Source organism: Bombella sp. ESL0380, assembly GCF_009725805.1.
GTDB lineage: Bacteria > Pseudomonadota > Alphaproteobacteria > Acetobacterales > Acetobacteraceae > Bombella > Bombella apis.
In genome coordinates this window covers 57,672-114,071 of the sequence record NZ_WNIH01000008.1, presented here as the reverse complement: position 1 = coordinate 114,071, position 56,400 = coordinate 57,672, and the positions used below count along the sequence as shown (strand labels likewise).

Annotated in this window: 52 protein-coding genes, 1 tRNA gene and 1 riboswitch (2 of these 54 running past the window's edge); of the genes, 28 read left to right on the top strand and 25 right to left on the bottom strand. The window is 60.3% G+C overall.

Features of this window, described 5'->3' with window-relative positions; all coding sequences use genetic code 11:
* Positions 1-273, bottom strand: the 5' portion of a protein-coding gene (locus GM608_RS08335; protein WP_248461169.1) for a DUF892 family protein. The gene continues 225 nt to the left of window position 1, outside the view; only the first 273 of its 498 coding nucleotides appear in the window; its start codon is at positions 271-273; its stop codon lies off the left edge, out of view.
* Positions 274-359: 86 nt separating this feature from the next.
* Positions 360-1,340, bottom strand: coding sequence for a bile acid:sodium symporter family protein (locus GM608_RS08330; protein ID WP_043559087.1), 981 nt, complete (start codon positions 1,338-1,340; stop codon positions 360-362).
* 261 nt (positions 1,341-1,601) lie between these two features.
* Between GM608_RS08330 and GM608_RS08325 the strand changes: the two genes are divergently transcribed.
* Positions 1,602-3,482, top strand: coding sequence for a glycoside hydrolase family 32 protein (locus tag GM608_RS08325; protein WP_333645375.1), 1,881 nt, complete (start codon positions 1,602-1,604; stop codon positions 3,480-3,482).
* 57 nt (positions 3,483-3,539) lie between these two features.
* Here GM608_RS08325 and GM608_RS08320 read toward each other — a convergent pair whose 3' ends face one another.
* From GM608_RS08320 to GM608_RS08290, 7 genes are all read right to left on the bottom strand, one after another.
* Positions 3,540-4,400, bottom strand: coding sequence for an aldo/keto reductase (locus tag GM608_RS08320; RefSeq protein WP_193599752.1), 861 nt, complete (start codon positions 4,398-4,400; stop codon positions 3,540-3,542).
* 164 nt (positions 4,401-4,564) lie between these two features.
* Positions 4,565-4,640, bottom strand: a tRNA-Phe gene (locus tag GM608_RS08315).
* 131 nt (positions 4,641-4,771) lie between these two features.
* On the bottom strand, positions 4,772-4,969 hold the full coding sequence (locus GM608_RS08310; RefSeq protein ID WP_043559082.1) for a DNA gyrase inhibitor YacG: 198 nt from the start codon (positions 4,967-4,969) through the stop codon (positions 4,772-4,774).
* Complete coding sequence (locus GM608_RS08305) at positions 4,966-6,024, bottom strand: ribonuclease E/G (protein WP_249085955.1); 1,059 nt, start codon at positions 6,022-6,024, stop codon at positions 4,966-4,968. The genes GM608_RS08310 and GM608_RS08305 overlap by 4 nt, the downstream gene beginning before the upstream one ends.
* 6 nt (positions 6,025-6,030) lie before the next feature.
* The gene (locus GM608_RS08300; RefSeq protein WP_154981062.1) at positions 6,031-6,651 is read right to left on the bottom strand and encodes a Maf family nucleotide pyrophosphatase; all 621 of its coding nucleotides are present in this window, start codon (positions 6,649-6,651) and stop codon (positions 6,031-6,033) included.
* A gap of 31 nt (positions 6,652-6,682) precedes the next feature.
* On the bottom strand, positions 6,683-6,901 hold the full coding sequence (gene infA / locus GM608_RS08295) for a translation initiation factor IF-1 (protein WP_043559458.1): 219 nt from the start codon (positions 6,899-6,901) through the stop codon (positions 6,683-6,685).
* 116 nt (positions 6,902-7,017) lie between these two features.
* Positions 7,018-7,677: a DNA-3-methyladenine glycosylase 2 family protein gene (locus GM608_RS08290; RefSeq protein WP_333645374.1), complete on the bottom strand. Its 660-nt coding sequence runs from the start codon at positions 7,675-7,677 to the stop codon at positions 7,018-7,020.
* On the opposite strand from GM608_RS08290, the gene GM608_RS08285 reads away from it, so the two are divergent.
* The 5 genes from GM608_RS08285 to GM608_RS08265 all read left to right on the top strand — a co-directional run bounded on the left by GM608_RS08285 (position 7,676) and on the right by GM608_RS08265 (position 14,223).
* Positions 7,676-8,839: an energy transducer TonB gene (locus GM608_RS08285; protein ID WP_227449735.1), complete on the top strand. Its 1,164-nt coding sequence runs from the start codon at positions 7,676-7,678 to the stop codon at positions 8,837-8,839. The genes GM608_RS08290 and GM608_RS08285 overlap by 2 nt on opposite strands.
* A gap of 119 nt (positions 8,840-8,958) precedes the next feature.
* The gene (locus tag GM608_RS08280) at positions 8,959-9,978 is read left to right on the top strand and encodes a hypothetical protein (protein ID WP_193599751.1); all 1,020 of its coding nucleotides are present in this window, start codon (positions 8,959-8,961) and stop codon (positions 9,976-9,978) included.
* 264 nt (positions 9,979-10,242) lie between these two features.
* Positions 10,243-12,441, top strand: a complete 2,199-nt coding sequence (locus GM608_RS08275) for a DnaJ domain-containing protein (RefSeq protein WP_333645373.1) — start codon at positions 10,243-10,245, stop codon at positions 12,439-12,441.
* A 160-nt stretch (positions 12,442-12,601) separates the two neighbouring features.
* Positions 12,602-13,537, top strand: a complete 936-nt coding sequence (locus tag GM608_RS08270; RefSeq protein ID WP_043559073.1) for a ribose-phosphate pyrophosphokinase — start codon at positions 12,602-12,604, stop codon at positions 13,535-13,537.
* Positions 13,538-13,626: 89 nt separating this feature from the next.
* Positions 13,627-14,223 carry a histidine phosphatase family protein gene (locus GM608_RS08265; RefSeq protein ID WP_081562415.1) on the top strand — a complete coding sequence of 199 codons (597 nt, stop codon included), beginning with the start codon at positions 13,627-13,629 and terminating at the stop codon, positions 14,221-14,223.
* An 85-nt stretch (positions 14,224-14,308) separates the two neighbouring features.
* On the opposite strand, the gene GM608_RS08260 is transcribed toward GM608_RS08265, so the two are convergent.
* The 4 genes from GM608_RS08260 to GM608_RS08245 form a co-directional block, all read right to left on the bottom strand.
* Complete coding sequence (locus tag GM608_RS08260; protein WP_081562414.1) at positions 14,309-15,868, bottom strand: efflux transporter outer membrane subunit; 1,560 nt, start codon at positions 15,866-15,868, stop codon at positions 14,309-14,311.
* A gap of 1 nt (position 15,869) precedes the next feature.
* The gene (locus GM608_RS08255) at positions 15,870-18,962 is read right to left on the bottom strand and encodes a CusA/CzcA family heavy metal efflux RND transporter (RefSeq protein ID WP_333645372.1); all 3,093 of its coding nucleotides are present in this window, start codon (positions 18,960-18,962) and stop codon (positions 15,870-15,872) included.
* Between the two features lie 16 nt (positions 18,963-18,978).
* Positions 18,979-20,094 carry an efflux RND transporter periplasmic adaptor subunit gene (locus tag GM608_RS08250; RefSeq protein WP_333645371.1) on the bottom strand — a complete coding sequence of 372 codons (1,116 nt, stop codon included), beginning with the start codon at positions 20,092-20,094 and terminating at the stop codon, positions 18,979-18,981.
* Between the two features lie 226 nt (positions 20,095-20,320).
* On the bottom strand, positions 20,321-21,187 hold the full coding sequence (locus GM608_RS08245) for an OmpW family protein (protein WP_043559061.1): 867 nt from the start codon (positions 21,185-21,187) through the stop codon (positions 20,321-20,323).
* Positions 21,188-21,451: 264 nt separating this feature from the next.
* Between GM608_RS08245 and GM608_RS08240 the strand changes: the two genes are divergently transcribed.
* From GM608_RS08240 to GM608_RS08205, 8 genes are all read left to right on the top strand, one after another.
* On the top strand, positions 21,452-22,195 hold the full coding sequence (locus GM608_RS08240) for a Crp/Fnr family transcriptional regulator (protein ID WP_227449734.1): 744 nt from the start codon (positions 21,452-21,454) through the stop codon (positions 22,193-22,195).
* Between the two features lie 98 nt (positions 22,196-22,293).
* Positions 22,294-22,818 carry a hypothetical protein gene (locus tag GM608_RS08235; RefSeq protein WP_043559059.1) on the top strand — a complete coding sequence of 175 codons (525 nt, stop codon included), beginning with the start codon at positions 22,294-22,296 and terminating at the stop codon, positions 22,816-22,818.
* Positions 22,819-22,928: 110 nt separating this feature from the next.
* Positions 22,929-23,080, top strand: a riboswitch (FMN riboswitch).
* Positions 23,081-23,172: 92 nt separating this feature from the next.
* Positions 23,173-24,234 (top strand): bifunctional diaminohydroxyphosphoribosylaminopyrimidine deaminase/5-amino-6-(5-phosphoribosylamino)uracil reductase RibD, encoded by a 1,062-nt coding sequence (gene ribD / locus GM608_RS08230; RefSeq protein WP_333645370.1) that lies wholly within the window; start codon positions 23,173-23,175, stop codon positions 24,232-24,234.
* Positions 24,235-24,238: 4 nt separating this feature from the next.
* The gene (locus GM608_RS08225; protein ID WP_081562410.1) at positions 24,239-24,889 is read left to right on the top strand and encodes a riboflavin synthase; all 651 of its coding nucleotides are present in this window, start codon (positions 24,239-24,241) and stop codon (positions 24,887-24,889) included.
* 5 nt (positions 24,890-24,894) lie between these two features.
* Positions 24,895-26,139 carry a 3,4-dihydroxy-2-butanone-4-phosphate synthase gene (gene ribB / locus GM608_RS08220; RefSeq protein WP_333645398.1) on the top strand — a complete coding sequence of 415 codons (1,245 nt, stop codon included), beginning with the start codon at positions 24,895-24,897 and terminating at the stop codon, positions 26,137-26,139.
* A gap of 3 nt (positions 26,140-26,142) precedes the next feature.
* Entirely contained in the window at positions 26,143-26,613 is a 471-nt protein-coding gene (ribH, locus tag GM608_RS08215; RefSeq protein ID WP_043559053.1) for a 6,7-dimethyl-8-ribityllumazine synthase, read from the top strand.
* Positions 26,614-26,882: 269 nt separating this feature from the next.
* On the top strand, positions 26,883-27,824 hold the full coding sequence (locus tag GM608_RS08210) for a glycosyltransferase family 2 protein (protein ID WP_043559049.1): 942 nt from the start codon (positions 26,883-26,885) through the stop codon (positions 27,822-27,824).
* An 18-nt stretch (positions 27,825-27,842) separates the two neighbouring features.
* A complete protein-coding gene (locus tag GM608_RS08205) occupies positions 27,843-29,255 on the top strand; it encodes a hypothetical protein (RefSeq protein ID WP_248630740.1) in 1,413 nt (470 codons plus the stop codon).
* A 95-nt stretch (positions 29,256-29,350) separates the two neighbouring features.
* On the opposite strand, the gene GM608_RS08200 is transcribed toward GM608_RS08205, so the two are convergent.
* On the bottom strand, positions 29,351-30,844 hold the full coding sequence (locus GM608_RS08200) for a glycosyltransferase family 39 protein (RefSeq protein ID WP_248630741.1): 1,494 nt from the start codon (positions 30,842-30,844) through the stop codon (positions 29,351-29,353).
* A gap of 285 nt (positions 30,845-31,129) precedes the next feature.
* On the opposite strand from GM608_RS08200, the gene GM608_RS08195 reads away from it, so the two are divergent.
* The 6 genes from GM608_RS08195 (at position 31,130) to rfbD (ending at position 37,767) form a co-directional block, all read left to right on the top strand.
* The gene (locus GM608_RS08195) at positions 31,130-32,479 is read left to right on the top strand and encodes a hypothetical protein (protein ID WP_333645369.1); all 1,350 of its coding nucleotides are present in this window, start codon (positions 31,130-31,132) and stop codon (positions 32,477-32,479) included.
* Between the two features lie 136 nt (positions 32,480-32,615).
* Positions 32,616-34,028 carry a mannose-1-phosphate guanylyltransferase/mannose-6-phosphate isomerase gene (locus GM608_RS08190; protein ID WP_192848695.1) on the top strand — a complete coding sequence of 471 codons (1,413 nt, stop codon included), beginning with the start codon at positions 32,616-32,618 and terminating at the stop codon, positions 34,026-34,028.
* Between the two features lie 189 nt (positions 34,029-34,217).
* Positions 34,218-35,273, top strand: coding sequence for a dTDP-glucose 4,6-dehydratase (rfbB, locus tag GM608_RS08185; RefSeq protein ID WP_333645397.1), 1,056 nt, complete (start codon positions 34,218-34,220; stop codon positions 35,271-35,273).
* On the top strand, positions 35,270-36,193 hold the full coding sequence (gene rfbA, locus GM608_RS08180; RefSeq protein WP_227449732.1) for a glucose-1-phosphate thymidylyltransferase RfbA: 924 nt from the start codon (positions 35,270-35,272) through the stop codon (positions 36,191-36,193). Before rfbB ends, rfbA begins: the two co-directional genes overlap by 4 nt.
* Positions 36,194-36,270: 77 nt before the next feature.
* Positions 36,271-36,831, top strand: a complete 561-nt coding sequence (gene rfbC, locus GM608_RS08175) for a dTDP-4-dehydrorhamnose 3,5-epimerase (RefSeq protein ID WP_333645368.1) — start codon at positions 36,271-36,273, stop codon at positions 36,829-36,831.
* A gap of 45 nt (positions 36,832-36,876) precedes the next feature.
* The gene (rfbD, locus tag GM608_RS08170) at positions 36,877-37,767 is read left to right on the top strand and encodes a dTDP-4-dehydrorhamnose reductase (RefSeq protein ID WP_081562404.1); all 891 of its coding nucleotides are present in this window, start codon (positions 36,877-36,879) and stop codon (positions 37,765-37,767) included.
* 79 nt (positions 37,768-37,846) lie between these two features.
* Here the strand turns inward: rfbD and GM608_RS08165 are convergent, their stop codons facing one another.
* The 6 genes from GM608_RS08165 to pqqA all read right to left on the bottom strand — a co-directional run bounded on the left by GM608_RS08165 (position 37,847) and on the right by pqqA (position 42,164).
* Positions 37,847-38,644: a polyprenol monophosphomannose synthase gene (locus GM608_RS08165; protein ID WP_333645367.1), complete on the bottom strand. Its 798-nt coding sequence runs from the start codon at positions 38,642-38,644 to the stop codon at positions 37,847-37,849.
* Between the two features lie 167 nt (positions 38,645-38,811).
* Entirely contained in the window at positions 38,812-39,918 is a 1,107-nt protein-coding gene (gene pqqE / locus GM608_RS08160; protein WP_081563322.1) for a pyrroloquinoline quinone biosynthesis protein PqqE, read from the bottom strand.
* A gap of 20 nt (positions 39,919-39,938) precedes the next feature.
* Positions 39,939-40,241 carry a pyrroloquinoline quinone biosynthesis peptide chaperone PqqD gene (pqqD, locus tag GM608_RS08155; RefSeq protein ID WP_081562403.1) on the bottom strand — a complete coding sequence of 101 codons (303 nt, stop codon included), beginning with the start codon at positions 40,239-40,241 and terminating at the stop codon, positions 39,939-39,941.
* Between the two features lie 29 nt (positions 40,242-40,270).
* The gene (pqqC, locus tag GM608_RS08150; protein WP_333645366.1) at positions 40,271-41,002 is read right to left on the bottom strand and encodes a pyrroloquinoline-quinone synthase PqqC; all 732 of its coding nucleotides are present in this window, start codon (positions 41,000-41,002) and stop codon (positions 40,271-40,273) included.
* Positions 40,999-41,916: a pyrroloquinoline quinone biosynthesis protein PqqB gene (gene pqqB / locus GM608_RS08145; RefSeq protein WP_333645365.1), complete on the bottom strand. Its 918-nt coding sequence runs from the start codon at positions 41,914-41,916 to the stop codon at positions 40,999-41,001. Before pqqB ends, pqqC begins: the two co-directional genes overlap by 4 nt.
* A 167-nt stretch (positions 41,917-42,083) precedes the next feature.
* A complete protein-coding gene (gene pqqA, locus GM608_RS08140) occupies positions 42,084-42,164 on the bottom strand; it encodes a pyrroloquinoline quinone precursor peptide PqqA (RefSeq protein WP_043559425.1) in 81 nt (26 codons plus the stop codon).
* A 256-nt stretch (positions 42,165-42,420) separates the two neighbouring features.
* Here pqqA and gmk point away from each other — a divergent pair, with 256 nt between their 5' ends.
* Genes gmk through hisD form a run of 3 tightly spaced genes read left to right on the top strand, consistent with a single transcriptional unit; the run spans position 42,421 to position 45,078 of the window.
* On the top strand, positions 42,421-43,044 hold the full coding sequence (gene gmk, locus GM608_RS08135) for a guanylate kinase (RefSeq protein ID WP_043559423.1): 624 nt from the start codon (positions 42,421-42,423) through the stop codon (positions 43,042-43,044).
* Between the two features lie 49 nt (positions 43,045-43,093).
* Positions 43,094-43,786 (top strand): ATP phosphoribosyltransferase, encoded by a 693-nt coding sequence (gene hisG / locus GM608_RS08130; RefSeq protein ID WP_043559032.1) that lies wholly within the window; start codon positions 43,094-43,096, stop codon positions 43,784-43,786.
* Positions 43,786-45,078: a histidinol dehydrogenase gene (gene hisD, locus GM608_RS08125; RefSeq protein ID WP_081562401.1), complete on the top strand. Its 1,293-nt coding sequence runs from the start codon at positions 43,786-43,788 to the stop codon at positions 45,076-45,078. The genes hisG and hisD overlap by 1 nt, the downstream gene beginning before the upstream one ends.
* Positions 45,079-45,160: 82 nt before the next feature.
* Here hisD and GM608_RS08120 read toward each other — a convergent pair whose 3' ends face one another.
* A complete protein-coding gene (locus GM608_RS08120) occupies positions 45,161-45,937 on the bottom strand; it encodes an alpha/beta fold hydrolase (protein ID WP_086431577.1) in 777 nt (258 codons plus the stop codon).
* A gap of 235 nt (positions 45,938-46,172) precedes the next feature.
* On the opposite strand from GM608_RS08120, the gene GM608_RS08115 reads away from it, so the two are divergent.
* The 4 genes from GM608_RS08115 to GM608_RS08100 all read left to right on the top strand — a co-directional run bounded on the left by GM608_RS08115 (position 46,173) and on the right by GM608_RS08100 (position 49,794).
* A complete protein-coding gene (locus GM608_RS08115) occupies positions 46,173-47,462 on the top strand; it encodes an O-acetylhomoserine aminocarboxypropyltransferase/cysteine synthase family protein (protein WP_081562399.1) in 1,290 nt (429 codons plus the stop codon).
* A 97-nt stretch (positions 47,463-47,559) separates the two neighbouring features.
* Positions 47,560-48,030 (top strand): RidA family protein, encoded by a 471-nt coding sequence (locus GM608_RS08110; protein WP_086431576.1) that lies wholly within the window; start codon positions 47,560-47,562, stop codon positions 48,028-48,030.
* Positions 48,031-48,199: 169 nt separating this feature from the next.
* On the top strand, positions 48,200-48,448 hold the full coding sequence (locus GM608_RS08105) for a DUF3297 family protein (RefSeq protein WP_043559024.1): 249 nt from the start codon (positions 48,200-48,202) through the stop codon (positions 48,446-48,448).
* Between the two features lie 56 nt (positions 48,449-48,504).
* Positions 48,505-49,794, top strand: coding sequence for an Nramp family divalent metal transporter (locus tag GM608_RS08100; protein WP_081563321.1), 1,290 nt, complete (start codon positions 48,505-48,507; stop codon positions 49,792-49,794).
* 6 nt (positions 49,795-49,800) lie between these two features.
* Here GM608_RS08100 and GM608_RS08095 read toward each other — a convergent pair whose 3' ends face one another.
* From GM608_RS08095 to GM608_RS08085, 3 genes are all read right to left on the bottom strand, one after another.
* Entirely contained in the window at positions 49,801-50,295 is a 495-nt protein-coding gene (locus tag GM608_RS08095; protein ID WP_333645364.1) for a flavin reductase, read from the bottom strand.
* 162 nt (positions 50,296-50,457) lie between these two features.
* Positions 50,458-52,176, bottom strand: coding sequence for an alginate export family protein (locus GM608_RS08090; protein ID WP_081562396.1), 1,719 nt, complete (start codon positions 52,174-52,176; stop codon positions 50,458-50,460).
* Positions 52,177-52,594: 418 nt separating this feature from the next.
* The gene (locus GM608_RS08085; RefSeq protein WP_333645363.1) at positions 52,595-55,183 is read right to left on the bottom strand and encodes an MMPL family transporter; all 2,589 of its coding nucleotides are present in this window, start codon (positions 55,181-55,183) and stop codon (positions 52,595-52,597) included.
* A gap of 342 nt (positions 55,184-55,525) precedes the next feature.
* Between GM608_RS08085 and GM608_RS08080 the strand changes: the two genes are divergently transcribed.
* On the top strand, positions 55,526-56,137 hold the full coding sequence (locus GM608_RS08080; RefSeq protein WP_081563319.1) for a YigZ family protein: 612 nt from the start codon (positions 55,526-55,528) through the stop codon (positions 56,135-56,137).
* A gap of 33 nt (positions 56,138-56,170) precedes the next feature.
* On the opposite strand, the gene GM608_RS08075 is transcribed toward GM608_RS08080, so the two are convergent.
* A protein-coding gene (locus GM608_RS08075) for an aquaporin (protein WP_333645362.1) crosses the window boundary here: on the bottom strand, positions 56,171-56,400 show its end. It continues 763 nt past the right edge of the window; only the last 230 of its 993 coding nucleotides appear in the window; its start codon lies off the right edge, out of view; the stop codon is at positions 56,171-56,173.

Below are 56,400 nucleotides of genomic sequence, written 5' to 3'. Positions count from 1 at the left end.
GGTCACCACCGTGTCCAGCAGGCCAGAGAGCGTGTCGGAGTCGTTGCGGGGTTTTTCCCCATGCGTGCGGAGGAGGTGGGCGATCTGCCGTTCCTGCTCCCGGTTCTGGTCCAGGATGGTGGTGATCCAGTGCTGGAGAGGGGGGGGAGCGGCCGGACGGCTGAGCAGCTCCAGCAGGCTCTCCCGCAACGTGCCCGTAAGGACCAGATGGGCATGGAGGCGGTCACGGTAAGTACGGCGTATGGAGGGCTGTTCGGCAGGATGACGTGGCACGTCTGTCTCCATGACGAAAAGGGGAAGGGAACCTTCATGGGTGCCCTGTCCTTCGGCGGAAGGCAAGCCCGTTCCAGTGGAGCTGGTCAGGTTTCGTGCGGCTGCTGGGGGCGTTGCGCATAATGGCGGGCAATGACGGTGCAGACAAAGAGCTGGAGCTGGTGGAAGATCATCAGCGGCAGGACGATGATTCCGGCCGAACCGGGAAAGATGACGCTGGCCATGGTCACGCCGGATGTCAGGGCCTTCTTGGAGCCGCAGAACTGTAACGTGATGTCATCCTCGATGCTCTGGCCCATCATCCGGCCCAGCAGATAGGTGAGCCCGAGGGCCAGGGCGAGCAGCAGGGCATCCGCCACCCCGACACCGGCCAGCAGGATGAGCGGAATGCGATGCCACAGCCCCTGAAGCACCGCTGCACTGAAGGCGGAATAGACCAGCACGATGATTGAGCCACGGTCACTGCATGAGATGAGAAACTTGTGGCGGTGGACAACCGGCCCCAGCCAGCGTTGCACGCACTGGCCCAGAATGAAGGGCAGGAGCAGTTCTTCTGCCACGTTCAGGATGGTCTGAAGACCGGACCCGCCACTGCTGCCGTGATCAAAGAAAAGGCCACAGAGCAGGGGGGTGATGAGGATGCCCAGAATGTTCGAGACCGTGGCCGCACAGATGGCGGCCGGGACGTTGCCCCGGGCCATGGAGGTCAGGGCAATGGAGGACTGTATGGTGGAGGGCAGGCAGCAGAGGAACAGCATCCCGGCCCAGAGGTCCGGCCCCAGAAAACCGGTGGAGGACAGCCGGTAGGCAAGCCAGTACATGCCTGCCCCGAGCAGGGGGAACACGGCAAAGGTGATGAGCAGCGTGCAGCCCTGCAACCGCCAGTTTTTCACGCTGTCGAGCAATGCACGGCGTTTCAGCTTGGCTCCCTGGAAGAAGAACATCAGCATGATGAGCAGTGATGTCAGGCGGGAGAGCCAGGGCTGCCACACAACAGGGCAGGGCAGGAAGGAGGCCAGCAGAACAGCGCCGATCAGGCACATCAGGAAAGGATCAAGGCGTTTCATTGGGCGGTGTCCCTGCAGGGCTGTGGCATCATGGTGGCGAAAGCGTGCCCTGTATGGGGCCGCTGGTACAGGGGGACGGTAAAACAGAAGGTCCGGGCTGCCAATGCGTGGCACCAGGGAAAGATGTCCGTTCCGTGTCACGGTCAAGGAATGGCTTGCCAGAGAGGGCTGGAAAGAGGCATTTTCCCGGCAGGCCTTCGGACAGGGCCATCTCCATCAGATCGTAGAGAGGGGGGTCAGAGGATGACCGTCAATCGACGTATGGTTCTGGGATCATTTCTGGCGGCAGGTGCCCTTCTGGGCAATGGCAGAGCCCGTGCAGCCGTTGGGGGTGGAGGCAGCGCCGCACCGGCACAGCCCAACAATGCCCATGCCGAGCCGGGCAATGCGGCGGCGGCGGCTCCGCAGCCCGTGCATGAGACACTGGCCGACAAGCAGTACCGCCCCCGCATCCATTTTTCACCCTCCACCGGGTTCATGAATGATCCGAACGGGCTGATCTTTGATGGACGCTATTACCATCTCTATTACCAGTACAATCCATTTGGGCCTTATGCAGGCCATGTGCACTGGGGCCATGCCGTCAGCACGGACCTCTATACATGGCAGGATCTGCCGATTGCGATTCGGGAGACGGAAGCCGGAGAGGCCTACAGCGGCTGTGCCGTGCTGGACAGGGACAACCGTTCTGGTCTGTTTCCGCCTCGCACGCAGGACAAGCCTCAGCCGGGGTCGGTCGAGACAGCTGCCCAGAAGGCCGCCCAGCTTTTTCCGTCACTGCCGGAGGATGAGCAGGCACGGCGCCTTGTGGACAGGCAGTCGCACGATCTTCTGAAAGGGGCGAATTCCTCCCCCAGCCTGCTGAAGGAGCTGGGGGATGATCCTGTCTCCCGCGAGCAGTCACCCGTCCCCATGTCTCCGGCCCTGCCGCCAATGGCGGGCGGTCTGGTCGCCATCTATACACGGGCAACGCCGCAGCGGCAGACGCAGTATATCGCCTGGAGCCCTGACGGAGGGCAGACGCTGAAGGATTATGAAGGGAACCCGGTGCTGGATATCGGGCACAATTCCTTCCGTGACCCCAAGGTGTTCTGGCATGCCCCGACTGAAAAATGGGTCATGGTCGTGGTGCGCTCCCGGGAGCACAAGGTGTCCTTTTATGGGTCATTCGACCTGAAACATTGGATGCATCTGAGTGATTTTGGCCCATCTGGCATTACTGGCGTGGATTATGAATGTCCGGGGCTGGCCGAGGTAGAGGTGGAAGGTGAGACGCCCGGTGAAAAACGCTGGGTCCTGTTCGTGTCCATCAATCCCGGTGGACCGCAGGGGGGCAGCATCACGCAGTATTTTGTCGGCCAGTTCGATGGTGAGCGCTTCACGCCGGATGATACGATCGTGGATCTGACAGATTTCGGCAAGGACAGCTACGCCCTCCAGACTTACGAGAACATGCCGGGCAACCAGACGGTCTATGTCGCCTGGCTGGACAACTGGCAATATTGTGAGGAGCTGCCCAACAAAAGCTGGCGTGGCGTCATGACCATTCCTCGCAAGGTTGTGCTGCGGCGTGACACGTCAGGCTGGCTGCGTATCGCCCAGACTCCTTATGCTCTGGAGGCCCTGCGGCGTCCTGCCATCCCATTCACCCTGTCCCGTCTGGAGCCCCAGAGCAGTCGGCAGGTGTCTCTGCCTACCGGCGAGGCCGTGGAGCTGCTGCTGGATGTCTCTCTGGAAGACCGGGGCAGTACCCTGCCAGATGGAGACCATGGGCGTGCCGGACGTTTTGTCGTGGCCTTCTCCAACCATCAGGGAGAGAGCCTGAGCATCGGTTTTGATGGTTTCTCCTGCCAGCTCTGGCTGGACAGGAGCAACCTGCACGGCTTTACCCATCCCTTCTTCACGGGCACCTTCTCTTCTGCCCTTGTCCCGGGCAGCCGCCGTTTCAACCTGCGGATCGTGCTGGATGCCTGCACGCTGGAGGTCTTCGCCAATGAGGGCATGTCCGTCGGCACGGCCCTGATCTATCCGGCCAACCCTCTGGAGACGCTGAGTTTCCAGGTCACCAATGCGGCAGCTGTCATTCATCAGATGGCTCTGTATCCCCTGCGGCAGACGATGGACCGCATGGAACAGGGGTAACGGCCCTTTGTTCTGGCGCCCCTCTCTGCCCCGAAGGTGGGAGAGGCGCCGTTTCTGTCAGATGACAGCCAGCGTTTCCTTGCCATCAGGTGGCGGGAAGGCCGCATCAAGGGCCGCCAGATCGTCATGGGAGAGCCGGATTTCCTGAGCGGCGATGTTGAGGGCCTGATGATGGGGCGTGCCGGCTTTGGGAATGGCGATCATGTTCCTGCGACGCAGCACCCATGCCAGGGCAATCTGCGCCGGTGTGGCGCGGCCGAGGCTGGTTTCATGCTGGTGGGCAATGGCCCGCAGGGCAGGGTGATGCAGCAGCTCGCCCCCTTGGCCGATCGGGCAATAGGCCATGCTGGTGATGTGCGCCTGTTCGTCCCGTGGCAGCAGGTCATACTCCGTGCCACGATATTCCAGGCTGTAGAGAATCTGGTTGACGAGAGGATAGGCTCCCAGCTCAGCCAGATCGTTCATGTCGGCCGTATCGAAATTGGAAACCCCCCAGTCCCGGATCAGCCCCCGTTCCTTCAGTGTTTCAAAGGCGTAGAGCGTTTCGGTGAAGGGAGTGGAACCGGGCCAGTGCAGGAGATAAAGGTCCAGATGGTCCGTGTTGAGATGTCTCAGCGAGCGTTCGCAGGCCTCTATCGTTCCTCTGGAGGTGGCATTGCCCGGCAGGACCTTGCTGATGAGAAATGCCTGATCCCTTCGCCCCCGCAGGGCTTCGCCGACCACCTCTTCTGAGCGGCCATGGCCGTACATTTCTGCCGTATCGATGATTCTGAGGCCAGAATCCAGCCCGCTCTGCAGGCTGTGGACTTCGTGGGCCCGCTGGGCTGCATCATCGCCCATACGCCATGTGCCCATGCCGAGCGCTGGAAGCGTGATGCCGTTTCTGAGTGTGACAGTAGGATAGGGAGTCGTGGTCATATGATATCCTTCCCTTGGGCACGGACGAGCGGACTCGCCCCCGTGTGCACAGGGTAAGCCTGTGCCGGACGGAGGAAAAGGCATTTCGCACGGAGGTTCTGCCACGCCATGGGAGAAGAGGCGCTTTGTGGCGGACGTCAGCCAGTTTTTCAGGGAAATAAAAATGGTGCCCAAGGGCGGGATCGAACCACCGACACTGCGATTTTCAGTCGCATGCTCTACCAACTGAGCTACTTGGGCACCGGGCCATGGCAGCAGGGCCACCCGGCTATGGAGAGGGGTTTACCCTATGCAGGGCGGGTTATCAACCCTCTTTGCAGAAGAAAATGCACGGATCAGCGGGCTGATTCAGCGGGTTATGGCCCCCGGGATCAGGGCCTGTGGCGGGAGGTTTCCTCCGCCAGCCGTGCGGCCTCGGCTTCCAGTTCTTCCGGGTCGTTGTCCTGCCGCAGGGACGGCACACGGTAATCCCCCTTGAACCAACGGCCAAGGTCCACATCAGCGCAGTGCTGGGAGCAGAACGGGCGGAAGGCGGGCATGGTGGGTTTCTGGCAGATCGGGCAGCTCATGAGAGACTCCAGCAGGATGATGGAGGCACGGGATGACTGAGGAGGGTAAGGCGATGGCCTGTGAGATGGAAGAGGTCTTCCAGCGCCCCGGAATCGGCTTCAAGTGCCTGGATGATGGCTGGTGGTGCGTGGAGCCGGTCGCCCTTCAGCCCCTCACTGGCGATGCGCTGGAGGATGGCCAGCCCTTGCCCGTGGGGTGAGGCGTACAGCTCATGCAGCGGGGCCCGATGGCGGGGGCGGGTCATTTCCAGCAGGCCGCCGGGCGTGATGCCGGTGATGCGGGGCTGGAGCGGGTCCTGCTCCCTGTCCGCTGCCTTGCGGAGGAACGGGACAAGGGCGGGCCGTTTGCTGCTGCGGACACCTGCCGGGTCGATCAGGATGGTACCGGAGAGATTGCGTAGCCGGATTTCCCGCAGGAGTGGGCCGAAACAGGCCAGATTGGCGGCAAAGTCCGGGGTCTGATGGGCGTCCAGATCAATGGCGGTGAGGGCATGGGTGGGCGTGATATGGGCTGTCAGCGGTCCGACCTGGGCATCCGGGCTGGTCAGGGCGGCCCAATCGGCCTCCAGAACCTCATCAAAGCTGCGGCTCACCCGGTGCAGGCGGGCATGAAGACGGGGCGGCAACCGGGCCGCCAGGGCGGCACTGTCGGTCAGGATGGGGCAGTCTGATGGGGCCAGCCCCAGAATCTCATCCAGTGGCGTGGGACCGGATGTGAGACGGCGGGGGGCGGTTCCGGCCTCCATGTCCTCCGGCCATGGGAGGGCACGCAGGCGCAGGCCCTTGCCATTCTGTGCCGAACGGGTCACCTGGGCACGGACGAGACTGCCTTCGGGAGGGAGTTTGCGCCCTTTCATGAAGCCCGTACAGGCTGGACTGGCCAGCTCGACGAAAGCCCCCCCCAGGGCTGGCGCATGGGCGGTGATGCGGACGATATGGACATCCCCCCAGCCATCCGGCGCACCGGGCCGCCAGAGGGCAGCATCCAGCAGCGCATCGTCCTTCAGCAGGGCGATGCGGATTTCTCCGGGCGCACTGGCAAGACGGATTTCCATGCCGTGTCAGCGCAGCCAGTGCTGTCCGGCGGGCAGGGGCTGACCCCGGAGCAGCTGGGCGGTCTCGAACAGGGGCAGGCCGATCACGCCGGAGGGGCTTCCCCCGACCTGCCGGATGAAGGCGGCCGCCTGCCCCTGAAGGCCATAGCCACCAGCCTTGCCGTGCCAGTCTCCCCCTTCGATGAGGGCGTCAATCTGCCGGGGTGTCAGGCGATTGAAGATGACGTGGCTTTCCACCACACGCTCGCAGTAGCGGCCTTCGGCCCAGTCTGCTGTCGGCTGGCAGACCACGGCGGTGAAAACCTTGTGGCGGCGGCCGGAGAGAAGGGTGAGGCAGCGGCGGGCTGTCTCGGCATCTTCTGCTTTGGGCAGGATGCGCCGCCCGGCCGCCACGACCGTGTCAGCCCCGATGATGAGGGCGGGACCATCATGGCGGGCGGCGACATGGGCCGCCTTGGCCCGGGCCAGCCGCAGCGCATGGGGACGGGGAAGTTCGTCCTTCTGCGGGGTTTCATCCAGGTCTGCCGGGCAGACAGCATCCGGCTCCACCCCGATCTGGCGGAGCAGGGCGATGCGGCGGGGCGAGGCAGAGGCCAGGATGAGGGCGGGCCGGGAGGAATCAGCCATGAGGGAAGAGATGGTCCTGTCTTCCGCTGTCTTACTTGAAGCGGAAGGTGATGCGACCCTTGCTGAGGTCGTAAGGGGTCATCTCGACATTGACCCGGTCACCGGCCAGCACGCGGATGCGATTCTTGCGCATCTTGCCGCTCGTATGGGCGAGAATGGTGTGCTCATTGTCCAGCGTGACGCGGAACATGGCATTGGGCAGAAGCTCAGTCACCGTGCCGGTAAATTCGATCAGGTCTTCTTTAGGCATGAATATCCCTTGCAGGAAGTGGGTAGAAACTGTGTGGGCCACGGGCCAGCTCTGGAGAGGCCTGGCCTGCAGCCCCGTCATGACGGCGCATTATGTGCGGGCACGGAGGTGGGACGTCAAGGTTTTTTGCTGGGTGGAGCGGGATCAGGCAGGCGGGCTTTGGCCTGCCAGCAGTACCATGCCAGTGTGGAGCGATGGGGACTGAAGCCCATCGTGGCGTCCCGCAGCTGGCGGGGTGTGGGGCGGACAGGCAGTTTTTTCAGCCTCTTCCATCCTTCCTGAACGCCAAGATCGCCCGCTGGCAGGACATCCGGCCTGTTGAGATGGAAGATGAGCAGCATTTCGACTGTCCATTGTCCCACGCCACGCAGGGCTGTCAGCTGTTTTATCAGTGTGGCGTCATCCAGCTGGCGGGCTTCAGCGAGGCTGGGCACCAGCCCGTCCAGCCGTCCCCGGGCGATGGCCCGCAGGCTGGCGGCCTTGGTGGCGGAAAGGCCGCAGCGGCGCAGGGTGGTATCATCAAGGGCCAGAAGTTCCTGTGGTGCAGGGGGCGGCCCGTTTTCGTCATGGTCGGCCCCAAGGGCGCAGAGACGCCTGAAGATGGTTCTGGCCGCAGCATTGTGGAGCTGCTGGCCCGTCACAGCCTTGATGAGTGAGGCATAGGGATCGATTGTTTGCGGGTCTGGCGCAGCCTGTTCGTGCAGGCGGCAGGGGCCGACGGTGGCGATGAAGGCTGCCAGATCGGCATCCCGGGCAAGGCAGGCAGGTGGATGCATGGAACGGACTTTCTTCATGGGGCTGATGGTGGTGGAAGGGGGTTACACAAAAGTAGCGGTGGGGCACTTTTCCGGTGATGACAATATGGCCCTTTTTGAGGCACAAGGGAGGGGTCATGATCCTTATCAGTCTGCGCCCCTCTTTTTGCCAGCGGGTTTTCCGCCCGTGACGATGCAGGACGCCCCTTTGCAGAGGCGCCGGGAGCGGCTGGGAGATCATGCCGAACCCGTGGCCGGGTTGCGGACTGAAGCGCGCACCCCCATGCGGCGGACGCAGGTTCTGGTCGATCCACCACTGTTCGGGCCGCTGTTTCTGGCGGCCAGTGTCCATGGCATTGCCCTCTGGCTGATGATGCAGACCAGCGCTGCCGTGCATGGTACGCCAAATGGTGCACAGCAGCCGCAGGTGGAGATGGTGTTTGATGCCCCTCCGGCAAAGCACAGCATGAAGGGGGAGCCGACACATGAGGTTGGTGGTGCGGCCAGCGCTCCGGCGCCGACCACGCCGGAGGAGGCAACCCCAGCCCCGATGGAGCCGACGCCTCACACGCCGTCTTCCCCGCCGACGGCCCCCTCACCTACCGGGGAGCTGACCCGTGCGGAGATGTCGGAAAAGCCGCTCTCCAGGGCGGCTCCCCGTCGCCCCCGCCGGAGCCGGGCAACCCCGACGCATCAGCGTATGACCCGGCAGAGCGAGACGAACCCTTTCGCTCACCCGATGGATCTGTCCTTTGATGGTGAGCCAGCCTTGCATCCTCACAAGCGGGGGCGCCATGGGGGGACACGGGGGCCGGTCGATTTCTCTCTCGGGCCGCTCAGCCTGAATGGGCAGATCAATGCGCCGTACAAGACGAGCAGCAGCGTCCGGGGTGTCAGCTCCGATTATGGGAGCGAGATTGACCGTTGGGTGCGGAACCACATGTTCTACCCCGATGAGGCTGTGCAGAACGGGGAGGAGGGGCCATCCTCCGTCCATGTAGTGATTGACAGGAGCGGGAAGGTCATCCGTGTGCGGCTGACGGATTCATCAAACTCTTATGCGCTGGATGCCGCCACGACAGGCATGTTCCAGGGGGCGCAGCTCCCTCCCGTTCCGCCGGACATGCAGGGTGACCATTTTGATCTGGATGTGACGATCCATTACATGCTGATCCGCCATTAGGGGCTCTGGCCAGCGCTCCCCCTGTGGTCAGGAGAGGGAAAGGGCGTTAAGTTGCGGGGCCTGCCGGTCGGGTCCGGTCGGCTCTTGTCCAGAAATATTGCAGGGAAAGTGGGCTGTTCATGCGCTTCTGTCGTAAGCTGCTGCTCTCAGGGCTGTGTGTGCCTCTCCTCGGACTGGGGGGGTGCCTGCAGGTGTACAAGCCATTTGCCCATAATCCGGGCAATCAGGCCCAGCATCTTGTCAGGGACAACATTCCGCCTGCCCGGCTGGCCGTGCCTGTTCCCGTGCCAGAGAAAGCGCCATGGCGGGCGCCTACGGCCATGTGGGCACGGGATGTCGTGATCGCCCTGGTGGGGCAATCCATTCCTGCCGTGGCGAAGGTGCCGGAGCCGGGGGACTGGTGGGTCAGGCTGGGGGCTGTCCGGGCGGAGAATGGGGGTATCCGCCCCCGCTATGCGATTGTCGGGCCGGATGGCAAGGTGAAGGCCCGTGGCTTTGGTGCCGTGATTGATGAGGAAGGCTGGCGCAGCGCCGACCCGGCGGCCCTGAACACGGTGGCCCTCCAGATGGCCCCGGAAATCGCCCGTGAGCTGACAGAGATACAGACCCGCATGATGATGGATGACCCGCAGAGTCTCATGCACCGTTCGGCCCGCATCTGTTTCGAGGGGGTACAGGGCGCCCCGGGTGATGGCAACAAGTCTCTGGCCGAGGCGTTCTACATGATGCTGCCGGACAGCCACAACAGTGTGCAGACCACACGCACTGGGGCGGATTACATCGTGAAAACCGTGGTCAGCATCAAGCCTTCACCGGATGCTCCTCCGCCGGGAGAGGGGCCGAAACAGCAGGTTACCATCGTCTGGCACGTGACAACCCCACAGGGCGTGGAGGCCGGGGCGGCCACTCAGGTTCATGATGTTCCCGCACATTCTCTGGATGGCCCATGGGCTGATGTGGCCGGTGCTGCGGCGCAGGAGGCTGCCGAAGCGGTGAAGACCATCGTTACCAACTATTCAGGCCGGTCTCGCAAGGCGGCGACGGCTCCGTCCGATATTGGCGGGGATGCGTCCCGTGAGAAGGATGGCATGAAAAAATTCGTTGCAGGGCCGGAGCCGGAGGGCAGTGCCCCCAGATGATGGCAGCCCGGCCTTTCTGGGAACAGACGGAACGGGGACATTCCCTGCCGCAGGGAGTGTCCCCGTTTCTCTGAAATCCCGCACAGGATAGACGTCTCCTCGAATGGACAGGGTGTATCAACCAACTTATACAGGTTGCAGATTGATATTTGCTGGCCTGTCATGCGTTCCATTTTTCTGAAATGTCTACTGGTTTCATGGGCCGTTGTGCATTGTCAGCCTGTATTGGCCGACGTTTATCATCCTGACTTTGACTGTAGCCGGATGGAGAGGAACGAACCGGGACAGGTTCTTCTCTGTTCGGATTCTGATTCAGCCAGAAGTGAACTGGTTCTGGATCAGGCCTATTATGCCCTGCGCCATCAGAGTGCGGCCTACAGTCTTCCCCAGCTGAAGGCGGAGCTGATCCATGATCTTGCACCGTTGCAGGCGTGTTTTTCACCGGCGGGTGTGCAGGGGGAGAGCCAGGCCCAATGCTACCAGCGGGTTGTGGCGCAGGTTGCGGACAGATACCGCTCCCGCCTGACAGGTCGTGCGCATGAGGAAGCGATCCGTCCGATTGATGCCCATATTGCCCTGCAAAGAAAACTGCAGGCGCTCGGCTTTCTGCCGGCTGCCGTCGTGCCGGATGGCGTATATGGCGAGGCGACCCGGCGGGCCATCCTGCGCTGGCAGGAGCAGGCCGGGCAGCCCAGCCAGGACGGATTTCTGGGAGATGATGATGCCAGGGTGCTGATGCCGGACCTGGCTGTTGCTCCGGCCCCATCTGAGGCTTCTCCGTCCCCACCTGAACGTGCTGCACCCCGTCAGGCAGAGGCAGGCACAGTCGGCGGGGATGGACCGGTTGCGTCCATCCCGCGGCGGAGTGGAACAGCCGGTGCGGCCGGGCCTCAGCCATCCCCGTCGTCTCCAGACAGTACGGCGTCCCAGCAGGAGGCTGCATCTCCCCAGACAGAGGATCATGAAACGGCAGGGGGACTTTTTTCCCTGCTGTCCGTGCCGTTCTGGTTGCTGGGGGCTGTCATTCATATGTGCGGGGCCGTTCTGGCGGGCGTCTGGCACGTGTTGATCTTCATCCTTCTTTTGCCCGTAAGGCTCGTCCGGTTGATCTGGAGCTTCATCACCTGGCTGTTCAGCTGGAAGGGGCTGCTTCTTTTGATTGTCGGCCTGATTGTGAATGGCCTCCGCTCTGCAGAAAAGAGGGATGATTCCGCCCAGTCGTCAGAGTTTCCGTCCAGGGAGGAAGAGGAGGCCTATCAGCAGTCCGGACTGTTGTGGAGCAGCTTTTATGAGGGGACAGGGGTTCGCCCTATAAAGGATCTCATCGAACTTCTTCTGGAGAAGCGCAGGGATGACGCTTTCGATTTTTTGAAGGCTCTGCTGGAAAGGGAGGCAGGGTCTTTGCCTGCCACCCTGCGGGCCCTGTTCTTTCAGGCCCGGCAGGAAAAGAGCTGGAAAGGCTTCCAGCGTTTTTCCATAGAGGTTCTGGCGTTTCTGCGGGAGCATTTTCAGGCAGGCAGTGAAGAGGCGGCGCAGGAGCAGCAGGAGCGGGAACAGGCCTATCGCCGGGCCAGACAGTCCGGCTCCGCCCCACCGGAGGATGAGCCCTGGCATATCGTGCTGGAGGTTTCTGCAACGGCCTCTGCCGAGGAGATCACGGCCTCATACAGGCGGTTGATGAAGCAGCATCACCCGGACCGCTTTGCGCAGGAGGGAGGTGCTGCCTACGAGGCAGCCGTGGTAAAAAGCAAGAAGATCACCGAAGCCTACCGCTATGCCAAAACACTGAAACAGTTCTCGGAAAAGACAGGCCGGACGTCCCGGCAGAAACCGGAACCTGAGACGGATCCGCCACCTTCCGGCTTCGCCTCCAGCAGGGAGCAGGAAGCGTATCAGGCGGTCGGGATGATGTGGGCTGGCTGGATCAGTGAGCTGGCTCTTGCTGATGGTCAGCTTCTGCTGGACCATCTCGTGGCCCGGCGCCTGCGGGAGGCGTTCCGGTTTCTGTCTGCGCTGGTGCAGCCGATGGGTGGCGAGACCGCCCGGAACGTGCTGGAGGAGCTGGAGGCTGGCCGTTCATGGCAGGATTTCCGGCGTTGTTCGGTGCATGTGCACGGTCTGCTGCTTCAGGTGAACAGGGCAGAGACGGCCAGAAAGCGGCGGCGGCAGGAACAGCAGAGAGCCTGGGAGAGGGAAGAGGCAGAGCGGCGGCGTGAACAAGCCCGGCGGGACTGGCAGCGGGCCAGAAATGCGCCCCCCGCGGACAGGGCCTGGCATGTTGTGCTGGAGGTCTCCGAGGGGGCTTCCAATGAGGAGATCACCAGTGCCTACAGGCGGCTTGTCAAGCAGCACCATCCAGACCGTTTTGCCCATGTTGGCGGGGACGTCTATCAGGAGGCTGTCCGCCGGACGGCGGAAATCACACAGGCCTATCGTTATGTGCGGCAGTACCGGCGGTTCTGACCCGTGGGCGTGGACGGGAGAGCATACGGCATTTCATGGTAAACAGGTGGTAAATTAATCGTTCCGAAATAGGTCTGCTGGAAAATCATGACATTGATCGGGCGGGCTGATAGAAGGAGCTGAACCGCATCTTACCGTCCTTCTATGAAAAGTACCCGTCATGAAGATCGTTGCCTGCAACAGTAACCTGCCTCTGGCCCAGGCTGTGGCTGATGAGCTTGAAATCCCTTTGTGCAAGACATCCATTCGCCGCTTTGCGGATGGTGAGGTGTTTGTCGAGATTCAGGAAAACGTGCGTGGGGAGGACATGTTTGTCCTTCAGAGCACCTGCATGCCAACCAATGATCATCTGATGGAACTTCTTGTCGTGCTGGATGCCCTGCGGCGCGGCTCTGCACGCCGTGTCACGGCGGTGATGCCTTATTTTGGCTATGCCCGGCAGGACCGCAAGTCCGGTCCCCGCACGCCCATCAGTGCCAAGCTTGTCGCCAATCTGCTGACAGAAGCGGGTGCCAACCGCATCCTGACGATGGACCTGCATGCCATGCAGATTCAGGGTTTTTTCGATATTCCCACGGACAACCTCTACGCAGCACCGCTCTTTGTGCGGGACCTGATTTCCCGTCACCCGGACCCGGGAAAACTGATGATCGTTTCGCCGGATGTGGGTGGGGTGGTGCGGGCCCGTCAGCTGGCCCGCAGGCTGAATGTGGACCTGGCCATCATCGACAAGCGTCGTGAGCGCGCTGGTGTGTCTGAAGTGATGAATGTGATTGGCGATGTGTCCGGCCGTTTCTGCGTACTGGTGGATGACATCATTGATAGCGGCGGGTCTCTCTGCAATGCTGCTGAAGCCCTGATGAAGCACGGTGCTGCCGGGGTGGAGGCCTATGTGACGCATGGTGTGCTGACAGGCAATGCCTGCAAGCGGGTGCAGAGCAGCCCGCTTTCCATGCTGACCCTGACAGACAGCATCCCTGCGACGGATGAGCTGAAGGCAACGTCCAACATCCGGCAGATTCCTACGGCCAATCTGCTGGGCCGTGCCATCCGGGCCGTGGCGGATGAAAGCTCGGTCTCCACTCTTTTTGACTGAGATCTTTTTGATTGAGAGGTGCTTTGCGTGGCCAGGGGCATGAGACAGGTCCCGCCACGCTCTGACGGGATTTTGGGGAGGGTCAGGAAATGACACAGCTTCGGGCAGAACCGTACTGGTTTCTCCGTCATGGTGAAACGGACTGGAATGCACGCCATCTCTCCCAGGGGCGGACGGATATTCCCCTGAATGAGACCGGCCTGACACAGGCCCGCCTGGCAGGCCGCCAGCTGGCAGACCTGTTCGAGGCGGGGATGCGGCCCTTCACGCATATCGTAAGCTCTCCGCTCAAGCGGGCTTTCGTCACAGCCGAGCATGTGCGGGATGCGATCCGGGATCGGACGGGCCTTGATCTGCCGCTGATAAAGGATGCAGACCTTCAGGAGGTCAGCTTTGGTGTGCAGGAAGGCCAGCCGATGGGAGACTGGTACAATACATGGATCAACGGCACGTTTGTCCCGGAAAAGGGTGAGGATTTCCTCACGCTGAAGACCCGTGGTGTCCAGGCGCTCAACAGGGCGCAGGAGGCTGGAGAGGGAGCCCCCCTGATCGTGGCGCATGGGGCATTGTTCCGTGGGCTGCGGGCAGCCATGGGGCTGAAGATCAATGTCCGTCTGCCCAATGCCGTACCGCTGAAGGCCACGCCGGAGGAAGAAGGCTGGGTGCTGAAACTGCTTTCGGCCTGAGATTTCCCCCGCTGAAGAAAAGGCCGCTTCCGTCTCTGTCAGGAAGCGGCCTTTTTCATGTCTGGATGGTTTGGCGGCCGTCAGCTTACCACGGCACAAGCGTGGTGGAGAGGCGTTTGGCATCCTTCGGGCTGACACCGAGGTCATTGCGGTTCCACCATCCCCCGCCGAGAGCCTGGAACAGGCCGACCGTATCGGAAAGGCGGGTGACCTTGTCCTGTGCGACGGAAATCTGGTCCTGCGCCACGGCCATGCGGGCCTGTGCCACGTCAATCTGGCTGTTGTCCCCCAGCCTGTGCTGGGCTTCTGCAATGTGCAGGGCCTGTGTGGCGGCGTCCAGCCCATTCTGGTCGGCCAGAAGTGTGCTGCCATCCAGCTCTACGGCATGGAGGCTGTCTGCCACATCGCTGACGGCAGACATGATGGCAGCCTTGTAATATTCCTTGGCCTGTTCGTAATTGGCTTTGGCCTCCCGCTGGGCATGAAGCAGTGACCCTCCCTGGAAAATGGGTTGGGTGACCGTGGCAGCCAGCATCCAGTTGCCCATTCCAGGCTTGAACATCTTGCTCATGCTGTCCACAGCCTCGCCCGGCAGGGCACTCAGCTGCACATTGGGGAGGCGGTTGGCAATGGCAATGCCGAGCTGCGCCCCGGCAGAGCGGATCTGCGCCTGTGCAGAGGCGATGTCAGGCCGTTGCAGGAGGAGCTGGGCCGGCAGGCTGACGGGCAGCTGATGCGGCAGGGTGAAGTCTTTCAGCTCGAAGATGGGCAGGTCCGCATTGGGGCTGAGGCCCACCAGAGTGGCCAGCTGGTCCCGGGTCTGGGCAAGCTGTGTCCGGAGAGGAGGTAGATCCGCCTGAAGTTGCGCCAGCGAATCCCGCAGCAGGAGCTGGCTCTGGCGGGACTGGTCCCCCAGGCCGACCTGATTCTGATTGATGCGGACCATGGCTGCCTGCTGGGCGATCAGAACTTCCTTGGCACGGATCTGCTCACGGAGACCCGCCTCGGTGATGGCCGTGTTGACGATGTTGGAGATCATCGTCAGCGTCGTGGCCTCCAGCTGGAAGCGCTGGATATCCGCCTGGGCTTTGGCGTTGCGAATGGCAAGGCGGGAGCCACCCCAGAGATCGGGCACATAGCCGATGTTCAGCTGGGCCGTGTGCAGATTATAGAGCCATTCATTATTGTTCGGCACGGGCGAGAGTGCCTTGGAGGTCTTGTTGCGTGTCGGAATGAACTGGGCAGAAATGCTCGGATAGAGTGACGCCCCCTCAACACGGCGCTGCTCCCATGCTGCCCGCAGGCCAGCCTGCATGGCTTTCAATGTCTGGTTGTTGGTCAGGGCCAGCTCCACCATCTGGTTCAGACGGGGATTCTGGAAGGCCTCCCACCATCTGCCGGGAACATCTGCCCCGGAGATGAACTGCTGGCGGTGGAGGAGGCTGTCGCTGCTTCTGTCCCGTCCAGCTTCAGACTGGGTGATGTTCTTCTGGCTGTATCCTGTCCTCTCTGGCAGGGGGGGAATGTCCTTGGAGGAAGGGCCGACAATGCAGCCCCCCAACCCGGCAGCCATGCCGCCAAGAAGAACACTGGCCAGCAATCGGGAGGAACGGCCCCTCATGCAGGGGGTGGAATGCTGTTTCATGTCAGGCCTCCTGCTCTTTCTGGCTGGTCCTGCGGCTGACCCATTCTTCCAGACGGCAGAAGCAGACTGGCAGGATGAAGAGGGTCAGCAGGGTGGCAATGCCCAGCCCACCGACAACGACCGTTGCCAGGCCACGCTGCACATCGGTTCCCACACCTGTGGCCAGAGCGGCGGGCAGCATCCCGACACTGGCCACGGTTGCTGTCATCAGCACAGGGCGGAAGCGTTCGGTTGCTCCCAGCCGGGTGGCCTCCCGTATGTTGCCACCAGCACCAAGATGACGGTTGATGTTGGATACCATGATGATCCCGTTTTGGATGGCCACACCAAACAGGGCGATGAAGCCGACCGCCGTGGCAATGTTCAGTGTTTCGGCTCGTAGATGCAGGGCGATCAGCCCGCCCAGGGCGGCAAGTGGCACAATGCCGATGATGAGCAGCGCATGGCGGAACTTCTGGAACTCCGCATAGAGCAGCCCCAGCATGACGGCGAACATGACGCCCAGGGCTGCCACGAGGCGGACCTGGGCGTGCTGGGCCTCCTGGAAGGTTCCGGCCCATTCCAGACGGAACTTCTGGTGGTCGTAATGGACGTTCTGGTCGATGAGCTTCTGGGCATCGTCAAGGTAGAGGGACATGGGCCGGTTGCCATTATCCACCTGAAGGGTGATCTGCCGCTCGCCCATCTCATGGGCGATGCTGCTTTCACCCATCTGGAGACGGATATGGGCAATTTCAGCCAGAGGGATGGCACTGCCATCACCCGTAATCATGGGAATCTGGCCCAGAAGCTGGAGGTTGGAACGCTGCGTGTTGTCGATGCGCAGGGTCGCATTGTAGAAGCGGTCGCCCTCAATCACGCTGGTCAGCGGGGCATCGCCGATGGCGCTGTTGATGACATCCGTTACATCATTGATGCTGATGCCATAACGGGCGGCTTTCAGCCGGTCTGGTGTGATTGCAATCTGTGGAATCTTGGGTTCCTGGAAGATGTCGGCCTGCACGGTGCCGGGTACCTGCCAGAGCTGCTGGACGACCTGCTTGCCAAGGGCACGCAGGCCCGAGAGGTCGTCCCCATAGATGCGCATGACCAGCGGACTGTGCGCTCCGCCAAGCTGATCGCTGAGATTGTCCTCGATCGGCTGGCTGATGGAGAAGGAAATGCCAGCGATCTTGTTCAGGCGGGCCCGGAGTTTCGTGATGAACTCGGCTTTGGTCTCGCCGTGGGCCCACTGGTTGTAGGGCGTCAGGCCAACGGGCATTTCGATGTGGGAGGGCGTCCATGGGTCCGTACCATCATCCGAGCGACCAAGCTGCGTTATGGCATAGGATGTCTCCGGGAACTCCCGTACCGCACGACGGATTTCCGAAGCCTTTTCCTGCCCTTTTTCCAGTGAGATGCCCGTTGGCATCTGCACCTGGAGCCACAGCGCCCCTTCATCAAGGTCAGGCAGGAACTCCCGGCCCGTCGTGACCCCAAGGGCAATGACGGTCACCAGTGCCAGTCCGGCACTGACGAAGGGGATGACAGGGTGATCAATCAGATGGCGGAGCAGGGCGTCATAATATTTGTGCAGCCAGTCCAGTGGCCTGTTGTGCCAGATGGGCCGTGGCTTGCGCAGGGCCAGGAAGGACATGGTGGGTGTCAGGGCCAGGGCGCAGAGCAGCGCTCCCAGCAGGGCGAAGCTGACTGTCCAGGCCATGGGGCGGAAGATTTTGGCCTCGCTGCCTTCAAAGGCGAAGAGGGGACTGTAGGCCACCACGATGATGATGGTGGAGGCGAAGATGGCCCGGCCCGCACGGCGGGTGATGGCAAGAATGTCCGGCTGGTTCAGCGGGAGGTTGGGGTGCTCCTCCCTGTGGCGGAGGATGACCTCGGTGATGACGATGGCTCCATCGACGATCACGCCAAAATCCACGGCTCCGAGGGAGAAAAGGTTGGCCGCCATGCCGCAGGCCCGCATGAGGATGAAGGCGAATGACAGCGCAAAGGGAATGGTCACCGCCGTGATGGCGGCACTGCGGGGCGAGCCCAGGAAGAAGGTCAGGATGACCAGCACGAGGCCGATCCCCTCAAGAATCGTTTCGCTGACCTTGTCCGTTGTGGATTTTACGAGGTTGTCACGGTCCAGATACGGAACAATGCGGATATGTTTGGGTTTGAGCTGTGTCTGGAGCTTGGCGACGGCAGCGTGCAGGTCATCCAGCACCTGCGAGGGATTGGCGCCCCGCAGCATGGTCACGACCCCTTCGATCGTATCCGGATTGCCGTTTTTCCCAAGCATCCCTTCCCGGACCTGATGGCCGAATTCGATCCGCCCCAGCTCGGAGAGGAAAATGGGAACACCATCATGATGGCCGATGACGGTGTTGCGCATGTCCTCCAGAGAGTGGATCTGCCCCACGCCACGGATAATGTAGGACTGCTCACCACGGGTGACGCGGCCACCACCAGCATTGGCATTGCTGTTGCGGATGGCGTTCATCACATCGCTGATGCTGATGCCAAAGCGGATGAGGGCGTTGGGGTCGAGGATCAGCTGATATTCCCGGGTGAAACCGCCGAAATTGTCGATGTTCACCACGCCGGGCACCCGCTGGAGGGCGGGAATGATCTCCCACCGCTGCACGTCGGAGATGGTCATGAGGTCCTGATCGTCGGACTCGACCGTATAGCGGTAGATTTCTCCGCTGGCCCCGCTGATGGGGCCAAGGGAGGGCTGGGCACCGCCTGTCAGCTGGAGGCCGTCAAGCTGGCTCTGCACCAGCTGGCGGGCACGGTAGATGTCCTCTCCATCCTTGAAGATGAGCGTGATGAGCGAGAGGCCGAATGTCGTGCTGGAGCGGCTCTCCACAACACCGGGGACGGCTGCCAGTTCACGCTCGACAGGCGTGGTGACCTGATGTTCCATCTCCTCGGCAGCAAGGCCGTTGACCTGCGTGGTGACCAGAACACTGGCCGGGCCGAGGTCCGGGTAGGCCTCCACGGGCAGCTGTTTCCACGCCAGCATTCCGGTGACGAACAGAGCTGCGGTAAGAAAAGCGACGGCCTTGCGGTGACCAAAGCACCATATGATGAATTTCTCGATGAACATGACTGCTCAGCGGTCCTCAGTAATCATTGAGCAGGATGGCCCCATGCGTGATGATACGCTCACCAGCTTTCAGGCCGGAGAGAATGCGTACGGACTCTCCTTCCTCGTAGCTGATGGTGATGAAGCGGCGGCGGTAGGTGTTGGGGGCTGTCTCCACAAAGACGGAAACCTGGTCATTGTCCATCAGCAGGGCTGTTTTGGGCAGGAGGGGCTGGGCCTGCTGGGTGATGTTCAGCGTGGCGGTGGTGAACTGTCCGGGGCGCAGCGCCCCCTGGGGGTTGTTGCAGCGCAGATAGAGATTCAGGCGGCGGGTATCAGTATGGACGGTGCCGTCCAGCGAGGTGACGGGTCCATGGCATGTCTGGCCGGGGAAGGGGGCTTCCAGCGTCATGCTTGCACCGAGCATGGGCAGGAGGGATTCCGGCAGGCTGGCCTGGATCCAGACAGTGTCCAGATTGGCGACGTTCATCAGGGTTGCTGTCATGTCTGTCACATTCTGGCCGATGCCGGTGGATATGGCGGTGACGATGCCGGAGACAGGCGCTACCAGTGGTTGGTAGCCGGCATTGCCGTCTGTGCCGAGAGCCTGAAGGCGCAGATGGGCACGGGTGGCTTCGGCCTGGGCCTGTTCCAGATCATTTCTGGCAGACTGCATGTCTTTTACGGCATTGCCTCCCGCATTCAGCACGCCAACAGCACGGCGATAGGCCAGCCGGGTAAGGGTGAGGGTTGCCTGTGCTTTGCGGTCATCTGACCATGCCTGTGCCAGGTCACCGGAATACAGGATGGCAAGAACATCGCCTTTCTGTACATGCTGGCCTGTCTGCACATACAGGTTGGCCACCCGCCCGACGACCGGGGAGTGGATGTCCACGCTCTGGCCGGGGGAGGCGATGATCTGTGCTGGAAGCTCTACCTGATGGGGGGAGAGGGTTTCCGCGACGGGCTCGACAGTCAGCTGGCCATCCAGCGGCCCTCCGGGCCTGATGCGCAGCAGGTCACCGTTGTGAGTAACAGCGGGCGGTGGGGCAGTCTCTATGACCCGGTGGGGGACGAGAGACCACACACCCCAGAGAAGCAGAAGAACGATCAGGACGATGCCAGTAATAATCATGTTACGTGAGACACGCATTATTGGGATGTTCTCCGTTCTTCTGACTGCCAGGGCAAAATTCGTTCCCTTCTGACACATGCGCAGTGATTTGTCACGGTATTGTATCTGTACCGTAATATTCGAACTTTATGGATGATGGCTGTCGTGATGAGTAATTGCTGTCCAGTATTGCGACTATATGAAAAAGGGGCCGCAATTACTCTGCGGCCCCTTTCCCGAATGATCTGATGTTGTTGTGGAAAGATCAGAAGCGGTATTCGATACCGGCACCAACAACAGTCGGATGCACGTCATCATGAACACGGACCCGACCACCAGTAATGGGGTTGCCGCGCTGGCTCAGATGAACGCTCTGATTGAACAGAAGGATCTGTTTGATATCGAAGTTGAAGAACCAGTTGCCGACCAGCTGGTAATCAAACCCGAGGTTGAAGCTCGGCCCGACGTTGGTTTTCATGTGCATGGCATCAAACACGGCCCCGTTGAAGGCCCCACCCAGATTGGTGGCCTGATGCATGTTGTGGAAGATGGCCACCGTGATGCCAAGACCGGCATAGGGGTTGAAGCGCTTGTGCGGGCGGAAGTGGTAGGCGGCTGTCAGTGTCGGGGGGAGAATCCAGAAGCTGCCAGCATCCAGCTTGCCCAGGTTGCCGACATGGGCAGCGGCTTCATGACGGGTGGAAGAAGCAATGAGGTCCAAGGAGAGGTGGTCCGTCAGGAAATATTCAAGCGTCAGTTCCGGCATGACCTGGTTGGTCACGCTTACATTGTGGCGGAAGATGCTGCCACCAGCCAGAGCTGCCGCAGGTGAGCTGGCATTCAGCTTGACGCGGGAGCCGGTGTTGTTGGTGATTACGCCGAGAGCGGAGAGGCGGACAACGAAGTCCCCTTTGCCAAGGCCGATCTTGGTATTGGCACAGGTCTGGAAAATGCCGCAGCGATGGTCATCCGGAGCATGAAGATGCACGGAAGCATCCGGAGCAGCCTGCATGGTGCTGGATGCGGATACGGAGGTGTGGGCTCCTGGCGCTGCTGTCTGGGCAACGGCGAAGGAGACAGACCCAAGAGCAAACAGCGCAGCTGTGGCCATCCGGGTGAAGGTGCGGCTCATTTTTCCTAGAATCCTCGATGAGTTACAACGGCGTGGCGAAAATGGACAAAATGTAATTGTTCCTTCCCCGCCTATAAGAATGATCTGCCTCGAAAACAAGAAAAAATTTATAACTGTAATAGGGCATTAACTGAAAATATTCTAGAAATTGATCTATATCAAAAAATGGGGCTTTTCTTATCACTGTCATAAGGAAGGTTTCTTTTCCAAGGGGGGGGATAACCCGCTAACTCTGACACCGGCTATAGTGAGACAGGAAAGATAATGGTGGAAACAGGTCGCAGCCTCATGGAGGCCGTTCGGGAACGGTGTGGTCGCTGCCCTGGCCGTTCGGTCAGTATCTGCAACGTCATTGAGGACCAGGACCTTCCTGCCCTTGTGGCGGAATCTTCCCGGGTGGTTGTTCAGGCGGGGCGCTGTTTCATACAGGAAGGCGCACCGGCGCACGATTTTTATGTGCTGACAGGCGGCCGGGCCAAGCTGTTCAGTCTCATGCCTGATGGGCGTCGGCAGATTGTCGGTTTTGCAGAAGTGGGAGATTTTCTGGGGCTGGCCTCCTCAGAGAGTTATGCCTTCACCGCAGAAGCTCTGGGAGAGGTGACACTCTGCCGGTTCCCCCATTCTGCCATCGACCGTCTCGTGGAGCGCTTCCCCCGTCTGCATGGTCGCCTCCAGCAGGAGGCTTCCAGCGAGCTGGTCAAGATGCAGGCGCGGCTCATGCTTCTGGGGCGCAAGACAGCCCGTGAGCGTCTGGCCAGTTTCCTTGTCGAACAGGCCAGCCCCTGCTGTGCCCATGCGCTGAAGGATGAGCACGGCCCGCTGACACTGCCCCTGCCCATGTCCCGGACAGACATTGCCGATTATCTGGGGTTGACGATCGAAACGGTGAGCCGGACGTTCAGCCTGTTCAGGAAAGAGGGGCTGATCAGCATCAGGGGGGCCAGTTCCGTCACGCTTCTGTCACCGGGGCTGCTGAGCGACATGGCTGGTGGCATAAAGCGGAGCTGAGCCTTCAGGAGTGTGGCATGGCCTTTTTTTAACTTTGGGGATGTAACCTCGTGGTGTAGTGAATGGACGCATTCGGTACTCATTCTAGGAGCTGCTTCATGAAGATCCGCACTCTGTTTACAGTTTCACTGCTTGCCTCGTCCTTTGCCCTGCTGCCGCAGGCTCATGCTTATGATCCGAATGATCCGCTGGCCATCCAGAGCAGCATGGACAGCGTGACGAAGTCCATCCAGAACGAAAACGCCAAGCTGCAGGCCCTGCAGGAGAAGTATGCTGGCGCTCCGGAGCGTGCCCGTGCCCGCATCCAGAAGCGCATGGATGCCCTCCAGTCCGACGTGAAGCAGCGTCAGGAGCGTCTGCAGAACCTTCAGGACAAGTACAAGAACCTTGCCGCCGACAAGAAGGCCGAGATCCAGAAGAACATTGATGATCGCAAGCAGCAGATCAAGGATGTGCGCGACAGGTACAGGAATGCGCCGGCTGAGGAGAAGCAGCGCATCAAGGACCAGCTTGATGCCCAGAAGTCTCAGCTTGACGCCCAGAAGAAGAGCCTGAAGGAGATGCACGACAGCACGGTGCAGTCCGGCAAGGACTTCGTCCATTCCCTGAAGGGCGGTTTCTGATCTTCTACAGGATCGGTCCTGACAGGACAGGGTGATGAGAGAGGCCGCTCCCATTGGGGCGGCCTCTTGCTCTTTGGGGGGAGTGCCTCCATATAAGGCATGATTGAGATAGACGTTCTCGGGGCAGGGTGGAATTCCCTACCGGCGGTGTTGGTGGCTTTGGCTGCCTCAGCCCGCGAGCGCCCTGCATCCGTGCAGGGGACAAGCAGACCCGGTGTGAATCCGGGGCCGACGGTCAGAGTCCGGATGAGAGAGAACGTTCTTCCTGTCCATTGCGGGAGGGGGGATGCCGCCTTTCCGTGAGGGGGGAAGGCGTGACGTCGCCGCGAACGTCCCTGAGATGATTGGGGACTGATGATGACAGATGTGTCGAGTGGGACACGAAGAACGGACAGCCCGCCCCCGCCGCTGGAGAGCGTGCGGGCCGGTTTCCGGGAGGCCGTGAAGGCGGCCGTGCAGAAGATGGGGGCGACCGCTCCCAATCCGGCGGTGGGCTGCGCCCTGCTGGATGGTGAAGGGCACCTGCTCGCCGTGGGAGCACATCCCGCTGCGGGCCAGCCTCATGCCGAGGTCATGGCGCTGGAGCAGGCCCGGGAGAAAGGCGTGCTGGAGCAGGTCCGCACTGCCCTGGTGACGCTGGAACCCTGCAACCATCATGGCCGGACCCCTCCCTGTAGCGACCGGCTGAAGAACAGTCCCGTGCAGACCGTGTGGATCGGTGCCCGGGACCCCAACCCGCAGGCCAGAGGGGGAGCGGACCATCTGGCTGGGGGCCTCTCTCCGAAACAGGTGCATTTTCTGGCCGATGAACCCGGACTGCGCTCTCTGGCGCAGGACTGTGCCGCACTGCTCGCACCGTTTGCCTGCCGTGTGACGCAGGGCCGCCCGTGGCTGAGCGTGAAGCAGGCTCTGGACGGGCACGGCAGCATGATTCCTCCGGAAGGGCAGAAGACCTTCACCTCGTCCGCATCCCTGCGGCTGGCCCATCAGCTCCGGCGGGCCTGTGACGCCGTGGTGACGGGGATCGGGACCGTTCTGGCTGATGACCCGTCCTTTACCGTGCGGCATGTGTCCGATCACGCCGGGCGGGCACCCCGGCCCCTGATCGTGCTGGACCGGCAGGGCCGTCTTCCAGCCGCCTGGCGTCAGGCCCGGGAGGCGGACGGGTTCCATGTGGAACAGTGCCGTGACCTGTCATCCCTGCCTGCCCTTCTGGGGCAGATGGACATCAACTGGGCCCTGATCGAGGCCGGACCTGCCCTGCTGGCCAGCGTGCGGGAGGCGGGCTTGTGGGATGACTGGCTGACCATCCGTCATGAGGGGGCCGACAGGGACGACCAGCTTTCCATTACCCTGCGTGAAGAGAGTACAGACAAGCGGAGCCCGATCCAGCTTCTGCGCCAATATGGGGACTAAGACCATGTTTTCAGGAATCATCGAACGTGTTGGCGATGTGCAGTCCGTGTCCCTGCGGGACAGGGCCATGGATGTACGGATCGCCACCCATTTTACCGATCTGACGGAAGGTGAAAGCATCGCCACCAATGGCGTGTGCCTGACCGTGACCCGTTTCACGCCCGAGGGTGTGGCGGATTTCCATCTGAGTGGTGAGACGCTGGCCCGGACGGCTCTGGGTGACCTCGTGGAGGGTGCCCGGGTGAATCTGGAACGGGCCGTCAGCCTCAATACACGGCTTTCCGGCCATATCGTGCAGGGGCATGTCGATGCGGTAGGCAGGCTGACCCATGTTGCCGAAGCTGGGGAATCACATCATCTGCGGATTTTCATGCCTGCTTCCCTGCGCCGCTATGTCATCGAGAAAGGGTCCATCACCATCAATGGCATCAGCCTGACGGTAAATGAGGTGCATGATGATGTGCGTCATGACGGGCAGGAAGGCTTTGAGATCAGCCTGATGATCATTCCCCATACATGGACCCATACGGACCTTTCCACGCTGGCCATCGGGGCGAAGGTGAATCTGGAAGTGGACATGATGGCCAAATATGTGGAGACGCTCCTGCGCCACACGCCGGAAGAGGAACTGCGTTACAGGGGAGATGCCCGGTGAGCAGCCTGTCTTCAAACCTGAAGGCCGCCATCGCCGCCGTGCGGGCTGGCCGCATGGTCGTGATGGTGGATGATGAGGATCGGGAGAATGAAGGTGATCTCATTCTGCCAGCCCAGTTTGCCACGCAGGAGACCATCAATTTCATGGCCCGTCAGGCCTGCGGGCTGATCTGCCTGTCCCTTGAGGCTGACCAGATAGACCGGCTTGGCCTGTCTCCCATGGTGGCGAAGAATCAGGACCCGCGGGGCACGGCCTTCACCGTGTCCATCGAGGCCGCCCACGGCGTGACGACGGGCATTTCCGCTGCCGAGCGTGCCCATACGATTCAGGTGGCATCTGCGCCGGATGCGACATCGGCGGACATCATCTCCCCCGGTCACATGTTCCCCCTGCGGGCCAACCCTGATGGCGTGATGGCCCGGGAGGGGCATACGGAAGGAGCTGTTGACCTCATGCGGCTGGCAGGTCTGCGGCCGGCTGGTGTGATCTGTGAGATCATGGCCGAGGATGGCACGATGATGCGCCTGCCGGAGCTGCGTCACTATGCCCGTCGGCACGGTCTGCCGCTCATCAGCATTGCCGAAATGCGCCGCTGGATTGCTGAACATGGGCGGGGTGATGTCGGAGCTCTGGACATGGCAGAAGCGCCATTGTCGGAGGAAGCCCAGCTTGCCGTGGCCGACCTGCCGACCGTGTGTGGTGGAGAGGATCTGCGTGTCCATGCCTTCCGTGGAGCTGATGGTGTGGAACATCTGGCCCTTGTGAAAGGGAAGCCTGACCAGACCGTGCCGCTGGTCCGCCTTCATTCGGAATGTGTGACGGGGGATGCGCTGGGGTCGCTGCGCTGCGACTGTGGCCCACAGCTGCGGGAAGCCCTGAAGCGGATTGCGGCGGCGGAATCAGGCGTGCTGCTCTATCTGCGGGGGCATGAGGGCCGGGGGATCGGTCTGGCCAACAAGATACGGGCCTATGAGCTTCAGGATCAGGGCATGGACACGGTTGATGCCAATGAGGCGCTTGGTCTGCCCGCTGATGCCCGCCGCTGGGATATGGCGGCCCATATGTTGGCCAGTCTCGGCGTGACCCGCCTGCGCCTGCTGACGAACAACCCGGAAAAAGAGCGTGGCCTGACGGAGGCCGGACTGGTGGTGGAAGCCGTGGAACGGCTTGTCGTGCCATCCAATCCGTTCAACCGCCATTATCTGGAAACGAAACGCACCCGTATGGGGCATATGCTGCAGGAGAGCTGAACCATGAGCAAACATATCGCTACGGCCCCGGAAGGCCTGAAACTCAATCCAGCGCCAAGACTGGCCCTGCTGGTCAGCCGCTTCAACCCTGATGTGACGGGCGGTCTGCGTGATGGTGCGCTGGAGTGGCTGAAGGAACGTGGCATTGATGAGACGGTGGATGTCTATGAGGCCCCCGGTGCGTTCGAGCTGCCCATCATGGCCCAGCACCTTGCCCGTAAGGGTATCTATGAGGGGGTGATCTGCCTCGGCTGTGTCATCAAGGGGGATACGGCTCATTTCGAGTTCATTTCCATGGGGGCCACTGTTGGCATCATGCAGGCCCAGCTGGCGAATGATGTGCCGATTTCTTTCGGTATTCTGACAACCTATACGGACGAACAGGCCATCGTGCGCTCCCGGGGGGATGAGCACAACAAGGGCCGTGAGGCCGCTGCGGCCTGCTTTGAGACGGTGGCCTTCCTGCGGAAGTGATCTGGCCCTCCTGTATGGCAAGAAACATTCCTGCCCTGTGGAGACAGGTCAGGAATGTTGCCGCCAGGTCATTGGGTGACGTGCTTCATGGGCCCGGAGGTGGCCTGATATTTGATGGAGAACGGCGAGGTATTTAACAATCGTGCAATAGAAGTCCCCATATAATGCTTCTGGCAGGATTGTTGCGTTTCTGTGCCCGACATCATAGACAGAGGGACTGATACCTGTATGGAATTTTATTGTCCTGAAATGTTCGGAAAGAGGTTTGCGTGGATTTTGAGACCATAAAGGTGGCCGTCCTCATCCCCTGTTACAATGAAGAAATGACAGTGGGGCATGTTGTGGAGAAATTCACGAGGCACATGCCGGGGGCGGAGATTTATGTCTATGACAACAATTCCACCGACCGGACAGTGGACGTTGCCCGGGCCGCAGGGGCAATTGTCCGGACAGAGCGGATGCAGGGGAAAGGGTACGTCGTCCGGCGGATGTTCTCCGACATTGATGCAGATTTCTACATCCTGATTGATGGTGATGAGACCTACGAAGCCGAGGCGGCCCCCAGGCTGCTGGAGCATGCGTATGAGCATGGTCTGGACATGGTCAATGGGGCTCGTGTCACGGACCGTCCGGCGGCGTATCGCATGGGTCATGTATTGGGCAACCGGATGCTGACGGGGCTGGTGACCATGATTTTCGGGCGCCGCCTTACGGACATGCTGTCCGGCTATCGGGTTTTCTCAAAGCGGTTCGTCAAGTCATTCCCGGCCTTGTCCCAGGGGTTCGAGACGGAAACCGAGTTTACCATTCATGCGCTGGAGCTGGGGTTGCCTGTCGGTGAGCTGAAGACGGCTTATGTCGAGCGGCCACCGGGCAGCGTGTCCAAACTGAGCACTTACAAGGACGGTATCAGGATACTCTGCACGATCGTCCAGATCGTGAAGCTGGAAAAGCCGTTTCTGCTGTTTTCCTCCATTGCGGCTGTCCTGTTTGTCCTGGGGCTTGGGTTGGGGATTCCTGTCGTTTCCTTCTATCTCCGGCAGGGTGTCGTCCCCCGCCTGCCAACAGCCCTGCTGGCCACGGCTCTGGTGCTGCTCTCTTTCCTGAGTTTTGTCTGTGGGTTGATCCTCGACACGATTGCCATTGCCCGGAAAGAGCAGAAGAGGCTGACCTATCTTTCCTATCCTGCCGTCTTTCCAGACAGGCGCTGAGCTGCCGGGAGCGCTGTGATGTTCTGCAAGAAAAACGTGACCACGGTCATATGGTGTGCCGCCATCGTGTGGAGCATCATGGGTATTCTGTCATGGTCCCATCTGCCGATAGAATACCGGCCCGGTGGGCTGCGGCTGACTTTCAACAGCATGATCGATCACATGCTGCATGGCCATTTTGATGTGGACCCGAAGACCGTGGAAGAGGAGGGTTTCCTCCGGAATGGGAAAGTGTATGCCTACTGGGGCATTTTCCCCTCCCTGCTGAGGTTGCCAGTCCTGCTGTTCCCCAATGGGCTGCATTGGGACATCACCCGTCTTTCATCCATCATGGCCCTGCTGATGATCCTGTTTTTCAATTACAGGACATGGCGTTTCGTGTCGGAGCGTTACCTTGGAGGTACGTCCTGGGTTTCGCTCTGTCTGGCCATTGCCCTTGCTTTTTCGGGTGAACAGGTCTGTTTTTTTGAACACAGCCTGTATCAGGAGGTCTGCTTCTGGGCTCTGGCCTTCGCTTCATGGTTTGTGTACTGCGCCATCCGTGTCCTCTGCGAGAAGGAGTACTGGCGATATGGTGGGGTCTGCATGGCCGTTGCGGCGGGCTGTGCGCTGTTGACCCGTGTTTCGATGGGGATCGGGCTGTATGTGGCGCTGCTCTGTTTTCTCATCATCCATTTTTACAGATGGTGCCGCAGCTTCAGGACGAAGGATGAGGGCGTCACGCTGCTGTCTCTCGTCGTGCCGACAGTCATCTCCGTTCTGGCCATCATCGTGACGGCATATGTGAATTACAGACGATGGGGCAATCCGCTTACCTTCGCCAATTATGACCTGTACCTCTACAATGTGGAGTTTCCCAGCCGCATCATGCGGACCAAAACTTATGGGCTGTTCAATCTTCAGAGATTCTATCTGGGGATTGTCTATTTCTTTGTACCGGTGTGGATTTTCCAGAAGGCTGACGGGCATTACGTTCTTCAGGATAGTTTCACGCGGCTGATTGATGCGAATGAGCTGCCACCCAGCAGCTTCTTTCTGACAGATGGTTTCATGCTGCTCTGTGGTGCGCTGCTGATTGTCGGGCTGCTCCGCAAGGGCCGTGTGTTTCCCATCAATCGGGCAGCGCTTGCTTCTGTCGCCGTATCCTTGGCAATACCGGCTTTCCTGATGATGATTGCCATCAGCATGAATTACCGGTACCGGGCGGAATTCTACCCGGATATCGTTTTCCTCGGGACGCTTGGCTGTGTCTATCTGTACAACAACCTGAAGGATGTACGGGCTCTGAAAAAGATTCTGGTTGCCCTTCTGGTTGTCAGTGTTGTCTCATCCAATCTCAATATTTTCCTGTATGGGGAAAGTGAGCTCGGCCCTGCCTACCTGTACATCAAGGACGGCATTTTTTCTTATTATTACCATCGGGTTTTCTGAAAAGCAGGGAGTTCTCCTGCCTGAAGGTCAAAAAAAGGCGGCTTCTCCGGGAGAGGGAGAAGCCGCCTTTTGCAATCATGGCGCCTGCGGGAGGATCAACGGATCCTCCTGTAGATTATGAACCCGCTGAAGGCATAGCGTGGGGGATGTTCGTAGATCATCTCATAATGCTGTTTGAGCTCTCTTGTGAGAACAGCATAGGTATCCCGGTTGATGGACATGTCATGCTCGGTATCGTCGGCAGAGAGGAGAATGTAGAGGGGTTTCTGGGCCAGTATGGCTTCGGTCTCCTGCACAGGGTCGATGCCCAGAGCGTCCCGTTCCGTATCGGCGCTGAGATGGGCCGAAAAGGGGAAGCGTGTCAGATGGCAATAAGGGACACTGTCCAGCAGAATATCCGGCGTGTCGTAATTGAAGACACAGCCGACAGGGGATGAAAGACGGGAGACGGCCTGCCGCAGGGTGGAAAGATCGCTGGCACGGTTGATCTTCTTTTCTGTGTCGTAGGTGCGGATGCCCCCCCATACCAGCAGCAGCACGAGCCAGAGACGGCTGAAAGGGGAGGCCCAGAGTGGTGCTGCGGTTATGAAAAAGGCCGGATAAAGGGGCAGGGAATAGTGTTTGGTAAAGGTGTTGAAGAGGGCAAAACCGGCAAAGGCTGTCCATGCCCACCCGCCAAGGAAAAGGGAGAGAGGCTGGCAGTGGGCGGTCTGTTTTCTGAAGAGAAAGCGCAGGACTGTCGTGCCGAGCAGGATGCCCAGCATGACAAGGCACCAGTATACATTATGCAACCACTGGTGCAGAGAGGCAGCCGGGATGGGTTTTTTCAGGAAGATGGAGACGGTGTTGGCAAACCACCATTCCTGGAAGTGGCCGTCCAGCGCATAGAACAGCATGACAGCCAGTGTTGGCACGAGGGCAAGCCCACACCAGATGATGGCATGGCCCATGACCTGCTTCAGGGTACCGCCCTGCTGGTAGGTCAGTCCCATCAGGAACAGCCCGACATAGATGCCTTCAAAAACGACAGATGTTTTCAGCTGGAGAGCGATGCCAAACAGCAGCATGACTCCCGCTCCCGTCTGGAACAGGGTGAGGCGGGCCTGCCCGGCCATGAACCGTGCGACCAGCAGGATGGCCCAGACGACCAGCAGATTATAGAAGATGGGCGTCTGGCCGCCGCAGCCCTGTGAGTTGGCAATCCAGACCAGATAGAGACAGCCAGCACAGAGGGCCCCTCCGACCGGGGCGATGAGGCGGGCGACCTTCATGCACAGGATGGACGTCGCCCAGGCACTCAGCAGGGCAATGGCCTGATAGGCCCAGATGCGGTAAGGACCGAAAAGGTGGAAAAGTTCATAGAGCAGAAAGATGCCGATGGGTTTTCTGTCCCATATGTCGACATAGGGCAGTTCGCCATGCAGCATTCTGCCACCGACAAGCATATAGAATTCTTCATCAGCGAAGATGAAGGGATTCCCGAACACCATGAAACGGGTCAGGATTGCCATGACAAACAGTAGAGAGTACGCTACGTACTTGCTGTCCAGTGACCGGGCAAGGCGGTCCCGGAGTGAATTATATGACATGCAGGTGGCCAGTTAAGTATAAGGACGATTTTCTTTAGAAGAAAACGAGAACGCATTCTATACGCAGGACGCATGGGGTCAAATATATTTGGCTGTTTCAGGCAGTAAATCGTTATATTTTTTTGTGCTACAGGGCCCTTTGTAAAGGAAGTGTTAGGAATAAGGCGATGTTTTTTTCAGGGGTTGGATCCGTTCATGTCTAAAAAAGAGGACAGTTTTGTATGGCCCTGGTGTCTGGCCTGGGCAGTTCTGTTTCTTCTGACATGTCTCCGGACTGTACTTGTCATGTTCCATCATGTCCCGCTGGACGTCAATGAGGGGTGGAATGCCCAGCTGGCCAGCTGGACAGCCGGTGGAGATCACCAGCTTTATTCATCGGACCGGGGTTTTGTTTTCAACAATTACCCGCCTCTTTCTTTTGTATTGATGGGCGGGCTGGTCCGGCTCGGGTTCGATGCCATCATTACAGGCCGCATCCTGTCCTGCCTGTCCGTTCTTGCATCGGCCGTGTTGATCGTCCGCATCATCCAGGTCGTGACAGGCAGACTTCCGGTGGCCCTGGCTACGGCATCCCTGTTCCTTGTCACGGCGAATACAGCCTTTCAGGGTTATTTCGGGATGAATGACCCACAATGGCTGGCCCAGGCCCTGATGTTGGGGGGGCTGTACGTGGCGGTCAGCCGGAATGTGGCTGACCTGACATGGCAGCGCCTGTTTCTCTGTGCTGTCCTGATCGTGCTGGGGGGCTTTACCAAGCATAATCTCGTGGCCTTGCCGCTGGCCCTGTCTGTCTGGCTGCTCTGCATCGACCTGAAGAAAGCCGTCCTCTGGGGCATGATGGCGGCCGGGCTGCTGCTGGTCGGGTTTGCCAGCTGCTACGAGGTTTACGGGGTCAGTTTTTTCCGGGATGTTTTTCTCCATCAGCGGGTCATCCGGTTGGGACGGGTCATTCATGGCCTGCGGCAGCTGCCCCTCATGGGGGGGATGCTTCTGGTCGGGCTTGGGCTCTTCTTCCGGCAATGGCGCTCCCTGAAATGGCAGGACCCGGCCTGTCTGGTGGGGTTGTTTCTGGCGTTTGGCTGTCTGTTTGGCTGTCTTGAATCGCTGGGCGAAGGTGTTGATTACAATTGCATGTTTGATGCCTTTGTGGCGGCGACCCTGTTGTGCGGGATCGGGCTGGCCCGTCTTCCAGAGGGGCCGGAGCAGAAGCGGCGCTTTGTCCGGGCCTGCTGCGTGATGAGCCTGCCCCTGCTGTTCCTGCTGCCGCTGTGGGGGGTGACTTCTTACAGGCAGGTCCAGACGGTCAGTCTGAAAGACCGTGAGTGGCAGACCTACATACAGGCGCTGAAGATGCACAGCACATCCCTGCTCTGTACGGATATGGCCCTGTGCTACTGGGCGAATAGCCGTGATGCCATTGATGGGTTCAATCTTTCACAGGCGCTGAAGAAAAATCAGGATATTGTGGCCCTGCGGAACGTGATCGCCCAGCACCGGTTTTCCCTTGTGCAGCTTTACGGTACCTCGGCCCATTACAGCAGCGGCAATCTCACCGTGGATAGCTGGCTGGCGAAGGCTGGCTATCGGCCAGTCATGGATAATGGTGAGCTGATTCTTCTCGGATACGTCCACTGAGGCAGGGAAGCTGCCAGAATTGTGACGGTAGCATGGCGGTGCTCTATCCGGTAGCCTCATGAACATGGTATCGTGGCGGCTCACATGATTTTTATGACCAGAGGCTGGATGACAGCCTGTGCTGGAAAGGTGTGCGATGATTGTTCCTGTTGTTCTCTCCGGTGGGTCCGGAACACGACTTTGGCCGGTCTCTCGCAAGAGCTATCCCAAGCAGTTCTGTGCTTTGCTGAGCGGGGACACGCCGTTTCAGGAAACTGTGCAGCGGACACGGGCGCTTGGGCTGGAGGCCGCCCCCATTGTGGTGGGGAATCGTGAGCATCGCTTCATCATGGCTGAGCAGCTGCGGCAGACAGGCATCGAGGCAGCGAGTATCATTCTTGAACCGGTTGCCCGCAATTCTGCTGCTGCCATGGCTGCTGCCGCTTTCTGGCAGGCCCGGCAGGACGAGGAGGCCATTCTCTGGTTCATGCCAGCCGATGCTGCCATAGAGGGGCAGGAAGCGCTGAAGCAGGCGCTGGAGCAGGCCTGTGAGGCCGCCCGGCAGGATTATATCGTGACCTTTGGCATCCGGCCGAACCGGGCAGAAACGGGCTATGGATACATCCAGCAGGGCCCCCTCCTGGATGGGCAGGAGAATGCCTATCACATTGCCCGTTTTCTGGAGAAGCCGGATGCCGAAAGGGCCAAGGTCCTTGCCAGTGATGGGCAGCATCTCTGGAACTCGGGAATGTTTGTGGCCCGTGCCCGTGTCTTCCTTGAGGAACTGAAAAAATACGAACCGGCCATTCATGAGGCCGTGTCCCGTGCAGTGCAGGAAACCAGCTGCGACCTTGGCTTTGTTCAGCTGGCCGGAGAAACTTTCTCCCGTGCCCCATCCATTTCCGTGGATTATGCCGTGGCGGAGCGGACGGATCGTGCCGCAGTCGTACCGTCCAGTTTCTCCTGGATGGATGTCGGCAGCTGGGATGCCGTCTGGGAGCTGACCCCCAAAGATGAAAACGGTAATGCCGTACAGGGCAACGTGTTTCTGGACCGTGCCCGGAACTGTTACGTCAAGTCCGATGGCATCGTGGCGACCGTGACCGGTGTGGATGATCTCATCATCATCGTGACGGGGGATGCCGTCATGGTGTCACATCGGGAGCGGGCGCAGGACATCAAGCACATGGTGTCACGCCTGCGGGATGAGGGCCATACGGAGGCGGAACAGCATGTCCGCATGTACCGCCCATGGGGATTCTATGAGAGTCTCATCCAGGGGGACCGTTTCCAGGTGAAGAGGATCCATGTCAGTCCCGGGGAGAAATTGTCCCTCCAGAAGCACTTCCACCGTTCGGAGCACTGGGTTGTCGTGGCGGGTACGGCCCTCGTGACACGGGATGACGAGCAGATCACGGTGCGGGAGAATGAGAGCATCTATCTGCCGCTTGGCTGCGTACACAGGCTGGAGAATCCGGGTCGCATCCCTGTCACGCTGATCGAGGTGCAGTCCGGCCCTTATCTGGGAGAGGATGACATCGTCCGTCTGGATGACGTGTATCAGCGGTAGGTGCCATCATCGTTACTATTACTGGCAGGAGCCCGGACATGTGGCCCATGTATCGGGTGGACTTTCAGGAATGGAAACCGTTTTTTTGCCTGATATGTTTATTATGAACAGAGGGTAGCGGGAATATTGTCGGCAGTGGGGGGCTTTTGGGTAAAGTTCCCCCGACAGATTGATGGATGAGGAGGCATGATGAGGGTTGCGGTAACAGGTGGATGCGGCTTCATAGGGTCCGCTGTCGTGCGGCACCTCATGGAGGGGACCAGCCATCAGGTTCTCAATGTGGACTGCATGACCTATGCAGCCTCCGAGGAGACGGTGGCTGCCGTGGCGTTCGATCCACGCTACCGTCATGTGCGTATTTCCATCAATGACCAGCCAGCCGTGGAGAAGGCTCTGGCAGAGTTCCAGCCGGATGCCATCATGCATCTGGCAGCAGAGAGTCATGTTGACCGCTCCATCGAGGGGCCGGGTGCCTTCATTCAGACCAACATCGTGGGGACGTATTGTCTGCTGGATGTAGCCCGCCGGTACTGGATGGGGCTGGATGGGGCGAAGAAGGCTGGATTCCGGTTTCTTCACATCTCGACGGACGAGGTTTTCGGTCATCTGTCACCGGAGGATCCTCCTTTTACGGAGGAGACGGCCTACGATCCCCGCAGCCCGTATTCGGCCAGCAAGGCGGCTTCCGACCATCTGGTGCGGGCCTGGTACCATACCTATGGTTTTCCGGCCTTCGTGACGAACACGACCAACAATTACGGGCCTTGGCATTTCCCGGAAAAACTGATCCCGCTCATGATCATCAATGCGCTGGAGGGCAAGCCCCTGCCTGTTTACGGCAAGGGCGAGAATCTGCGGGACTGGCTCTTTGTGGAGGATCACGCCAGGGCACTGGTCCGGGCTGTGGAGCATGGCAGACCGGGTGAGACTTACGCCATCGGGGCCAGGCAGCCCCGTAGCAATCTGGAGGTTGTGCGCAGGATATGCGCCCTGCTGGATGAGCTGGAGCCGGACCCGGCCGGCCCGAGGGAGCGGCTGATCACTTTTGTCAGTGACAGGCCGGGGCATGACTTCCGGTATGAGATTGATCCCAGCCATGCCGAGCGCTGTCTCGACTGGGAGGCGGAGCACGATTTCGAGACAGGCCTGCGCAGGACTGTCCAGTGGTATCTGGATAACAGGGCATGGTGGCAGCGCCTGCGCCGCCAGCGGTACGATGGCCGGAGACTGGGAGCTGAGGCATGACGGGTATGCTGAAAGAAACGACTGACCAACCGCCAACAAAGGGTATCCTGCTGTCCGGTGGGTCCGGGACGCGCCTGTACCCGATGACGCTGGCTGTCTCCAAGCAGCTTCTGCCTGTCTATGACAAGCCGATGATCTATTATCCGCTGACGACCCTGATCCTGGCAGGGATACGGGATATCATGATTATCACCACGCCGGATGATCAGGCGCAGTTCCAGCGTCTGCTGGGCACGGGTGAGCAGTTTGGCGTGACTTTCACCTATCGTGTCCAGCCGAAGCCGGAGGGGATTGCACAGGCTTTTCATATTGCCGAAGACTGGATCAATGGTGCGCCTTGTGCCCTGATTCTGGGGGACAACCTCATTTTTGCTGATGGGCTGCGACATATGTTGCGGGATGCCACACAGCGGTCTCATGGTGCGACGGTATTCGCCTATCAGGTGCGGGACCCGGAGCGTTATGGCGTTGTGGCATTCGATGAGGCTGGGCGGGCGCTTGATATTATTGAAAAACCGGTCACACCTCCCTCCCAGTGGGCGGTGACAGGGCTGTATTTCTATGATGGGCGGGTGTGCGACTTTGCCCGTCGGGTGCGTCCCAGTGATCGTGGTGAACTGGAGATCACGGATCTGAACCGCATCTATCTGGAGGAAGGAACGCTGGAGGTGGACCGGCTGGCCCGTGGGTGTGCGTGGCTGGATGCTGGAACACCGGACAGCCTGATGCAGGCCGGTACGTTTGTGCAGGCCATCCAGTCCCGGCAGGGGCTGCTGGTTGGTTCACCAACGGAGGCAGCCTATCGCATGGGATTCATCTCCCATGCGCAGCTTCTGGAGACAGGCACCAGGATGAAGAAAACGCCGCTTGGGCAAATGCTGCTTTATGTGGCAGCAGAGAGTGGGCCGGTAGTGGTGTGAGGCTGCCTGCCCTGGTTCTGCCCGTCCGGGAGGCTCCTGTATCGGGCCATGAAACAGAGAGATGAGGAGATGACGAGATGAAGGTTGAGGCACTGTCCCTGCCCGGCATCGTGAAGGTGACGCCGGCCCGTTTTGGGGATAATCGAGGGTTCTTCTCCGAGACATACAATCAGAAGAGCATGGCTGCGGCTGGCATTCCTGATACGTTCGTGCAGGACAACCAGAGTCTGTCCCGTCAGAAGGGTGTGGTGCGTGGGCTGCACTGCCAGCTGGCCCCTCATGGGCAAGGCAAGCTGGTGCGGGTGACACGGGGGGCCATCTGGGACGTGGCGGTAGATGCACGCACTGGCTCACCGACTTACGGCCAGTGGGTCGGTGTTGAACTGTCGGCTGAAAACTGGTCCCAGCTCTGGCTGCCTGTCGGGTTCCTGCATGGTTTTGTCACGTTGGAGGAAAATACCGAGGTGCAGTACAAATGCACCGGTTTTTATGACAAGGCATCCGAGCGGTCCGTGCGCTGGGATTGCAGCCAGATCGGGATCGACTGGCCGGTGGCCCCGGGGGAGGTTGTTCTCTCGGAGAAAGACCTGGAAGCCCCTTCCTTCGAGGCTGCCAAGGGGTGGTTCGAGTACCGGTGAGTCCCGTGCGGGCTACGTGTTTTCTGGCATGAAAGGGTCTTCATCATGACGAAGCCTTCCATTCTTGTGATCGGCCGGACAGGCCAGCTTGCCACATCCTTGAGAGATCAGGGCGGGAAGCATGTCGTGACCGTTGGCCGCCCGGAGGTGGATTTTGCAGCCCCGGAGACATTGGCTGCGGCCATTGAGACGTACCAGCCTGATATTATTGTCAATGCGGCGGCCTGGACGGCGGTCGATCTGGCTGAAACGGAACAGGAAGGGGCCCGGCAGGGCAACCATGCTGGCCCGGCCCGTCTGGCTGAGGAGGCTGCCCGCCGGGGGATTCCGTTCATTCACGTCTCGACGGATTATGTTTTTGATGGCCGGAAGGGAGCGCCCTATCTGGAGAGTGATCCGATCAATCCTGTCACGGTTTATGGGCGGACCAAGGCTGATGGGGAGACGGCTGTTCTGAAGGCGCAGCCCCAGAGCATCATCCTGCGGACGGCATGGGTCTACTCCGCTCATGGCAAGAATTTCGTCAAGACGATGCTGAATGCGGGGGCAAAGAATCCCCACCTGCGTGTGGTGGGGGATCAGCGGGGAAACCCGACCTCGTCCGATGATCTGGCCGCTGTGATTCTGGGCATCATCGGGACGATCAGACAGACAGGCTGGCAGGATTCCTATGCTGGTATTTATCATGCCACGGGCGCTGGTGAGGCCACATGGCATGAGCTTGCCTGCCACGCTCTGGAGGAAGCCGCCCGTCATGGCCAGCCCATGCCGAAGGTAGAGGCCATCACTACGGCAGACTGGCCCACACCGGCGGCCCGCCCGGCGGATTCCCGCCTGGACAATGGCAGGCTGGAGCGTGTTTTCGGGCAGAAAATGCCAGACTGGCGTGACAGTGTGGCCCGGACAGTCAGAACCCTGCTGAAGCCTGAGGCCTGAAGAGGCCCTGCCGAAGGGGATGAAAAAAGGCCGTTCCCAATGGGGCGGCCTTTTTTCATATCAGCGGGGGCGCTGTGAATCAGGCTGATCGTTTGCGGGACAGCAGGCGCCATCCAGCCCAGAAGAGCCCGGCACCCGCAAGAGCTGTCGTGCCATAGGTCAGCCGGGGACGACGGCGGAAGCTGTGTTTGGTCAGCATCCGTGCAAAGGAGAGCATGACGCCAGAATCCAGCTTGCTTTCCCCATGGGCCCTGTCCCGGAAATTCATGGGAATTTCCTGAACCCGCAGAGGTTCAGGCCGGGCGATCATGATGTCCAGAAGGATTTTGAAGCCTGTGCCATCCAGACGGGAGGCACGGTCCATGAAGACGGAACGCCGCATGGCAAAAAAGCCGCTCATCGGGTCTGTCAGGGGGACATTGAGAAGCTGGCGGGCTGTCCAGATGCCGGTATTGGAGAGAAAGCGGCGCCAGACGCTGGAAAGCCCCTCATTGCTGCCACCCGTGATGTGCCGGCTGGCAACGGCGATATCTGCCCGACCATCCCGCAGGGCGGCAATCATGTGGGGCAGACAGCCTTCATCATGCTGGAGATCGCCGTCCATGACAGCAATCAGGGGAGCAGACACGCTGAGGGCCCCTTCAATCACGGCGGAGGACAGCCCTCGCCGACCAATACGCAGCAGCCCCCGCACGTAGGGTTTCTTCTGGGCCAGCTGGCGGACAGCTTCCATCGTGCCATCGGGGGAGTTGTCATCCACGAAGACAACCTCCCATGTCATGCCACTCAGGACGGTCTCCAGAGCATCTACGACGGGGACAACGTTCTCGACCTCATTGTAGCATGGGATGATGATGCTGATCTCAGGGGCGGTCATAGCAGATTCCATGTGAGGGGGATGTCCACTAATAAGGGGGATGACAGGTGAGCGCAAGGTAATGACCCTGCCCGTGTGGGATGTCATAATATCTTGTTAATGGAACTGCTTCCCATTATTTCAGATGTGTAAATGAAGTTCTGGTGCTTCTGGAGACAGGGGGCTGTTCAGAAAGTCTTTTGGCCCATACGACGATAGATGAACGCCTGTTCGTCAGTCTGTTCTGCTTCTGCAATGGCGTCATCAATCAGGTGGCGATGGGGAGAGAGGGAGCAGACAGGGTCGGTCTGGGAGGCATCTCCGAGCAGGGCCAGTGCCTGGCAGCGGCATCCGCCCCAGTCAATTTCCTTGCGGGCGCAGGAGGCACAGGGCTCCGGCATCCAGTCAGTTCCCCGGAAGAGGGTGAAAGCCTGTGAGTGGTACCAGATATGGCTGAGTGAATGATCCCGCACATTGTCGAAGTGCAGGGAGGGGATTGTTTCCGCTGCATGGCAGGGCAGGACATGGCCGGAGGGTGAGACGTTGAGAAAGCGTTGCCCCCAGCCCCCCATGCAGGGTTTGGGGCGTTCGGCATAATAATCTGGCGTGACATAATCAATGGCCAGCCCGCCTTTTGCCATTTCGGCCTCGACATGGCGGCCCGCCTCTTCCAGCTGTGTGCGGGATGGTAGCAGGGCTGCCCGGTTTTTCAGGGCCCAGCCATAATACTGGGTATGGGCCATCTCGACACGCTGGGCATCAAGCTGGCGGGCGAGAGCAAACATGGCAGGAATGCGGGAAATGTTGGCCTTCTGCAGTACGAAGTTCAGCGTCAGGGGGATGCCGGCCTGCGTGATGAGGCGGGCTGCCTCCAGCTTGCGGGGCTGGACGCTTTTAAAATCGCTCAGCCGGTCCGCTTCTGGTCCATCGGTATCCTGAAAGGAGAGCTGCACATGGTCCAGCCCGCTTTCATCAAGCCGTTTCATGGTCTCAGGTGTGATGAGAACACCAGACGTGATCAGGTTGGTATAGAGGTTCAGCCTGTGGGCATGGGAGATGAGGGTGTAGAGGTCCGGGCGGGCCATGGGCTCCCCGCCAGAGAAATGGACCTGAAGGACGCCCATTCCGGCAGCCTCCTCCAGCACACGCAGCCAGTCTTCCGTGCCAAGTTCCTGTGCCTTGCGCTCCAGCTCCACAGGGTTGGAACAGTAGGGGCAGGAGAGCGGGCAGCGGTGTGTCAGCTCGGCCAGCAGGCTCATGGGAGCCGGGGGAGGCGTGGAGGTTCCGTCTGTCATGGGGCTGTCTGGTGTCCCGCTCACAGCCGGAGAATCCTCTTCTCCGTCAACTCGGAGAGCAGGGCGAGCACATCCGTGGCAATCTGTTCCCTGGGGGCCTCGTAGCGTGCTGCCAGCCGGTCGATGACCGTACCGAGACGGGTCTGTCCATCCAGCTCCTGGAGGATGGCAACAGCAATGGGGTCTGCCAGCAGGGCCCGCTCGGGGGCCTGGATCACCCATTGCTCCCGCACCCTGTCATGCTGGAGGCGGTAACCCCGGCTGAAACCGGGACAGTCATCTTCAGTCACTCTGACAGGTGGCGTGGGCAATGGGGAGGACATGGACAGCTTTCAGACGGGCAAGAGAGGAATCAGGGTGTTTCAGGGACGAACGCACCGGGCGGAACATGGCCTGCCACATAGGCATGGTCCAGAGCATCAAGCAGCTGCCAGAGGATGGCGCATTTGAACTCCAGTGCACCGAGGACCTCCCGCTGCTGCTCCGGCGTGCGGGCATGTTCCTTGACGTAATTCAGCGCAAAGGTGGAATCCTGCGGGGCCTGTGTCAGGCGGGGTTTGAAGTAGGCCAGCGTATCTTCTGAGATGTAGGGATAGTTGCGGAGCATCCCCTCCATGCGTTCCCCGATGATGGTCGGTGAGAAGAGTTCTGTCAGGGAGGAGGCAATGGCCGCCAGGATGGAGCGGTCCCGCACGAAGGCCACGTAGGCATCCACGGCAAACAGCGTGGCAGGCAGCAGGCCCTTCAGGCTCGTCACATAGTCATCATCAAGCCCCAGGCCGTTGGTCAGCTTCAGCCAGCGGGCAATGCCGCCGGGGCTTTCGGCTGTACCGTCATGGTCTTCAATCCGGCGGCGCCATTCACGGCGCAGCTCCGTCGTGGGCAGGCGGGCGAGCAGGGTGGCATCCTTCCGGGGGATCTGGGCCTGATAATAATAGCGGTTCAGGGCCCATGCCTGTAGCTGACCCTTGGTCAGCCTGCCTTCATACATGGCTTTGTGAAGCGGGTGCTGGCGGTGATAGCGCTCCGCCCCGATAGCACGGAGGCGGGCTTCCAGCTCGTCAGGAGAAAGGAGAGTGTTCATGACGGTCCCTCGGTCTTGAGTCTCATCCCGTCTTCACCAATGACCCAGCCCGCCTGCTCGGCTGCCTGACGCTGGGGGCTGTCTTCCAGGAGGACAGGATTGGAATTGTTGATATGGACGAAGAATTTCTTCGGCCTTGTACAGGTAGCAAACTGTCGGAGCGGGCCGTCTGTTTCATTCATGGAGACATGCCCCATGCGGTGCCCGCTCTTGGGGCTGAGGCCCGTGCGGATCATCTCGTCATCCTGCCAGAGCGTCCCGTCAAAAAAGAGCAGGTCAGCCCGGCTGGCACGGTCCTTCAGGGCCTGCGTGATCTCGGCACAGCCGGGGACGAAGAGCATGGTCTTTTGTCCATCGGAGATGGAGAGACCCAGCGTGTCGTCAGGCTTTGTGCCTTCCGCCTCGGCATAAAGGGGCGCCTTGCCGGGAACGGTGAAAACTTCCAGCACAAGGCCAGATGGGGCTCCGTTTTTCAGGAGAAGTGGCACCGTTGTGCCTTCCGAAAGGGCGATGCGGGGAATGATGCTGCGGTCCAGCGCCTCAAAAATGGGATTGCGGTCCAGCTGGGCCAGGGTAGACGGGCTGCCCATCAGAGTGAAGGGTTCTCGTTCCCGCAGGGTCAGCAGGCCGGTAATCGCATCAATTTCCGCCCCTGCAAGAATGACCCCCTGGATCGGCGTCCCACGGGTACTGCCATGCTGCTGGAGGGCCGGGGTGGCGAGAATCTGCTGGCGCAGGTCCGGTGAGGCATTGAGCAGGAACCAGTGAACCCCATCACCGCTGACGGCCAGAGAGGCCTGCGTGCGAGGCTTGGCTTTTCTGCCCTCACGGGCCTGAAGGCAGCCCGGTGCAGCGGAGTTCCATTGCGGGAAACCGCCACCGGCACCGGCGCCCAGAATAATGACATCAAGCACGACAGAGACCACCTTTCCCCAGCAGTGCAGCAGCTGGTTGTGTCCGTGTTATGCACCTGCGGCGCTCTCAGGCTACGGACCTGCCCCGCCGATCCATCAGGTGCGGAAACAGGGAGGTCAGGCATGTCTGCCAACACCTCCCTGTCACGCATATGCCCGTGCGGAGATTACTTCTTCTCGCCGCAGACATAGGAGTTGATTTCGCCGCCCAGAGGGATCTCGGTTACTTTCGGTGTGTTCCATGCCATGATGGGACTCCTTTTTTATGGTCAATACAGGCCGTGTCCCGGACAGGAAACGAACCTGCCAAGGCAGGATAGAGCAGAAACAGCCGGAAATGCCAGAAGAAACATGAGAGGCAGCCCGGGCCTGACGGTATTCCGGCCATGCGGTGGGGTGACAGCGGGCCTCTGCTGGCAAAGGAGGTGTTTTTCTGGCAGGAACGGAGGCCGTGGATGGGCAGGCCATCCAGACGGCAGAACAGGGAAGCAGATGAGGCAGGGTATGGTTGAGCAGTCACGACGGGGCGTGTGTCTGGTAATTTCGGCACCATCAGGGGCGGGAAAATCCACCATAGCGCAGGCTCTCCGCAAGGCTGACCCGACCATCTTCACGTCCGTGTCCGTCACGACCCGCTCCCCCCGCCCCGGTGAGGAAGAGGGCGTTCATTATTACTTCCGTGATCTGGAAACATTCCGCCACATGGCGGCCAATGGTGAGCTGCTGGAGTGGGCAGAGGTATTCGGCCGTGGGTACGGCACTCCCCGTGCGCCGCTGGAGGAAGCTCTTGCCGCCGGGCGTGACGTGATTCTGGACATTGACTGGCAGGGCTGCCGCCTGATGCGCCGGGCCATGCCGGATGATGTGGTGGGGCTGTTCGTCCTGCCTCCCTCGCTGGAAGAGCTGGAGTCCCGCCTGCGTGGGCGGAACTCGGACAGTGAGGAGGAAATCGCCTCCCGCATGAAGGCCGCCATGAGCGAGATTTCGCACTGGCCGGAGTTTGACTACGTTCTGGTCAATGATGATCTGGACCGGGCTGTGGAAGAGGCACGGGCCGTGCTGTCGGCCAGCCGTCTGGCCCGTGCCCGCCGCCGGGATGTTGCCGCCCTCTGGCCAGTAGCGGGCTGAAAGCGGCTCTGATAAGCTGGCCCCGTATGTTGCAAGCAGGAGCTTACTGATGACTGATATGCAGGCGAAGACGCCGCTTATTCTGGCCCTCCCCAAGGGGCGGATCCTCAAGGCCCTACGTCCTGTCCTGCATCATACGGGGTTTGAACCGGCGCAGGACTGTCTCGATGAGAGCAGCCGCCGCCTCCGTTTTCCCACGTCCGAGCCGGGGCTGGATGTCGTGCGGGTCCGGTCCTTCGATGTGGCAACCTTCGTGGCCTATGGTGGGGCTGATATTGGTGTCTGCGGGGCGGATGTCCTGATGGAGTTCGATTATCCCGATCTCTATGCACCGCTGGACCTTGGCATTGGCGGGTGCCGCATCGCCGTGGCCCGCCCGAAGGGAAGCGGGGATGAAGAGCCGCCGGAAGGACGGTCCCGGCTGCGGGTGGCGACCAAATATCCGGCCATTGCCCGCCGCCATTTCGCTTCCCGCGCCATCAATGCCGAGATCGTGCATCTGCATGGGGCGATGGAGCTGGCCCCGGCGCTGGATATGGCCGACGTGATCGTGGACCTTGTGGATACAGGCTCCACCCTGCGGGCCAATGGGCTGGAAGAGGTGGAAACCATCGCCCATGTGACCAGCCGCCTGATCGTGAACCGCATCGCCCTGAAGACCCGCCCCGAGGAAGTTGGCAGCCTGATCGAACGGTTCCGGTCTGCCGTTGCCCAGTCTGCCCGGAAGGGAGAGTCCATCTGATGAAACGTCTGAATACGACATCCCCGCAGTTCGCAACGGAGCTGAAGGCCGTTCTGGCCCGCCGTGGTGAGCAGAGCGGCTCCGTGGCGGAGCCGGTACGGGCCATTCTGGCCGACGTGCAGAAACGGGGCGATGAAGCTCTCTGTGACTATACGGAGCGGTTCGACCGGCTGGCCCTGACCCCCGACCAGCTGCGCATCAGTGAGGCGGAGATCAGGGAGACGGCAGACCGTGTTGCCCCGGAGACGAAGGAGGCCCTTGCCCTGGCGGCAGAGCGCATCCGGGCGTTTCATGAGGCCCAGCTGCCCAGGGACCTCGATTATACGGATGATGCCGGGCTGCGGCTGGGGATGCGCTGGACGGCACTGGATGCCGCCGGCCTCTACGTGCCCGGTGGCAAGGCGGCCTATCCGTCCTCCGTGCTGATGAACGCCCTTCCGGCTCATGTGGCTGGTGTCAGACGGCTGGCCATGTGCGTGCCGACACCGGATGGCGTGCTGAATCCGCTGGTCATGGAGGCGGCCCGGCTTTGTGGCGTGACGGAGATTTACCGCATTGGCGGGGCGCAGGCCGTGGGTGCCCTGGCCTATGGCACGCAGAGCATCGCCCCGGTGGACCGCATCGTGGGGCCGGGCAACGCCTTTGTGGCGGAAGCCAAGCGGCAGGTGTTCGGCCATGTGGGAATCGACAGCATTGCTGGTCCGTCCGAGGTCGTGGTGGTGGCAGATGGCAGCAATGATCCCCGTCTGGTAGCGATTGATCTTCTGGCACAGGCAGAACATGACGAGCAGGCGCAGTCCGTCCTGATCACGCAGGATGAAGCCTTTGCCGACAGGGTCATTGTGGCAGTGGAAGAAGAACTGAAAACACTCCCCCGGGCGAAGATCGCGCGCAGGAGCTGGGAGGATTGTGGAGCAGTCGTGATTGTCCGGTCGGAAGATGAGGCGGCCGAGGTGGTAAACGAATTTGCCCCTGAACATCTGGAGGTCCTGCTGGATGACCCGAGAGCCTTCAGCAGGAAGGTCCGTCACGCTGGGGCGATCTTCATGGGGCGGTTCTGCCCGGAGGCGGTCGGGGATTATGTCGGTGGTCCCAACCATGTCCTGCCGACCAGCCGCACAGCCCGTTTTGCCTCCGGTCTTTCCGTCTATGACTTCCTGAAGCGGACAACATCCATCGAGACGGATATGGAGGGGCTGAAGAAGGTCGGCCCCGCCGGTGTGATTCTTGCCCGGGAGGAAGGGCTGGACGCCCATGCCATGAGCCTGTCGGAACGTCTGAAGCAGGGGTGAGGCAGGAGACCCTGTCATGAAGAAAGGGCCGCCCCGGCATGGGAGCGGCCCTTTTTCGTTCCGGGCTGGAGGAAGGCCGTGCTCAGCCCCGCAGGAACTCCAGCATCAGGCTGTTGAAGCTGGTCGGGTCTTCCACATGCAGCCAGTGCCCGGTGTTGGGAATGGTCTTGATGTCCGCCTGGGGGAAGTAACTCCGGATGACATCATGATGCTGCGGCTTGATGTAGGGAGAGTTTCCGCCCCGGATGAACAGGGCCGGACCGTCCCATGTCTTGCCCTTGAAGACATCCGGCCAGGACTGGATGACGGGGAAGCTGGCGACGATGTCCGTCACGCCGATGTTCCACCGGGCCGGGTTGCCGGGCGTGATGTGCTGGGCGATCAGCTCGCCAACGGAAGGGTCTTCTGTCAGGTCATGAAGGAACTTGCGGATTTCGGCATGGCTGTTCAGGGCCGGGAGCGGCGTGTGGTACAGCTGCTGCGCCAGATCGTGCTGACCGTGGATCATGATGTCCGGGGCAATGTCCGCTACCAGAAGTTTCCTGAAGCGCTCCGGTGCTGTCAACGCCGTGGCCATGGCCGTCTTGCCGCCCATGGAGTGCCCCACGATGTAGGCGTCTTCAATGCCCAGGGCATCCATGCTTTCCAGCACGTCCTTGGCCATTTCCGGGTAGGAAATGGGCGCATGGGGGCTGTCGCCATGGCATCGGAGATCAAACGCAACCGTGTTGAAATAGGGACTCAAGGCTCTCTGGAGAATGCCGAGGTTGCGGGCCCGCCCAAAAACCCCATGAAGCATGACAACTGTCGGTGCATTGTCCACACCCGTCTCATTGCGAACAAGGGAAGCAAGTTGCATGACTGTAACTCTTTAACGGACTGAAAAAACAGGAAGAAGCGCTGCTTATAGAGTCATTCTGGATAAAATCAATCCTATATTACCTATGAGAGCTATTGCAGTTTCTTCATTTCTGTAAAGAAATGGTTCCGGCAGGAGCTGCGGCAGAGAAGGCATGGAGCGCGGTGCTGGACGGACGGGGGCATTCTCGGGCACGGTGGAGCCGATGTCATGATGCACGCAAGGAGACGCTCCAATGGTCCGGAAGATACAGCACCCTGAAACACTGGCCCTTCATGCAGGCTGGCGGGCAGACCCGGTAACGGGATCGGTCGTGCCACCCATCCATCAGACAACATCCTATCAGTTCGAGAGCAGCCAGCAGGCTGCGGACCGTTTTGCGCTGAAGGATGTGGGCATGATCTATTCCCGCCTGACCAATCCGACCGTGGATGTGTTTGAAAAACGCATGGCGGCGCTGGAGGGAGGTGCGGCCTCCGTAGCTGTGGCGTCCGGCCAGGCGGCGGCAACCGTGGCGATACAGACACTGGCAGAAGCAGGGGACAATATTGTCAGCGGGACGGACCTGTATGGCGGAACATGGAATCTGTTTGCCCATACGCTGAAGAACATGGGAGTGGAGGTCCGTTTCGTGGACCCCTCTGACCCGGCTGCTTTTGAGGCGGCCAGCGATGAGCGGACACGGGCCTGGTATCTGGAAACCCTGCCGAATCCCAAGCTGGTTGTGCCGCCCATGGCGGCCATTGCCAAGGCAGGGCGGGCGCAGGGGATTCCGCTGATTGTGGATAATACTGCAGCCCCTCTGCTGGCCCGCCCGCTGGAGCAGGGGGCTGCCATTACGGTTTATTCGGCCACCAAATATATTGGCGGGCATGGGACATCCATTGGCGGGCTGATCATTGATGGTGGCCAGTTTGACTGGGGGCAGCGTCATCCACTGCTGACACGGCCTGACCCCAGCTATCATGGTGCCATCTGGACGGAGGCCGCCCGCCCGCTGGGGCCGGTGGCCTATGCGCTGCGGGCCCGGGCCGTGCTGCTGCGGGATGGCGGGGCGGCTCTGTCGCCTTTCAATGCGTTCCAGCTCATTCAGGGTGTGGAGACGTTGCCCCTGCGGATGCCCCGCCATTGCGAGAATGCGTTGAAGGTGGTGCAGTTCCTGCAGGCGCGTCGTGATGTGGAGCGTGTGATCCATCCTGCCGTGCAGGAGGGGGAGGCCCGCCAGCGGGCCGAAGCCGTCCTGAAAGGAGGACTGGGTGGACTTGTCGGATTCGAGCTGCCCGGTGGCCGGGAAGCGGGTCAGCGTTTCATTGATGCGCTGGAGCTTTTCTATCATGTGGCGAATATTGGGGATGCCCGGAGTCTGGCCATCCATCCGGCGTCCACCACACATGCACAGCTGAGCGAGGCGGAACAGAAGGCGGCTGGTGTGTCGCCGGGCTATGTCCGTCTGTCTGTCGGGCTGGAACATCCCGAGGATATTCTGGCTGATCTGGCTCAGGCACTGGATCGTGCAGCGGGATGAAGGGTGTTTCCCGTCTCTTCCTCTTGGCAAGGCTTTCTTTACGGCGCAGTGTGACGGTCAGCCCATTCAATGAAGTGATGAACAGGAAAGGAAGATCATCATGTCCACACCAGAAAGCCGCCTTGCTGCACTGAACATCGAATTGCCCGTGGCGGCAGCCCCGGTTGCCAATTATCTGCCGGTCGTGCGGACGGGGAACCTGCTGGTCGTGTCGGGGCAGCTGCCGCTGGTGGATGGCAAGCTGCTGATTACCGGCAAACTGGGGGCCGAGGTCTCCAATCAGGCGGGGACGGCCTGTGCCCGGGCCTGTTTCATCAACATTCTGGCCCAGCTGAACACGGCCCTGAATGGTGATCTGTCCCGGGTGCGCCGTGTCGTGCGTCTTGGGGGCTTCATGGCCTGCACGCCGGACTTTACCGATCATGCTGCCGTGATGAACGGGGCGTCTGATCTGGCAGCGGAGGTTTTCGCCGGGGAAGTCGGGCAGCATGCCCGCTCCACCGTCGGGGTGCCCAGCCTGCCGCTGAATGCGCCGGTTGAGGTTGAAGCGATGTTTGAAGTCGTCTGATTGTCCGGTTGTCAGATATGAGGACGGGCCGTCCATCCCTGAGGGGGTGGCGGCCCGTATCACATTGGGGGGTTCTTTTTGGCTGGTTGCCTGTTATGGAGGAGGATCATCATCACCAGAAGCGTGCCGTGGTGGTGTGGCAATACTCTGTAAAAGGATGAATTGACGGATGAGTGATACAGTTCCTGATCGTCTCTCGATCTACCCGGACAGCCCGTACTTCAATGAGGAGATTCTGCTCCGTGGTATTGGGGTCCGCTTCAGGGGAGAAGAGAAGACCAATGTTGAGGAATATTGCATCAGTGAAGGCTGGATCCGCGTGTCCGTCGGGCGGACGCTGGACCGTCGTGGTCGGCCCATGACACTGAAGCTGACTGGCCCGGTTGAGGTGTGGTTCAAGGACAAGGCCGATGCCTGAGCCAGGCAGGTGCGGATGACGGGAGGGGCGGAACTGTGAAAGAGGCTGATGCTGCCATGCCTGTGGGGGATGCCGGACACGGTGCCGTCACAGTGCCGGAAAGGGCGAGCTTCTGGTTCCGCCGGTTTCTGGCGTTCGTGGGGCCGGGCTACATGGTGGCCGTGGGGTACATGGACCCCGGCAACTGGGCGACCGACCTCCAGGGCGGGGCCCAGTTCGGTTATCGGCTGCTGTCCGTCATTCTGCTGGCCAACATCATGGCCGTCCTGCTTCAGGCCCTTGCCGCCCGGCTGGGGATCGTCACGGGGAAAGACCTTGCACAGGCCTGCCGGGACTGGCTGCCCCGGGGGCTGAGCCTGCCTCTCTGGTTGACCTGTGAACTGGCCATCATCGCCTGTGATCTGGCGGAGGTCATCGGCACGGCTGTGGCCCTGAATCTGCTGTTCGGCATCTCCATCATGGCCGGAACGCTGATTTCCGTGCTGGACGTGTTCATTGTCCTGCTGCTCATGCGGCGGGGCATGAGAGCGTTGGAAGCTTTCGTCATCACCCTGCTGGGGATCATTGCTGTCTGTTTTGGTGTGCAGCTTGTCGCAGCGGCCCCGCCTGTTGGAGCGGTGCTGAAAGGGTTTCTCCCCTCGTCAGAGGTTTTTACCAATCCGGGTATGCTCTATGTGGCCATAGGCATTATCGGGGCGACTGTCATGCCCCACAACCTTTATCTTCATTCTTCGCTGGTCAAAAGCCGTACCTATACCCGCACGGATGAAGGGCGGGAGGATGCGCTGCGCTGGGCTACATGGGACAGTACACTGGCCCTGACGCTTGCCCTCTTCATCAATGCAGCCATCCTGATCGTGGCAGCAGCGGCGTTCCATGGCACGGGGCATCAGGACGTGGCGGAGATCAGCGATGCGTGGAAGCTCCTCTCCCCTGTGCTGGGGTTCGGGCTGGCCTCCACACTGTTTGCCGTAGCCCTGCTTGCTGCGGGTACCAACTCCACCGTGACGGGGACGCTGGCCGGGCAGATTGTCATGGAAGGCTTCCTGCATCTTCGTCTGCCCTACTGGGCACGGCGTCTGCTGACCCGGGGGCTGGCTGTTCTGCCAGTCATTGTCGTGATCGCCATTTTCGGGCAGGGCAAGGTGGGTGACCTGCTGGTGTTCAGTCAGGTCGTGTTGTCCATGCAGCTGCCTTTCGCCATGGTTCCGCTGGTCTGGTTCGTGTCCAGCCGGAAGCATATGGGGCGATTCCATCTTTCCCCTCTTCTGGCTGTGCTGTCCTGGCTGGTTGTGCTGGTGATTGTCGGACTGAACATCAAGCTGCTGGGAGATGCCCTTTTCTGAAGCGTGTCAGCAGGGTGTGCATTTCGGGGGCAGATAATGGAAGCTGCGGTCGAACCATGTCAGACCGTGACCAGCCCCGTCTTTGACGGTGATGGTATGCACACGGCAGATCAGCACGTCATGTGTGCCGATGCTGTGGGTATCGTCTATCGTACAGTCGAGCGTGGCAAGGGCGCCATCCAGAAGAGGTGAGCCAAGCGGACCAGTCTTCCATGTTCCGTGACCGAAACGGTCTGTAGAAGAAAGGGTGCTGTTGGCGAAAGCGCAGGCAAGAGTGTCATGCCCCTTGCCGAGAATGCTGATGCCCAGCCTGCCATTTTCCAGAAAGGCCCTATGGGACTGGTTGCTGCGGTTCAGGCAGACCAGAACAGTGGGAGGCGTGTCCGTCACGCTGGTAATGGCAGAGACAGTCAGCCCATGCCGGCCTGCTGGACCATCAGTCGTGACAAGAACGACAGGGGAGCCAAGGCGACTCATGGCGTTGCGAAAGACAGCCTGCATGGCGGACCCTTCTGGTAGTGATAAAACAGGACCAATGAAGGACTGATTATGGACTCATTGTCACAGGGATGCAAATGCCATTCCCGAGAGGTGGGAACGCAGATCGCCCCTGCGTGGTATCACGGCAGGAGCGATCTGGGAAAGGGCGTGTGACGCCGGTGCTCAGTAGGTCAGTGTCAGGGAGGACTGATAGTAGGTTGCGTCGCGGGCACCAACCTGATGCATGGCATGGGAGGTGAGGAAGCGGACGACGTGGTGATCCCATGTCAGATGCGGGCCGAGGCGCAGGCTGGCGGCCATCTGCGGAGCAATGCCGACAAAGGAATCATGATTGTAGGAGTTGAACATGCCGGAGGTGAACTGCCGCTGGAAGATGTTGCGGCCATAGATGGAATAGGTGTCGTCCCCTGCACTGTAACGCCAGTAGATGGGCAGCTTCAGCTGGAAGGTCAGGTAGCTGGTGGGTGAGAAGCTGGCCTTGGGGGCGAAGTCGATCAGGTTCTGGCCGGTCAGGTAGTTGGTCGGGTCCAGATAGTTGGTGTTCACACCAAAGGGCTCGATGTAGGTGTTCACGCTGCCGGTCGTTCCACGGGCACCACCGCCGGAATAGGCATCACCCTGCACACCAATGGTCGGATGCCACATGACATGGCGGAAGTGGTAATCCACCGTACCGTTCATGGACCAGGCATTCACGTTGCGGTTCATGCGGTCATAATGGTTGGCCCTGTTGTAGGACTGGTAGAACGTGCCCTGCTGGTAGGCCCCGCCGAAAGAGAAGCTGATGGGACCGGCCTCACCATGCCAGCGCAGGCCGAAATTGTTGCGCTTCGTGTGGCCGAGGGCGGAGGCGTTGTACATCACGGTCTGCTGGGCAGGGCCGCCATTTATTTCATAACCGTAATAGAAAAGGTTGATGAAAGAATAGCCCTTCTCGCCGAGAAAGTGGAAATCAGGCGGAGCGATGGTGACATTGGCCCCGTACAGCCGTGTCTTGTAATCCAGCGTGTCGTGGAAGAGGGAATTGCCGCCACGGAAGCTGTCCGTATGGTTGTTTTTTGTGTTGATGAAGTAGAAGCCGTCAAAACGGACCCGGTTCCAGTGTTCATAGATGCGGAAACCATCCCAGCTGAGCGGCACGTTCAGCACGTCACGGTTGCCGATCATGTAATCCGGGGCATCCAGGAACTGCTGGCGACCGAAAATGAAGCCGCCATGCCCCCCCGCAGCCTTGCCGCTGAGTTCCACAAAAGCCTGTTGCAGGTCCAGGTTTTTGCGGAACGTACCGTCATAGCTGTATCCACGCCACCCGCCAGCATCGGCATTGATGAGCTGGCCGAAGAAGCGCACGTGCTGGCCGAGATGCAGGTCGGCACTCCAGAGGTTGCGGACGGCAAAGCGGCCTGAATTGAAGGGCCGTGCCTTCATGGAGGTGGTGGGGTCGATGGCCGCACCGAAAACGGGGCGTTTGTCATACCAGTTGTTGAGGCGTGTTTCCCCAGCAAGGCTGAGCCAGATGGACCCGCTGTCATTCAGCTTCATGTGTTTGTAGGAATCGAAGGGATCGCCCCTGTCGCAGATGCCTTTCCCGGGGGCACTGATGCTGTCCATCCCGGCGGGTGTGCCATACTGGGAGACCGGGCCGAAGCCCGTCTCGCTGCCATCGCCCCGTGCCCAGACGCCGTAGGGGTTGGGGGTGGTTTTTCCGTCATCCTTGGGGCAACCACCGGGAGCCGTGTGCATGATGCGGTCCAGAATGCTGCGCTGTTGTGGTGCATCCAGTGTGGAGGTTTCAGCATGGGCGGAGGAAAAAGCAGTGCCGAAACCTGTTGCCAGAAGTGTGGTACATAGGATGGTGCGGGAGAGGGAGAAATGTCTCATTGTCTTCTGTCAGGCTCGTCTGTGAATTGCTGAGCGGAAGAAGACGGGAAAAAATGCTCCTCAACATTGATTTAAGGCAAGAATGTGCAAAAGGTTCTTACAGAATAAACCTTTCACAATAACATGAAAAACCTTTCAGACGGAAAAAACGGACCTGCTCCATCCGTGGTTTTTTCTTAAGATTATCATTATAAAACAGTGGATTATTCTTTGATGTTGATCAGATGTCCTGCCCTGAAAAAGAAGGGTAGGGGGAAATTTTATTACCTATTTATTTATAGGATTTCCTTTTCTCTGTGATTTTCATATAAGATGCACTTGACTTTTTTCACGGAACGGTGAGCCCCTGACATCTGCCAGCATGGGCAGGTGTCAGGGATGATCCAGCAGAAGGTGAGGCTGTTCACCTTTCAGCCGGTCACTCTTTTGTCGTTCGGTGGCGTGGCAGCAGGGCCGGGATGAACAGAAGGGTGCAGACCAGCGTACAGCCAAGAGAGAGCAGCAGCAGCCGGCCCATGCTGGCTGTCCCCGGATGGGCTGAAGCTGCCAGTGAGCCGAAGGCGGAGCCGGTTGTCAGGGCAGAAAACAGCACGGCCCGGGCTGTTGGGGATGAAAGCTGGTTCTGAAGGCCCGCACGCCAGTTCATGACAAAATAGATGTTGAAGGAAACACCAACGCCCAGCAGCAGTGGCAGGGCGATGATGTTGGCGTAATTGAGCTGCTCCGGCACGGTGATGATCAGAATGACGGTCAGCAGGGAGGAAAGCAGCAGCGGAAGCAGGACAAGCAGCGTATCCAGCAGGCGGCGCAGCGTGGCGAAGAGGATCAGCGCGATGGCCACGATGGCACACAGGGCCGCCGTGATGAAGGCGTGTGTGATGGTCTGCGCACTGGCGATGATCTCCAGCGCAGGGCCGCAGATGTCCGGGGTTACGCTTTCCAGCTCATGCACGAAATGGTGGAGTGTTTTCGTTTCGGACATGCGCCCATTGGGGTGGATGATCAGCCGGTAAGCCCCTGTGGAGGCAATATAGTCGCTGCGTATGTCTTTGGGGATGGTATCAAGGGTGATGGGGGACGGGGCGAGCAGCGCCTTCAGCTGGCTCAGCTCTCCCGGCAGGAAGCGTGTCAGGGCTTCATTGGTGGCCATCAGCGTGGCATCGGGTGCTGTGGAGAGGTGTTCCAGCGCTGCATGAAGGGCTTTCAGGGAAGGGGAAAGCCTGTCATCCAGCCCATCAAAATCATGTGCCGCTTTGAGAGCTGCTGCCCGGAGGTCCGCTGCCGAAGGAGGCGGTGCCGGATGGGCAACGGAAAGCGTGGGCAGCAGGATGTCGGCAGCTTCATGAATCAGCTGGAGTTTCGTTTCCTGATCGTCCGGGACCAGAGCTCCCAGCCAGAGAACATCATGCACGCTGTCCAGCTTGCCAAGAGCGGCGGCCAGCCGGCCTGCCGTTGCCGTGTCGGGGACAAGCACCTGGGCATTGTAGGGTGTGGTGAGAGGGTTCTCCTCAAGCAGGCTCAGGGCCTTCATGCCTTCCGTATTGGGATTTTTGGTATGGAGCGGGTCGGCATCAAACATGAGGGATGGCGCCAGCCCGGCTCCGATGAGCCCCAGCACGGCAAAGATGGCCAGCACGGGCAGGCGGAAACGGTGCAGGGCCCTGTCCAGTGGTTCAAGACAGGTGAAGCCCCGGAGGTTGTCCCCCGGCATGGCCCGGAAGAATCGCAGCAGGGCAGGCAGCAGCGTCAGCGTGCAGATGAAAGCGATCACCATGCCGCCACCGGCAATCAGCCCCAGCTGGGCCACGCCGACAAAATTGGTGGGCGTGAAGGCAAGAAAGCCCGCTGCGGTGGCCAGAGAGGCAACAAATATTTGGCCGCCACTTTCCAGGCCTGTGCGGTCCAGTGCGGCGAGGGGGGAGAGAGGCCGCCCCTGTTCATCCTTCTGGCAGCGGAAACGCACGCCGAACTGGATGGCAAAATCCACGGCAATGCCGACAAACAGGATGGCAAAGGCCACGGAGATCATGTTGAGGGTACCAACGGCCAGTGTGGCAAAGCCGGTTGTCAGCAGCAGTCCGATGATGAGCGTGAGGAGGATGGGAATGACCACCCGCAGCGAGCGGACGGCCAGCAGGAGCCAGAGCGTGACAAGGGCGAGGGAGATGAACAGCCCGATGATCATGCCCTGGGCCACGGTGGAGAATTCCTCATCACTCAGCTTGGCCTCTCCGGTGATGAGCGCATGGGCCCGACCAGCCTTTACAGTAGGCAGGCTGTCCAGTGCGGTCCGCATGGCCGCCGTAGCGGCTTCGGACGGTTCGAAGGAGGTGAAGTCAGGTTTCGGGTGGGTGACGACAAACTGGTAATGGCTGCCTAGGTCGCTCAGGCCACCGGCCAGCAGCTTTTCCCATGAAAGAGGAACAGCATGGCCAGCAAGACCATCGTTGAGGGTCCGTGTCAGGCCATCAAGAGCGGTATTGAAACTGGCAGGGATGGGCTGATTGCTGCGTATGGCCGTGGCCATGAGGCTGAATGTGCCAAACAGCCCACGGGCCGAGGGGTCTGCTGCCAACATGCCAAGGAAGGGCTGTGCAGCAATGGTGGAATCCATCAGCGGTTCCAGCTGCTTCGTATCGATGAAGAGGAAGGCATTCCGGGTGTAGAAAGGGTTGGCATCCGGCTGGTCCACCCGGTCGAAATGGGTCGTGTCCCGGGAAAGGACAGCCGTAAGGGCATTGGCGGTTTCCCGGCCTTCTTCCGGCGTGGCAGCGCTGATGATGGCGACGAGGGTGTTCTTCTCGCCGGGGAAGAGGCTCTCTATCTGACGGTTTTTCTGCTTCCATGGCAGCGTGTCGGCAAACAGCCTGTCCGTCTCTGTCGTGATGCCCAGCTGGGTCATGCTCAGCCAGGCTGATCCCACGCAGAGGAGCATGAAGATGGTCAGGACAAGGGTGACATGACGGCCGCAGAACGCATTGAGGCGGCTTGTCAGAGTGGAAAGCATGGGGAAATCTGACCTCTTTGTGACCGTGCAGGCACCCTGCATATAACAGAAAGGCCGGGGCCAGAAGGCGTCTCGGCCGGACCGGAAGGAACCTGGCAGGGCAGCCGGGAGGCCCCTGCCGGGACGCATGACGGATGGCGTTTTCTGGCCATTCGGGGCGGAGGGACCGTCCCTGCGGATACCATGCGCACAGGAACTACTAGCCTGAAGGGGGGCTTTTTTCTATCCCCTGCATGAGGTGGCGAGGGAATGAAGGGGAGGGCGCATGGCTGCCCGGTCCGTGGTGGTGTTCTTGTGCCCGTGCAGGCTTTCTGGCTGACAGCAGGAGTATTCTGCGGCAGAATGGGCGGCATGACCTGGACATTGGACGGCATTGCCGAGCATGAAAGCATCATCCGCCATAGCGTGTTCCGGACTCTGGCCGCCCCTGTGGAGGACGAGGCAGGAGCGATGGCCTTTCTGGCAGAGGTGGCCGTGCCGGATGCCACCCATAACTGCTGGGCCTTCCGTGTGGGAGGGCGGTATCGTGTCAGTGACGATGGCGAGCCATCCGGTACGGCGGGCCGTCCGATTCTTTCAGCCATAGAAGGGCAGGACTTTGACGGGGTTATGGTGGTCGTGACCCGCTGGTTTGGAGGCATCAAGCTGGGGGCCGGTGGTCTGGTCCGGGCCTATGGCGGTGCGGCAGCGGCCTGCCTGCGGGAGGCCGCCAGGATCGAGCGGGTGGAGCGTGTCCGCCTTGGCTTTCATTGCCCCTTTCCCGTTTTTGCTGAGGTGGAAGCCAAACTGCCGGGCTGGAATGTGGAAACACGGCGCTGCGATTTTGGAGCGGCTGGTGCTACGATGGAGCTGGCTGTCCCCGTGCAGGAGCGCATGGCCGTGGAGGCCTGGTTGCGGGACCTGACACGGGGGCAGGAACCCGTCCGGGTGCTGGACGGGGAGCCGGAAGGGTAAGAGACGGGGCTTCTGCTTTCGCTCCCGTTTCTGTCAGTTTTTCTTTCTGTCCTGCCGTTTGAGCTCTTCCGGTGAGGGGCCGGTGGCGTCAGGTGCCGTGTAGCGGGGAACACGCCCGTGATGGCCGAAATTGACGATCCGGGCCTCTTTCAGCCCATGCATGGAGAAGAGCATGCGGGAAAGCTGGAGTGCCAGTGCAGAGCCAATGAAGGGGCCGACAAGATAGATCCACACACCATGCAGGTTATGGGCCAGTGTATCGG

What these genes read in the sequence shown, in the direction of transcription:
- GM608_RS08330 (WP_043559087.1), bottom strand. Translation starts at nt 1,340, where the DNA reads ATGAAACGCCTTGATCCTTTCCTGATGTGCCTGATCGGCGCTGTTCTG.
- GM608_RS08325 (WP_333645375.1), top strand. Translation starts at nt 1,602, where the DNA reads ATGGTTCTGGGATCATTTCTGGCGGCAGGTGCCCTTCTGGGCAATGGC.
- GM608_RS08320 (WP_193599752.1), bottom strand. Translation starts at nt 4,400, where the DNA reads ATGACCACGACTCCCTATCCTACTGTCACACTCAGAAACGGCATCACG.
- GM608_RS08310 (WP_043559082.1), bottom strand. Translation starts at nt 4,969, where the DNA reads ATGAGCTGCCCGATCTGCCAGAAACCCACCATGCCCGCCTTCCGCCCG.
- GM608_RS08305 (WP_249085955.1), bottom strand. Translation starts at nt 6,024, where the DNA reads ATGGAAATCCGTCTTGCCAGTGCGCCCGGAGAAATCCGCATCGCCCTG.
- GM608_RS08300 (WP_154981062.1), bottom strand. Translation starts at nt 6,651, where the DNA reads ATGGCTGATTCCTCCCGGCCCGCCCTCATCCTGGCCTCTGCCTCGCCC.
- infA (WP_043559458.1), bottom strand. Translation starts at nt 6,901, where the DNA reads ATGCCTAAAGAAGACCTGATCGAATTTACCGGCACGGTGACTGAGCTT.
- GM608_RS08285 (WP_227449735.1), top strand. Translation starts at nt 7,676, where the DNA reads ATGGAACGGACTTTCTTCATGGGGCTGATGGTGGTGGAAGGGGGTTAC.
- GM608_RS08290 (WP_333645374.1), bottom strand. Translation starts at nt 7,677, where the DNA reads ATGCATCCACCTGCCTGCCTTGCCCGGGATGCCGATCTGGCAGCCTTC.
- GM608_RS08280 (WP_193599751.1), top strand. Translation starts at nt 8,959, where the DNA reads ATGCGCTTCTGTCGTAAGCTGCTGCTCTCAGGGCTGTGTGTGCCTCTC.
- GM608_RS08275 (WP_333645373.1), top strand. Translation starts at nt 10,243, where the DNA reads ATGGAGAGGAACGAACCGGGACAGGTTCTTCTCTGTTCGGATTCTGAT.
- GM608_RS08270 (WP_043559073.1), top strand. Translation starts at nt 12,602, where the DNA reads ATGAAGATCGTTGCCTGCAACAGTAACCTGCCTCTGGCCCAGGCTGTG.
- GM608_RS08265 (WP_081562415.1), top strand. Translation starts at nt 13,627, where the DNA reads ATGACACAGCTTCGGGCAGAACCGTACTGGTTTCTCCGTCATGGTGAA.
- GM608_RS08260 (WP_081562414.1), bottom strand. Translation starts at nt 15,868, where the DNA reads ATGAAACAGCATTCCACCCCCTGCATGAGGGGCCGTTCCTCCCGATTG.
- GM608_RS08255 (WP_333645372.1), bottom strand. Translation starts at nt 18,962, where the DNA reads ATGTTCATCGAGAAATTCATCATATGGTGCTTTGGTCACCGCAAGGCC.
- GM608_RS08250 (WP_333645371.1), bottom strand. Translation starts at nt 20,094, where the DNA reads ATGCGTGTCTCACGTAACATGATTATTACTGGCATCGTCCTGATCGTT.
- GM608_RS08245 (WP_043559061.1), bottom strand. Translation starts at nt 21,187, where the DNA reads ATGAGCCGCACCTTCACCCGGATGGCCACAGCTGCGCTGTTTGCTCTT.
- GM608_RS08240 (WP_227449734.1), top strand. Translation starts at nt 21,452, where the DNA reads ATGGTGGAAACAGGTCGCAGCCTCATGGAGGCCGTTCGGGAACGGTGT.
- GM608_RS08235 (WP_043559059.1), top strand. Translation starts at nt 22,294, where the DNA reads ATGAAGATCCGCACTCTGTTTACAGTTTCACTGCTTGCCTCGTCCTTT.
- ribD (WP_333645370.1), top strand. Translation starts at nt 23,173, where the DNA reads ATGATGACAGATGTGTCGAGTGGGACACGAAGAACGGACAGCCCGCCC.
- GM608_RS08225 (WP_081562410.1), top strand. Translation starts at nt 24,239, where the DNA reads ATGTTTTCAGGAATCATCGAACGTGTTGGCGATGTGCAGTCCGTGTCC.
- ribH (WP_043559053.1), top strand. Translation starts at nt 26,143, where the DNA reads ATGAGCAAACATATCGCTACGGCCCCGGAAGGCCTGAAACTCAATCCA.
- GM608_RS08205 (WP_248630740.1), top strand. Translation starts at nt 27,843, where the DNA reads ATGTTCTGCAAGAAAAACGTGACCACGGTCATATGGTGTGCCGCCATC.
- GM608_RS08200 (WP_248630741.1), bottom strand. Translation starts at nt 30,844, where the DNA reads ATGTCATATAATTCACTCCGGGACCGCCTTGCCCGGTCACTGGACAGC.
- GM608_RS08195 (WP_333645369.1), top strand. Translation starts at nt 31,130, where the DNA reads ATGTTCCATCATGTCCCGCTGGACGTCAATGAGGGGTGGAATGCCCAG.
- GM608_RS08190 (WP_192848695.1), top strand. Translation starts at nt 32,616, where the DNA reads ATGATTGTTCCTGTTGTTCTCTCCGGTGGGTCCGGAACACGACTTTGG.
- rfbB (WP_333645397.1), top strand. Translation starts at nt 34,218, where the DNA reads ATGAGGGTTGCGGTAACAGGTGGATGCGGCTTCATAGGGTCCGCTGTC.
- rfbA (WP_227449732.1), top strand. Translation starts at nt 35,270, where the DNA reads ATGACGGGTATGCTGAAAGAAACGACTGACCAACCGCCAACAAAGGGT.
- rfbC (WP_333645368.1), top strand. Translation starts at nt 36,271, where the DNA reads ATGAAGGTTGAGGCACTGTCCCTGCCCGGCATCGTGAAGGTGACGCCG.
- rfbD (WP_081562404.1), top strand. Translation starts at nt 36,877, where the DNA reads ATGACGAAGCCTTCCATTCTTGTGATCGGCCGGACAGGCCAGCTTGCC.
- GM608_RS08165 (WP_333645367.1), bottom strand. Translation starts at nt 38,644, where the DNA reads ATGACCGCCCCTGAGATCAGCATCATCATCCCATGCTACAATGAGGTC.
- pqqE (WP_081563322.1), bottom strand. Translation starts at nt 39,918, where the DNA reads ATGACAGACGGAACCTCCACGCCTCCCCCGGCTCCCATGAGCCTGCTG.
- pqqD (WP_081562403.1), bottom strand. Translation starts at nt 40,241, where the DNA reads ATGTCCTCCCCATTGCCCACGCCACCTGTCAGAGTGACTGAAGATGAC.
- pqqC (WP_333645366.1), bottom strand. Translation starts at nt 41,002, where the DNA reads ATGAACACTCTCCTTTCTCCTGACGAGCTGGAAGCCCGCCTCCGTGCT.
- pqqA (WP_043559425.1), bottom strand. Translation starts at nt 42,164, where the DNA reads ATGGCATGGAACACACCGAAAGTAACCGAGATCCCTCTGGGCGGCGAA.
- gmk (WP_043559423.1), top strand. Translation starts at nt 42,421, where the DNA reads ATGGTTGAGCAGTCACGACGGGGCGTGTGTCTGGTAATTTCGGCACCA.
- hisG (WP_043559032.1), top strand. Translation starts at nt 43,094, where the DNA reads ATGACTGATATGCAGGCGAAGACGCCGCTTATTCTGGCCCTCCCCAAG.
- hisD (WP_081562401.1), top strand. Translation starts at nt 43,786, where the DNA reads ATGAAACGTCTGAATACGACATCCCCGCAGTTCGCAACGGAGCTGAAG.
- GM608_RS08120 (WP_086431577.1), bottom strand. Translation starts at nt 45,937, where the DNA reads ATGCAACTTGCTTCCCTTGTTCGCAATGAGACGGGTGTGGACAATGCA.
- GM608_RS08115 (WP_081562399.1), top strand. Translation starts at nt 46,173, where the DNA reads ATGGTCCGGAAGATACAGCACCCTGAAACACTGGCCCTTCATGCAGGC.
- GM608_RS08105 (WP_043559024.1), top strand. Translation starts at nt 48,200, where the DNA reads ATGAGTGATACAGTTCCTGATCGTCTCTCGATCTACCCGGACAGCCCG.
- GM608_RS08100 (WP_081563321.1), top strand. Translation starts at nt 48,505, where the DNA reads ATGCCTGTGGGGGATGCCGGACACGGTGCCGTCACAGTGCCGGAAAGG.
- GM608_RS08095 (WP_333645364.1), bottom strand. Translation starts at nt 50,295, where the DNA reads ATGCAGGCTGTCTTTCGCAACGCCATGAGTCGCCTTGGCTCCCCTGTC.
- GM608_RS08090 (WP_081562396.1), bottom strand. Translation starts at nt 52,176, where the DNA reads ATGAGACATTTCTCCCTCTCCCGCACCATCCTATGTACCACACTTCTG.
- GM608_RS08085 (WP_333645363.1), bottom strand. Translation starts at nt 55,183, where the DNA reads ATGCTTTCCACTCTGACAAGCCGCCTCAATGCGTTCTGCGGCCGTCAT.
- GM608_RS08080 (WP_081563319.1), top strand. Translation starts at nt 55,526, where the DNA reads ATGGGCGGCATGACCTGGACATTGGACGGCATTGCCGAGCATGAAAGC.